This is a genomic window from Nitrospirota bacterium (assembly GCA_015233895.1).
GTDB lineage: Bacteria > Nitrospirota > Thermodesulfovibrionia > Thermodesulfovibrionales > Magnetobacteriaceae > Magnetomonas.
On record JADFXG010000008.1, the window covers coordinates 57,672 to 115,342 of the forward strand.

At 41.7% G+C, this 57,671-nt stretch carries 50 protein-coding genes, 1 tRNA gene and 1 pseudogene (2 of these 52 cut by a window edge); 24 read left to right on the forward strand and 28 right to left on the reverse strand.

Annotated features, from left to right (window positions below; genetic code table 11):
• Both kdpA and kdpF read right to left on the reverse strand, forming a co-directional pair.
• Positions 1-617, reverse strand: partial view of a potassium-transporting ATPase subunit KdpA gene (kdpA, locus tag HQK88_07655; protein ID MBF0616678.1) — the 5' end (the start) only. Its footprint begins 1,171 nt before the window's first position; 617 of the gene's 1,788 nt are visible here — the first part of the coding sequence; it begins with the start codon at positions 615-617; the stop codon falls past the left edge of the window.
• Positions 617-706 (reverse strand): K(+)-transporting ATPase subunit F, encoded by a 90-nt coding sequence (gene kdpF, locus HQK88_07660; protein MBF0616679.1) that lies wholly within the window; start codon positions 704-706, stop codon positions 617-619. The genes kdpA and kdpF overlap by 1 nt, the downstream gene beginning before the upstream one ends.
• A 234-nt stretch (positions 707-940) precedes the next feature.
• Between kdpF and HQK88_07665 the strand changes: the two genes are divergently transcribed.
• Positions 941-1,816 carry a DUF4071 domain-containing protein gene (locus HQK88_07665; protein MBF0616680.1) on the forward strand — a complete coding sequence of 292 codons (876 nt, stop codon included), beginning with the start codon at positions 941-943 and terminating at the stop codon, positions 1,814-1,816.
• 26 nt (positions 1,817-1,842) lie between these two features.
• Here HQK88_07665 and HQK88_07670 read toward each other — a convergent pair whose 3' ends face one another.
• The 7 genes from HQK88_07670 to cobK all read right to left on the reverse strand — a co-directional run bounded on the left by HQK88_07670 (position 1,843) and on the right by cobK (position 6,839).
• Complete coding sequence (locus HQK88_07670) at positions 1,843-2,160, reverse strand: transposase (protein ID MBF0616681.1); 318 nt, start codon at positions 2,158-2,160, stop codon at positions 1,843-1,845.
• 35 nt (positions 2,161-2,195) lie between these two features.
• A complete protein-coding gene (locus HQK88_07675) occupies positions 2,196-2,798 on the reverse strand; it encodes a DNA-3-methyladenine glycosylase I (protein ID MBF0616682.1) in 603 nt (200 codons plus the stop codon).
• On the reverse strand, positions 2,791-3,045 hold the full coding sequence (locus HQK88_07680) for a hypothetical protein (GenBank protein MBF0616683.1): 255 nt from the start codon (positions 3,043-3,045) through the stop codon (positions 2,791-2,793). The genes HQK88_07675 and HQK88_07680 overlap by 8 nt, the downstream gene beginning before the upstream one ends.
• An 18-nt stretch (positions 3,046-3,063) precedes the next feature.
• Positions 3,064-3,603 (reverse strand): bifunctional adenosylcobinamide kinase/adenosylcobinamide-phosphate guanylyltransferase, encoded by a 540-nt coding sequence (gene cobU, locus HQK88_07685; protein ID MBF0616684.1) that lies wholly within the window; start codon positions 3,601-3,603, stop codon positions 3,064-3,066.
• A gap of 21 nt (positions 3,604-3,624) precedes the next feature.
• Positions 3,625-4,416 (reverse strand): precorrin-3B C(17)-methyltransferase, encoded by a 792-nt coding sequence (gene cobJ, locus HQK88_07690; protein MBF0616685.1) that lies wholly within the window; start codon positions 4,414-4,416, stop codon positions 3,625-3,627.
• 65 nt (positions 4,417-4,481) lie between these two features.
• Positions 4,482-5,243, reverse strand: coding sequence for a precorrin-4 C(11)-methyltransferase (cobM, locus tag HQK88_07695; GenBank protein ID MBF0616686.1), 762 nt, complete (start codon positions 5,241-5,243; stop codon positions 4,482-4,484).
• 3 nt (positions 5,244-5,246) lie between these two features.
• Positions 5,247-6,839, reverse strand: a complete 1,593-nt coding sequence (cobK, locus tag HQK88_07700; protein MBF0616687.1) for a precorrin-6A reductase — start codon at positions 6,837-6,839, stop codon at positions 5,247-5,249.
• A 185-nt stretch (positions 6,840-7,024) separates the two neighbouring features.
• Here cobK and HQK88_07705 point away from each other — a divergent pair, with 185 nt between their 5' ends.
• Positions 7,025-8,524, forward strand: coding sequence for a hypothetical protein (locus HQK88_07705; GenBank protein ID MBF0616688.1), 1,500 nt, complete (start codon positions 7,025-7,027; stop codon positions 8,522-8,524).
• Positions 8,525-8,549: 25 nt separating this feature from the next.
• On the opposite strand, the gene HQK88_07710 is transcribed toward HQK88_07705, so the two are convergent.
• Positions 8,550-9,365, reverse strand: a complete 816-nt coding sequence (locus tag HQK88_07710) for a lipoate--protein ligase family protein (GenBank protein MBF0616689.1) — start codon at positions 9,363-9,365, stop codon at positions 8,550-8,552.
• A gap of 151 nt (positions 9,366-9,516) precedes the next feature.
• On the opposite strand from HQK88_07710, the gene HQK88_07715 reads away from it, so the two are divergent.
• From HQK88_07715 to HQK88_07750, 8 genes are all read left to right on the forward strand, one after another.
• Positions 9,517-10,137, forward strand: coding sequence for an MBL fold metallo-hydrolase (locus HQK88_07715; GenBank protein MBF0616690.1), 621 nt, complete (start codon positions 9,517-9,519; stop codon positions 10,135-10,137).
• A 13-nt stretch (positions 10,138-10,150) separates the two neighbouring features.
• A complete protein-coding gene (gene nth / locus HQK88_07720; protein MBF0616691.1) occupies positions 10,151-10,771 on the forward strand; it encodes an endonuclease III in 621 nt (206 codons plus the stop codon).
• A 2-nt stretch (positions 10,772-10,773) separates the two neighbouring features.
• Positions 10,774-11,514: a biotin--[acetyl-CoA-carboxylase] ligase gene (locus HQK88_07725; GenBank protein ID MBF0616692.1), complete on the forward strand. Its 741-nt coding sequence runs from the start codon at positions 10,774-10,776 to the stop codon at positions 11,512-11,514.
• Entirely contained in the window at positions 11,498-12,247 is a 750-nt protein-coding gene (locus HQK88_07730; GenBank protein MBF0616693.1) for a type III pantothenate kinase, read from the forward strand. The genes HQK88_07725 and HQK88_07730 overlap by 17 nt, the downstream gene beginning before the upstream one ends.
• Complete coding sequence (locus tag HQK88_07735; GenBank protein ID MBF0616694.1) at positions 12,244-13,347, forward strand: geranylgeranyl reductase family protein; 1,104 nt, start codon at positions 12,244-12,246, stop codon at positions 13,345-13,347. Before HQK88_07730 ends, HQK88_07735 begins: the two co-directional genes overlap by 4 nt.
• A gap of 33 nt (positions 13,348-13,380) precedes the next feature.
• The gene (locus HQK88_07740) at positions 13,381-14,286 is read left to right on the forward strand and encodes a TonB family protein (protein MBF0616695.1); all 906 of its coding nucleotides are present in this window, start codon (positions 13,381-13,383) and stop codon (positions 14,284-14,286) included.
• Between the two features lie 81 nt (positions 14,287-14,367).
• The gene (locus HQK88_07745) at positions 14,368-15,291 is read left to right on the forward strand and encodes a histone deacetylase (GenBank protein ID MBF0616696.1); all 924 of its coding nucleotides are present in this window, start codon (positions 14,368-14,370) and stop codon (positions 15,289-15,291) included.
• Between the two features lie 3 nt (positions 15,292-15,294).
• Positions 15,295-16,830, forward strand: coding sequence for a hypothetical protein (locus tag HQK88_07750; protein MBF0616697.1), 1,536 nt, complete (start codon positions 15,295-15,297; stop codon positions 16,828-16,830).
• A gap of 108 nt (positions 16,831-16,938) precedes the next feature.
• Here the strand turns inward: HQK88_07750 and HQK88_07755 are convergent, their stop codons facing one another.
• On the reverse strand, positions 16,939-17,769 hold the full coding sequence (locus tag HQK88_07755; protein ID MBF0616698.1) for a hypothetical protein: 831 nt from the start codon (positions 17,767-17,769) through the stop codon (positions 16,939-16,941).
• A 285-nt stretch (positions 17,770-18,054) separates the two neighbouring features.
• Here HQK88_07755 and HQK88_07760 point away from each other — a divergent pair, with 285 nt between their 5' ends.
• The 8 genes from HQK88_07760 (at position 18,055) to HQK88_07795 (ending at position 27,853) form a co-directional block, all read left to right on the forward strand.
• Positions 18,055-18,951: a hypothetical protein gene (locus tag HQK88_07760; GenBank protein MBF0616699.1), complete on the forward strand. Its 897-nt coding sequence runs from the start codon at positions 18,055-18,057 to the stop codon at positions 18,949-18,951.
• Positions 18,951-19,580 carry a dTMP kinase gene (locus HQK88_07765; GenBank protein ID MBF0616700.1) on the forward strand — a complete coding sequence of 210 codons (630 nt, stop codon included), beginning with the start codon at positions 18,951-18,953 and terminating at the stop codon, positions 19,578-19,580. The genes HQK88_07760 and HQK88_07765 overlap by 1 nt, the downstream gene beginning before the upstream one ends.
• Positions 19,581-19,674: 94 nt before the next feature.
• On the forward strand, positions 19,675-20,685 hold the full coding sequence (locus HQK88_07770; GenBank protein MBF0616701.1) for an AAA family ATPase: 1,011 nt from the start codon (positions 19,675-19,677) through the stop codon (positions 20,683-20,685).
• Between the two features lies 1 nt (position 20,686).
• Complete coding sequence (locus HQK88_07775; GenBank protein ID MBF0616702.1) at positions 20,687-21,808, forward strand: stage 0 sporulation protein; 1,122 nt, start codon at positions 20,687-20,689, stop codon at positions 21,806-21,808.
• 23 nt (positions 21,809-21,831) lie between these two features.
• Entirely contained in the window at positions 21,832-23,736 is a 1,905-nt protein-coding gene (gene metG, locus HQK88_07780) for a methionine--tRNA ligase (protein ID MBF0616703.1), read from the forward strand.
• Positions 23,737-24,143: 407 nt separating this feature from the next.
• Positions 24,144-25,031: a cation transporter gene (locus tag HQK88_07785; protein MBF0616704.1), complete on the forward strand. Its 888-nt coding sequence runs from the start codon at positions 24,144-24,146 to the stop codon at positions 25,029-25,031.
• Positions 25,032-25,281: 250 nt separating this feature from the next.
• A complete protein-coding gene (gene leuA, locus HQK88_07790) occupies positions 25,282-26,958 on the forward strand; it encodes a 2-isopropylmalate synthase (protein ID MBF0616705.1) in 1,677 nt (558 codons plus the stop codon).
• 205 nt (positions 26,959-27,163) lie between these two features.
• Positions 27,164-27,853 carry a response regulator gene (locus tag HQK88_07795; protein MBF0616706.1) on the forward strand — a complete coding sequence of 230 codons (690 nt, stop codon included), beginning with the start codon at positions 27,164-27,166 and terminating at the stop codon, positions 27,851-27,853.
• A 525-nt stretch (positions 27,854-28,378) separates the two neighbouring features.
• On the opposite strand, the gene HQK88_07800 is transcribed toward HQK88_07795, so the two are convergent.
• On the reverse strand, positions 28,379-30,526 hold the full coding sequence (locus HQK88_07800; protein MBF0616707.1) for a sodium-translocating pyrophosphatase: 2,148 nt from the start codon (positions 30,524-30,526) through the stop codon (positions 28,379-28,381).
• A gap of 243 nt (positions 30,527-30,769) precedes the next feature.
• Positions 30,770-31,792, reverse strand: coding sequence for a lysophospholipid acyltransferase family protein (locus HQK88_07805; protein MBF0616708.1), 1,023 nt, complete (start codon positions 31,790-31,792; stop codon positions 30,770-30,772).
• Positions 31,793-31,998: 206 nt separating this feature from the next.
• Between HQK88_07805 and HQK88_07810 the strand changes: the two genes are divergently transcribed.
• Positions 31,999-34,335, forward strand: a complete 2,337-nt coding sequence (locus tag HQK88_07810; GenBank protein ID MBF0616709.1) for a hypothetical protein — start codon at positions 31,999-32,001, stop codon at positions 34,333-34,335.
• A 22-nt stretch (positions 34,336-34,357) separates the two neighbouring features.
• The gene (locus tag HQK88_07815; GenBank protein MBF0616710.1) at positions 34,358-35,842 is read left to right on the forward strand and encodes an O-antigen ligase family protein; all 1,485 of its coding nucleotides are present in this window, start codon (positions 34,358-34,360) and stop codon (positions 35,840-35,842) included.
• 76 nt (positions 35,843-35,918) lie between these two features.
• On the opposite strand, the gene HQK88_07820 is transcribed toward HQK88_07815, so the two are convergent.
• The 12 genes from HQK88_07820 to HQK88_07875 all read right to left on the reverse strand — a co-directional run bounded on the left by HQK88_07820 (position 35,919) and on the right by HQK88_07875 (position 48,440).
• Positions 35,919-36,314 carry a response regulator gene (locus tag HQK88_07820; protein MBF0616711.1) on the reverse strand — a complete coding sequence of 132 codons (396 nt, stop codon included), beginning with the start codon at positions 36,312-36,314 and terminating at the stop codon, positions 35,919-35,921.
• 15 nt (positions 36,315-36,329) lie between these two features.
• On the reverse strand, positions 36,330-37,568 hold the full coding sequence (locus HQK88_07825) for a response regulator (protein MBF0616712.1): 1,239 nt from the start codon (positions 37,566-37,568) through the stop codon (positions 36,330-36,332).
• A 281-nt stretch (positions 37,569-37,849) separates the two neighbouring features.
• Positions 37,850-39,418 carry a HAMP domain-containing protein gene (locus HQK88_07830; protein MBF0616713.1) on the reverse strand — a complete coding sequence of 523 codons (1,569 nt, stop codon included), beginning with the start codon at positions 39,416-39,418 and terminating at the stop codon, positions 37,850-37,852.
• Between the two features lie 155 nt (positions 39,419-39,573).
• A complete protein-coding gene (locus HQK88_07835) occupies positions 39,574-40,497 on the reverse strand; it encodes a hypothetical protein (GenBank protein MBF0616714.1) in 924 nt (307 codons plus the stop codon).
• 57 nt (positions 40,498-40,554) lie between these two features.
• On the reverse strand, positions 40,555-42,492 hold the full coding sequence (locus HQK88_07840) for a TonB-dependent receptor (protein MBF0616715.1): 1,938 nt from the start codon (positions 42,490-42,492) through the stop codon (positions 40,555-40,557).
• A gap of 73 nt (positions 42,493-42,565) precedes the next feature.
• The gene (locus HQK88_07845) at positions 42,566-43,315 is read right to left on the reverse strand and encodes a septal ring lytic transglycosylase RlpA family protein (protein ID MBF0616716.1); all 750 of its coding nucleotides are present in this window, start codon (positions 43,313-43,315) and stop codon (positions 42,566-42,568) included.
• Positions 43,315-44,655: an ATP-dependent protease ATPase subunit HslU gene (gene hslU, locus HQK88_07850; protein ID MBF0616717.1), complete on the reverse strand. Its 1,341-nt coding sequence runs from the start codon at positions 44,653-44,655 to the stop codon at positions 43,315-43,317. The genes HQK88_07845 and hslU overlap by 1 nt, the downstream gene beginning before the upstream one ends.
• Positions 44,648-45,181, reverse strand: coding sequence for an ATP-dependent protease subunit HslV (gene hslV, locus HQK88_07855; GenBank protein MBF0616718.1), 534 nt, complete (start codon positions 45,179-45,181; stop codon positions 44,648-44,650). The genes hslU and hslV overlap by 8 nt, the downstream gene beginning before the upstream one ends.
• Positions 45,182-45,614: 433 nt before the next feature.
• Complete coding sequence (locus HQK88_07860; GenBank protein MBF0616719.1) at positions 45,615-45,776, reverse strand: hypothetical protein; 162 nt, start codon at positions 45,774-45,776, stop codon at positions 45,615-45,617.
• A 73-nt stretch (positions 45,777-45,849) separates the two neighbouring features.
• On the reverse strand, positions 45,850-46,584 hold the full coding sequence (locus HQK88_07865) for an ABC transporter ATP-binding protein (protein MBF0616720.1): 735 nt from the start codon (positions 46,582-46,584) through the stop codon (positions 45,850-45,852).
• A complete protein-coding gene (gene cbiQ / locus HQK88_07870) occupies positions 46,581-47,396 on the reverse strand; it encodes a cobalt ECF transporter T component CbiQ (GenBank protein ID MBF0616721.1) in 816 nt (271 codons plus the stop codon). Before cbiQ ends, HQK88_07865 begins: the two co-directional genes overlap by 4 nt.
• A gap of 12 nt (positions 47,397-47,408) precedes the next feature.
• On the reverse strand, positions 47,409-48,440 hold the full coding sequence (locus HQK88_07875) for an energy-coupling factor ABC transporter permease (GenBank protein MBF0616722.1): 1,032 nt from the start codon (positions 48,438-48,440) through the stop codon (positions 47,409-47,411).
• Positions 48,441-48,782: 342 nt separating this feature from the next.
• Between HQK88_07875 and HQK88_07880 the strand changes: the two genes are divergently transcribed.
• Positions 48,783-48,856: transfer RNA gene (locus tag HQK88_07880), tRNA-Pro, on the forward strand.
• A 189-nt stretch (positions 48,857-49,045) separates the two neighbouring features.
• Here the strand turns inward: HQK88_07880 and HQK88_07885 are convergent.
• On the reverse strand, positions 49,046-52,144 hold the full coding sequence (locus tag HQK88_07885) for a tetratricopeptide repeat protein (GenBank protein MBF0616723.1): 3,099 nt from the start codon (positions 52,142-52,144) through the stop codon (positions 49,046-49,048).
• A 73-nt stretch (positions 52,145-52,217) separates the two neighbouring features.
• On the opposite strand from HQK88_07885, the pseudogene HQK88_07890 reads away from it, so the two are divergent.
• Together HQK88_07890 and HQK88_07895 are read left to right on the forward strand one after the other, a co-directional pair.
• Positions 52,218-52,762: pseudogene (locus HQK88_07890) on the forward strand (hypothetical protein).
• Complete coding sequence (locus HQK88_07895; GenBank protein ID MBF0616724.1) at positions 52,759-53,154, forward strand: hypothetical protein; 396 nt, start codon at positions 52,759-52,761, stop codon at positions 53,152-53,154. Before HQK88_07890 ends, HQK88_07895 begins: the two are co-directional and overlap by 4 nt.
• A 444-nt stretch (positions 53,155-53,598) precedes the next feature.
• Here HQK88_07895 and HQK88_07900 read toward each other — a convergent pair whose 3' ends face one another.
• Both HQK88_07900 and HQK88_07905 read right to left on the reverse strand, forming a co-directional pair.
• Entirely contained in the window at positions 53,599-54,963 is a 1,365-nt protein-coding gene (locus tag HQK88_07900; GenBank protein MBF0616725.1) for a beta-lactamase family protein, read from the reverse strand.
• Positions 54,947-56,794 (reverse strand): PBP1A family penicillin-binding protein, encoded by a 1,848-nt coding sequence (locus HQK88_07905; protein ID MBF0616726.1) that lies wholly within the window; start codon positions 56,792-56,794, stop codon positions 54,947-54,949. The genes HQK88_07900 and HQK88_07905 overlap by 17 nt, the downstream gene beginning before the upstream one ends.
• A 216-nt stretch (positions 56,795-57,010) precedes the next feature.
• On the opposite strand from HQK88_07905, the gene HQK88_07910 reads away from it, so the two are divergent.
• Positions 57,011-57,671, forward strand: partial view of a PAS domain-containing protein gene (locus HQK88_07910; protein MBF0616727.1) — the beginning only. It continues 878 nt past the right edge of the window; only the first 661 of its 1,539 coding nucleotides appear in the window; its start codon is at positions 57,011-57,013; the stop codon falls past the right edge of the window.

The following is a 57,671-nucleotide window of genomic DNA, read 5'->3' on the forward strand; positions in this document are numbered from 1 at the left end:
CGATATGCTTTAAAGTTTTGAACAACCCCCTGAGAGACCAAAATAATCGTAAAAACTATCGAAAGAGGTAAGAGTATGTACAAAATTGACCGTGTAAAGTCCACCCAGAAGTTACCTATAGTTTGAGCATTTCTCCTGACAAATCCCCTTATTAATGCTATAAGCACTGCCATAGCGGTTGCTGCAGAGAGAAAATTCTGGACGCCAAGCCCCATCATTTGGGTCAGGTAACTCATAGTTGACTCCCCGCCATAGCCCTGCCAATTGGTGTTGGTTATAAAGCTCACTGCCGTGTTAAAGGACGAATCCCATGATACGGCAGGAAATCCCTGCGGATTTAACGGCAAATGATTTTGAAACCGCTGCAGCAGATATACAACAATTGCACCTAAAATGTTGAACACTAAGACAGATGCCGTATAAGTTTTCCACGGCATCTCCTCCTCGGAGTGTACGCCAAATATGCGGTACAAGAGTTTCTCAACAGGACTTAGAATTGGAGTTAACAGATTTGGCGTGCCTTCATACACCTTTGCCATGTAGCCGCCCAGCGGCTTAATTAATACAGCCAAAACAACAAAATACAACCCAATCTGAAATAACCCGCTTCCAGTCATTAGAACACCTCCGGTTTTAAGAGCGCCACAGTTAAATAGATAAGCAGCACCACGCTGACAACTCCGCCAATCCAGTAAAAAGTTTCCATAGAAATTACCCCCCGTAACTTTTATAACATCGGAACTGATCCAATGCTCAATTCTACCCTAACACGTTATTTCATAAAATAGGTATTAATAAGCAAGTGTTGAGTATAAAGATTTTATAAAAATGATACCGTCCACTTTGTTAACATTTTATTATAGTACACTTAAGGCTGGCGTTACCATTTGTATTGGCTTTTTTATAATGCAACAAAATTTATTAAAAATAATTTAAAAAAATTGCATTAGTAAATGAAATTTGCTATTATGCCGCAGGGGATGACAAACTACCTTTTGATGTAGCCCCTCTCAGAGTATTACCTTATAAAATTGATGACGGCAGTAACATAGAAAATATTGAGAAAACTAAATCTAAACTGACAAAACTTCTAAAGTATGCAAAAAATAGCGGAACAGCGGACAGTCCAATTTATCAGCTTATCAAGGAGTTTCCAGATGTTGAACACACTAAAACAGATCTCTTCAGAGAGATAGCTGACTACTCTCCGGAGCTAAAGGAACGTCTGAAAGCTGCAAGAAAAGAGGACGTAGATTCACTGTGTAAGATAGAACAGGAAATTCCCTCATTAGAGGATGCAGAAACAGGTGTTGTCGTTGACTTATTTCTTTCTTATCGGGCAGTTAAAGCCTATAAAGAGATGATAGCTCTGGTTGATAAGATGTCTAAACCGTTATCCTCACAGCTTATGATTCAGGAACAGCCTGGATTTGCATTGAATCGTTATGGTAAATCTGATGAGGCTAAGAAGAGGAAAGAACAGGGCAATGGGAGAAAAACTATGAGGCAAAAATGTGAAGCTGTAATTGAAGCTGAAGAGGCAATAGGTACAGGAAATATTGAACCAAAGAAAGCTATTGAATTAACCAAAATACTTAAAAATGAGAGAGTTTTTTGGCTTGCAAGAAGGGTGCTTAAGATTACTATTGATGAGTTATCGAGGCCAGCTCCATCTAAAGAAACAAACAAATTGCATTTGAAGTTAACTCATCAGCTTGCCTTGTGCACCTATAAAGACCCGGATCTTGCAAATGATACAAAATTTGTCGAAGCTATAAATTGTACTGAACACCATTTAATCGTACAGTGGTTATAAAACTCCCGCCTGAACTGTAAGACAGGTCAGGCTGTTTGTAAATCTGATTCATTATCATACCCAATCATTTTGATTTGTGCAAGATGTTTATTTTTAGTAAAGCACTCCATAGGGGTTAATCCGTTACAATGCTTACCTTGATGAGTTCTCATATGGTTATACTCATCAAGCCAGTCATCAAGGTCTTTTTGCAATTGTTCAATGGAGTGATAAATCTTTTTATGAAAGGCTACATTGTAGAATTCCTCAAGTACAGTCTTATGGAAGAGTTCACAGATACCATTACTCTGGAGTGATTTAACTTTGCTGTAGGAGTGTTCAATATCCTCGACTGTCAGATACAACTCATACTCATGGTGTTCTCTTATTCCAATTGTATTCAGAACCTCGGTCTGTAAGTATCCTCAGCAATCTCTTTGTGCCTGAAGCAGTCAATTTGGTGGTCGTTAACAATTCCCACGGCCTGCATAAAAGCGTAGCAGATAGTGGTCCCAAAAAACGTAAATCCGCGTTTTTTCATATCATGGCTGATAGTGTCGGAAAGTTCAGTGTAGGCTGGAATTTCGCTGAATGTTTTAAAGGTATTTACTATTGGCTTACCGTTTACGAATTTCCACAGGTATGAAGTAAAACTGCCAAATTCTTCCTGAATTTTTAAAAATTGAGCGGCATTATTGACTGCTGAAATGATTTTCAGCCGGTTTCTGATAATGCCTGAATCGTTAAGAAGGATTTTTACCTTCTCCTCGGAATAATTTGCAACAATAGCCGGGTCAAAGCGGTCAAAAGCGGCTCTGTAAGAATCACGCCTCTTAAGAATGGTAATCCAGCTAAGCCCTGCCTGAGCGCCCTCAAGTGTAATCATCTCAAACAATGTTGTGTCGTCATAAACCGGCACTCCCCATTGTTCGTTATGGTAGCTAAGATAGAGACCATTATCGTTAGCAACCCAACTACATACGTTTTTACCAACTTCAGTCATTTAACGTGCCGTTATCCTCGACTTTAATCGGCGCTGGATGTCCGTGTTTATGTATCATCCGATATTGTGTGTCAGTCGTAGGTTGTTTTTCTTCTTTGTTTTCCATTTCACCAAAAGTTGTTTCTGAGGATGGTACTGTTTGCCTTACTGTAACACCTGTGCTGTTGTCAGAAGCCATCACTATGCTGCTTCGGAGTATGAGTATGAAAACAAAAACCGCTGTTCTTAAGTTAAATTGATTTTTCATTTGGCGCATTCCCATGTTTTAAGAATTTAATCTAAGCGGCAAACCGCTAACAACTAAGTACGCCTCATCGGACACTGCCGCAACACGTTGATTGAGCACCCCGGCATAGTCTCTAAATAGCCGTGCAAGGCGGTTATCCGGCACTATGGAAAGTCCAACCTCATTTGACACAAGGATAATTGCCCCATCAGATTTAGTTTGTCTTGCAGTTGTAAGCGAGTCTGTCAGTTTCAAAAAAGCGTCATAGATTTTGTCTTTGGCGGGTTCAGGCTCTGTAAGTATCATATTTGTTAGCCACAGAGTCAGACAATCCACTACAATGACCTCATGTGTAGTAACCAGCTCTGTGATACTTTGATGGATGTTAACCGGCTCCTCAACCGTATCCCAGCTACCATTGCGCTCCTTTTGGTGCGCTTCTATGCGCCAAGCCATTTCATCATCGAGAGCCTGTGCGGTTGCAACATATGCCCTTTTGCCGCCATATCTATCTGCTGTTTTAAGGGCAAACGTGCTCTTGCCGCTTTTAGCCCCTCCGGTTATAAACACTATTTTCATATTGAACAGATACCTCTTGTATTAAACTTCTGCTTGTGGCACAATTTTATACCCACGTGGGGTGACCATCCAGTTTTCCCAGCAAAATGTCTGAGAGTTACCAACAATTACCGTTGTTTGCATATCTATTTCATGATTGAGCATCTCACCCAGAGTTGTCAGAGTTACGGTTTCATCATCTCGCATGGCGGCTTTTACAATACCTACGGGAGTGTCTTTCGTTTTGTACTTAAGCATGATGTCCCGCGCTTTGTCTATGTGATGAATTCGCCCTTTACTTTTAGGGTTATACATGACTATGACAAAATCAGCGTCTGAGGCACTGTGAAGGCGTTTTTCTATCAGTTCCCACGGAGTAAGTCTGTCTGAGAGACTGATCGTGGCAAAATCGTGCATTAGAGGAGCGCCAAGAAGTGAAGCACAAGAGCAATGGGCAGGAACGCCAGCTATTATCTTAACATCAGGACGATTTCTTATGTCATCTCCCCAAAGAGGTTCCACTTCTGAGGAGTAGTTTTTCATAAGCTCAAGCACAAGCCCTGCCATGGCATACACACCGGGGTCGCCGCTGCTGATTATTGAAACCACCTTACCGACAGAGGCCAGCTCTATCCCTGCCGCACACCGCTTTGCCTCATGCGTCATACCGGTTGTCACTACCTCCTTGCCGGTTAACATGTCGCGTATCAGATCGACATAAATCCCGTAACCTACCACTACGTCGGACTCCTCTATTGCTTTTTGGGCCTCTGTCGTCATGTGCTGCTGTTTGCCAGGACCTGTACCAACCACATATATCTTACCTTTCTTCATTCATAACCCCTGTGTTTAAAATTTTTTCATCTGCGTTTATCTGCGTCATCTGCGGATTAAAATCTTTACTTCCTGCAACCGTGGCTGAAACCGGCATCATATAGTTTAGACTTCTTACCGGTTGGGCTATCTGAGGCACTCAGTGCCTCGCCAACTAATATCAGCGCTGTTTTTTTGATTCCTGCCTCAGTTACCTTTAAGGCAATATCACTCAGCGTTGCTCTGATTATCCTTTCAGTGGGCCACGAGGCTCTCTCCACTACCACTACCGGCGTTGAATCCTTGTACCCGCCTTTCAAAAGTTCCTCTGCTACCCTTTCTATCATTGATATACTTAGAAAAATCACAAGAGTAGCATTGTGAGTAGCAAGAGAGGAAAGCCTCTCCCGTTCAGGTACCGGAGTGTTACCCTCAAGGCGCGTTATTATTACGCTTTGGCTTATCTCAGGGATTGTCAGCTCTTGCCTTAGAGCCGCAGATGCCGCTGCCAGTGAGGACACACCCGGCACTACCTCATATTTTATTTGTAACTCCGTCAATCTCTCAATCTGTTCCGATATTGCGCTGTAAAATGACAAATCCCCCGTGTGCAGGCGCACTACGGTTTTATCAGCCTCTGTCCATTTCTGTATTAATGCCGTTAACTCATCCAGTGTAAGTGCTGAGGAGTCAACCGTCCCGGCTGTTGTGCCCTTAAATATTTCAGGATTAACCAGACTGCCGGCATAGATAATTAAATCCGCACTGTCTATTAGTTTCTTTCCTTTAACTGTGATAAGTTCTGGATCCCCCGGTCCTGCCCCCACAAAAAACACCACACCCGGCATCTCTCAGCCCTCCCGTTCCACTACAAATATAAAAATCCCACACTCCATGGCAGCCGATGCTTTTTCAAAAAAACCGCCCTCTTTACCGGTCTTTTTGGTTATCAGACAATCCACACCATATTGCCGGATTATTGCCGTGTTTAACTCTGCACCAAATGGCCCGTGCATACCAATTATGTTTTGAGGTTTAACCCCATTACTTATACAACTTGATATGGAGTTTTCAAACGGTAGTACCCGCACAAAGACATCATTTATTCCATAAGCTGCCAATTGTTTTACAAATCCAAGCTCTTTGCTGCCAGTTGTAAAAAGAGGCTTTCGTATTTTTAGTTCTAAAATTTTCTTTACACATTCATCAAGAGATTTTACAAATATCAGTTTGTCATACCCCAGATCATCGGTTACATCAGTGCTTCGTGATTTTTGAATGTATTCAATGTCAAGCTCAGCCGATACCCGTTGAGCAAGAGGCGTTATAACCTGAGCATACGGGTGTGTGCAATCTATGATTCTTTTAATGTGCCGTTCAATTATAAATTTCTTCAGTGAGTTATTGTTAAAATTCTCTAAAACTGCCCTGTCGCCAAATTTCTCTCTAAACAGGTTGTGGCCATACTCCGTGGCTGTAGATATATAAAACGGTACACTTTCAGAGTCAAGCCTTTGTGCCTCACATACGCCCTCGGTTGTTCCGCCCAAAATCAATACCATATCCCTGAGTCCGTAGCCGGACTTACGGCTAAATAAGAGAATCTCCCTGGCAACAGCGATTGTAACCTTTTTAAATATGGTTTTAGGGAGCACAAGTTGAGCATTCTTGCCCGAAAGTACAGCTACGGGCTCAGAGACGCCATGCACACCGATAGACTTAAAGGCAGTTTCAGACCGGGCTGCCTGTGGCGTAATATTATAATAATGCTCAATCATCCATTTTGGTATATATCTGATATGAAGAGAAAGCTCCTCTGCCGCCTGTAGTAGTCCATCCTCATTTTTTTTAGCCCAGGCCGTGGCAATACAGCGGATTTTGGCTGTCGTAATTCCCGCCATCTTACAGCCCTCCGTTATGGCATAAATAATGTCCTCTTTGAGAGCGCCCTTTTTTGTGCCAACTCCAACTATATAGTTGCGGTCAGACTCAGTTTTTGTCGTTATAACGGGCTCAGCTCCTGTTATTGAGCTTATGATAAAGGTGAGTTCGTTTGCTCCCCCCTCATGCCCCGAAAGTGTGCTTATAACAAACCGGCACGACTCATCAAGAGTCACAACGGCTGGGTCTGTATGTTTATCTTTAATAAGAGGCGCAATGGTTCGGTTAACTATGCCCAGAGACATTATAAAAACCAACCGCTTGTACTTATTAAAAATCGAGGCCAAACACTCAGACAACTTGCTAAAACCATGTGAATCGGCTCTGCCGTTTAAAAAGGGAAGAGCTTCGTTTTTAATAAAAATACTTGCTGGTATCTCCGCGGCAATCACTCCGGCAACATGAGCCCCTTCCTGATTAAGCGCTATCAGGGCTGTTTCCATTATATTATTTTTGTTAATTCCTTTCCATGTTTTATAAATAAGAGGATTACTAAGAAGCAATCATTCTTCATTTTAACTATGTTCTTATTTTAACGTTTGAAGGTAAAGGAAAGTCAAGGTTAAAATGCACACGCAGCAAAATGGAGGAGTTTTCAGAGGGAAAATATAGAAAGGTTATGGATTATAGACAACTAAATCCACCTCATGTTAGTATGTATATAAAAGGGGCGAAATTGTAACATCTAATGATTGAATTAGAAAGAAAACTACAGAAACTTGCCGGTGAAATCCGCAAGAAGTATGAAAATATAAAAAGCAAAGAATCCACAAAAGTTGCTTTAACAATGCCACTTTTGCAGGCACTCGGATACGATGTCTTTGACCCTGCAGAGGTTGTTCCTGATTATATGATAACGGTTGAGCACCAGGCCCCATACACGGTTGACTATGTAATTATGCAGGGGGGTAAACCGTCAATGCTTGTAGCGTGTACACACTGGGGCACTAACCTTGACAAGGAAAAAAATCCACTTTATGAAATTTTCCCGCTGACCCAGGCAAGAATTGGAATACTTACAAACGGCGTGGTTTACCGTTTTTACACCGATTCTGATAAACCCGGTAAAATGGATGCAATCCCGTTTTTTGAATTAAATGTTATGGAGGTAACCGATACCTCAATTGATACGCTAAGCAGATTTCTTAAACATCTCTTTAGCCTTGATGCACTGCTGCCGGCAGCAAAGGAGCTAAAAAGAGAGAGAGAGAAATCTATAATCTTGAGAAAAATTCTTAACAAACATGCCGTACATAAGAAGGAATTTCTCATCTATATCAGAGAGGATATTTTCTCATCGGTACTATGGAGTTTGATGGAGTTCTATAAGGGTGTGGTTGTTGCAAACGGGTGCAACAACTTTAAGCGTCTTGAAATATTTCTATTTACGATGCGTTGTGACCTCTTAATTATTGACGAATGCTATTTTGAAAGTCTTGATGCTTTTTGTGAGTTTATTTATACGATTCAATATTCTAATGCCAAGTTTAAGATCTTAGCGATAATGAGTTCTCAGACCGATTTAGAACAGGTGCAAAGACTTCTGAAAAAGTGTGATGTAATTGTTGATATATTAGTAAGGCCTTTTACTCTGAAGCGAATGTATGGATATGTAGAAAGCGCTTTTGGGTTGAAAAAACCAGTAGAGACCGGAGTAAAACATATCACAAATGTTCAGATTAAAAGCGGTATGATATTAGCTGAAAACGTGTATATACCCGGTAAGGATGAACCATTGATAGAATGCGGTGTGGTACTGGGAGATGCCCATATTTTGGATCTTATAAAGCACAATATTTCAAAAATAAAGGTCCACGAGGACTCCTATAAATTCATCAATTGCTGGGAATTCAAAAAGTGCACCAATTTTGAAGATTGCCCTGCTTTTTTGAATGTTGATGCTGATGGCTTCTTAGAAGGAGTCAATGCAGGACGTGCATGTATGTACATAAATGCAACTATGGATATGTGCGGCGGCGGTAGAAGGTACAAGTCATGGGAGGAAAAGATAAAAGTGATCTGCCATGATTGCGATTTCTACACGATGATAACAACCAGTAATGACAATAAAATCCCTCCCTCGGCACAACTAATTGAACATATGGATAAAAACGTCAAAAAAAGGAAAAATATGGATGCGGCAAGGAATGAATTCGAACAAAGAAAACGAACAAAAGGAGGCAGTTAGTTGCTGTTTTACTGAAGGTCTAATATTATCTTCTAAAAGTCCAGTTGTTGGAGTGGTATTTTTTTTCAAGTAATTCAGCAGATTTTTTTTCCTCACCGGTAAGAGTTCCCTCTTTAAGAGTAATGCCAAAGGTCTCTTCAAATGCGCTTACAATGCCTGACATCAGAAGCTCAATTGTAATATTGCTGTTAAAGAAGTTAAGGCCTGGCAGAAGGTTTTCTGTTTCACTAAAAAGCTCATTAAGCAAACCTCTTTCCGTTAATAGTGGAATAGAACCCTGTTCAAGAAATCCGCCGTCATAGCGTTTTTGGGCCGCTCCCATCACCTTAAACCCATTGCCTCCCATTGAAACTGTAAGTTCGCTGAATGACGTTGATGCAAAACAGAGCGGATTGCCGGAGGATAGTGTCCTTCTGTTTAATCTCCTATGGCTTAGAATAGCATCTATCCCAAGGTTTTTAACAGCAAGAAGGAAAGCCGAGCTTATGAGTTTGTAGTTATTTAAAAGACTATCGGTAAATGGAACACTTGGGTGTTTTTTGCCACATATGCCTGCAACCGAAGAAAAACTGTAGGTTAGCTCGTTTCCGTGCAGTATTGCCCTGCCACCGGTTGGCCTTCTTACAACAGGAATTTCAAGCTCATTACACCTAACTAAGTTAATGTCACTGATTTTCTGAAATGCCCCGATAGTTATTGAAGGATTTGTCCAGCCGTAAAATCTGAGTGTCGGCAACGCCTTACTTGCAACAACACTTTCCGCTATCGCCTCATCCAATGCCATATTAAATCCGGCACTATGTGTGCTGTATGTTATTAAGCGCCAGTGATTGTCTTTCATTGAAGCATAATACTAAACCACCCAGACATTGTCAAGAAACCGATTTAAGAACTAATTTGGTATTAAATCCCCCAAATATGATAAAATACAGTGTCTCTGAGCAGAGTCATTATATGACAACAACTCAAACAAAATGGAGGAGGCAGTGACGATGTTAGAAAACATTAAATGGGTATGCCATGATTGTTTTAAGATAACCGGAGAAAAAACCATTTACACTGACCCTTACAACATTAAAAAACCCGATAAGGCGGATTTGATTTTTATAACCCACACTCACTTTGACCATTTTTCACCAGATGATATACGAAAGATAAGCGACCAAAACACGGCCTTTGTAATTCCCCACGATTGTGCCTTTAAGCTTACCGGTAACGTTAAAGTAGCAATGCCCGGGGATAAGTTTACAGTTTCAGGAATAGAGGTAGAGGTGGTGCCTGCGTATAATACCAATAAAAATTTCCATCCAAAGGCCAACAACTGGCTGGGATACATTTTTAAGGTAAACGGCATAAGAATTTATTTGGCAGGAGATACCGACCATATCCCTGAGATGCGCGCGCTTTCAAACATTGACATAGCTATTCTTCCTGTTAGCGGCACCTATGTCATGACAGCCGATGAGGCTGCAGCAGCGGCTCTTGACATTAAACCAAAGATAGCTGCCATCCCTATGCATTATGCCACGATTGTGGGAACTAAAGAGGATGCCAAACGGTTTGCTGTATTACTTGAAGGCAAAGTTAAGGTATATATCCCAAATGCTGTATAAGGACTCAAATAATATGGTTAAAGAAATAGTCTCAAAACTTAAAGGCAATTTCCCTAACGCTAAGTGTGCCCTCAATTTCACAACTGAGTTTGAACTGCTTGTGGCTACTATTCTTTCTGCCCAGTGTACCGATGTACGGGTAAACATCGTGACAAAAACTCTGTTTAAAAAATATCCAACTGTTGCAGACTTTGCAAATGCTGATTTAAGCATACTTGAGGAGGATATTAAAACGACAGGGTTTTTTAAAAACAAGGCAGAGGCAATCAAAAAGTGTGCCGGTACAATTATTGCTGATTATGCCGGTAGCGTTCCCCCCAAAATGGAGGAGTTAACCAAATTGCCCGGAGTAGGGCGAAAAACGGCGAGCGTGGTTTTAGCTGTGGCGTTTTCTATTCCCGCTATTGCAGTGGACACCCACGTACTAAGAATAACTAACCGCCTCAGGCTGGTTAACTCCAAAAACCCTGAAAAAGTGGAAATGACACTCAGAGAGCTGATTCCGGAAACGGAATGGATTGCATTTTCCCTTAGTACCGTTCTTTTTGGCCGTACCATTTGCAAGGCAATAAAACCTCTCTGCTCTAAATGCTTTTTGAATACGCTGTGTCCGTGGCCGGATAAAAATATCTAAATATGGATTTTAGTTATAATATCCAGTACGTAACTGAAACCGCCTCCACAAACGACCTTGCTAAAACACTTGCCAGACAAAATGTCCCGCACGGCACTGTGATTATTGCTGACAGCCAGCACAAAGGACGTGGAAAGGGCAAAAACGAGTGGTTTTCACCCCCTGGCGTAAACATCTATATGTCTGTCATATTAAGGCCTGAGCAGGGCTTTCCATTGACACTTATGAATGTTATAAGTTCTCTCTCTTTAGTCTCTGCGATTAAAGATACCTGCAAACTAACTGTGTGGCCTAAGTGGCCAAATGATATATACTGCGGCAATAAAAAACTCGGCGGGATTCTTTCTGAGTCCTCATCGGCAGGCAGCACGGTGTCTTACATCGTTACCGGAATTGGCCTCAATGTTAATACTAAAGAGTTTCCTGATTTGTTAAAAAACACGGCCACAAGTATTTTTTTAGAGACAGGGAAAGACTTTGAAAGAGGACGCATCATCGAGTCTCTGCTAAAATACTTTGCAGCATATTATGATAAATTAAAGTTTGAGAAGAAATCCCTGATTAAAACGTGGGAATCACTCAGCAAGACCATAAATTCCACAGTCTCGGTTTCTACAGATAACGGGGTTGTCTGTGGCAGAGCGATTGGCATAAACGATGATGGGTTTCTCATTGTAGAAAAACCAGAGGGTTCAAAAGTGTTATTGAAAAGCTGCGATATTACCCATGCTGTTATCTATTGACATAGGTAACACAAATGTAAAGGTTGGTATTATCGGTCAGCAGTTTGTTTTACAAAAGACATCTATACCAAAAGAGTTATTTAACGGAGAGAATAATCCTTTTGCAGGGCTTTTCTCAGATGCTAAAATAAACAGGATAGTTGTCATGTCGGTTGTTCCGGACATTACAGAGCGCGTTGTAACGGCGGCAAGCAGGTATTTTGGACCAGAACCGGTATTAATTACAAACGCTGTAGAGGCCGGTGTAAAATTTAATATCAAATACCCGGAGCGCGTTGGAATTGACAGGGTGGCTGTGGCTTTGGCCTCTTTTGAGGCACTTAAGGGGCCAACATTGACTGTTGACTTTGGAACGGTAACTTCTATGAGTGTAATGGATAAAGACGGTGTGTTTTCCGGCGGAGCACTTTTCCCTGGAGTGAGCCTCATCACAGAGAGCCTCCATAGCCACACGGCGTTGCTTCCTGCCGTACATTTTGACGGCTTGAAAAAACCATCAGCACTGGGAAAACATACGGAGGAGGCGATTCTTTCCGGGATTTTTTACGGCACCTCCGGGGCGGTTGATACCATCACGTGTGAAACAGAGAGAGAATTAGGTTATAATATCAGAGTTGTGATAACGGGCGGTGGTGCACCGGTGATGGAGTCTTTTTTGAAACGGGTGGATTTGGTTGATTTGGATCTCTCGCTAAAGGGGCTTATGCTTCTTTATGAACGATTAAACAAATGAATCGATACGACGTACATGCGGCGATAGTTGGAGGGGGGCCTGCAGGCGCCACTGCAGCAAGGGTTTTAAGCCGGGCATCAATAGAGACGGTGTTAATTGAGAGGAACCCCGACAATGATAAACCATGCGGAGGAGGGTTAATCTCCACGGCTTTTCAGGAATTTGACTTACCGGAATCCTTAATCAAGCGCAAAGTACATTCACTTGAAATCGTATCCCCAAAGGGTGTTGTGCAAGAGATAGACCTTGGCGGTACTTTTCTCTCAATAATTAACCGCAGGGAATTTGACAAAGCGCTGAGACTTGAGGCACAAGGGGCTGGAGCCTCCGTAATTACAGGTAACGTAACAGGAGTTAGTTTTGGCAAAGGAGTTGTGATACTTAAAATAAATACCGATGGCCAGGAGAAGATTTTACGAGCAAAATATGTGATAGCGGCAGACGGTGTAAACTCCACCATTCGGAAAGCGGTAACCGGCACATTTCCTGGGCGGGTCTTTACAGCTCATGAGATTATACAGGGAGAGAGCATACCAGCGTGCCGTTTTCAGTTTGGGAGACATTATGCACCTGAGTTTTACGCATGGGTTTTTCCACACAGTGAAGGCATATCGGCTGGAACCGGTACTATAGATACATCTGCCGTAAACCGGCATCTGGATAATTTTATAAAGGACAGTGGATTTAATAGAACCGGTAAAAGAAGGGGATATTTCATTCCTGTCTGGGACGGTGGGGTTTATTACAAAAACGGGATTTTCTTTGTAGGCGATGCCGCAGGCCAGGTGCTCCCTATGACTTATGAGGGAATATACTATGCCATGAAGTCAGCAAAATTAGCGGCTGATGCCATAATTAACAATAAACCAAATAATTATAAGAAACACTGGCAGTCAAAATATAAAAAACACTTTATACTGATGAGAGCACTTCAGAATTATTTCTTAAAAACTGATGAAGCAGCCGAAAAACTCGTTTCAATTCACAGCAGGGCTGACATAAGAGAGGCCTCACTTGGTCTGTGGATTCAAAAGAACATGAAATTGAAAGAACTTACGGTTTTAACAACAAAACTACTTAAAAGGTATCTTTTCTCCTGAAAAGTGAGGATTTGAGAAAATTGCAGCCAGACTATGTTTAAGCAATACTTAATTATCTCAGCACTGATTCATTTGATTCTGATTTTAATTTTTATGTTAGTTTATAAAAAGGAAAAGAAACCATGGGAGCCACCCAAAGAAGCTGTAGCCGCAAAGATAATAACAAAGGAGCCGGATGTCCCTGACATAAGCAAAAAAAAGGAGTCGGCAAGAGAAGGAGAGAAGGAGGGAAAGGGGCAAGAGCTGAAAAGCTCTCCTCAGGTCATGAAGAGCGCTCCCCGCAGGGAAACTCAGCTTAAAAAGCCACAAAGAGCTCAAGCTATTCCTCATCACGTTAAACCTCTCACTCAGGCACAGAGACGGCCTGTGGAGAGAGCTGAAAAAGTCCCCGGAGTCGCAGGAGAGACGCCTCAAAAACCCTCCACAGCAAAAACACAATCCGCACAGCCTGAAGCTCCTGAAGAGTCAAAGCCTGTAAAACCGTCTAAAGGGCAAAAACCGTCACCTCCCTCAATGTCAAACCTGTTTGATAAAGACATAATAGCCAAACACGCTCAGAGCGGTACTCAGGGTACAGGACACATATATGGCGCAGAAAGAGACACTGCCTTGTCTTTGGAAACTGAGGATATCAGATTTGAGGGATATATGAGAAAACTAAAGAAAATGATTGAAGCCTCATGGGTATATCCCCCTGATGCTATTAAACGCAGGATAACCGGTGATTTGCAGATAAGTTTTACAATCAACAAAAACGGCACACTTGGCCAGGTCTATGTTATGAGAACCTCAGGAGACCAGAGTCTCGATGAGGCAGCCATGCAGTCTGTCAGAGATGCAGCTCCGTTTTGGCCCCTTCCAGATGATTGGAAAAAGGATTCGTTTACCATAAAAGGACGATTCGTCTATCATATCTATGATATGGACAGAAACCGTTAGGATATACACCGTTAATCTTCTGGCACCTGTTATGTTATACTGTGTGTAACGGTTGTTAAAAAAACAGTAGGAGGCCGGTCAATGAAAAAGACAGCGTTTATATATGATGATATTTTTTTAAGACATGAGATGCCTGAGTTTCATCCTGAGTCAAGTGAGCGGTTGGTGTCAATAGTGAATGCGCTAAAGAACTCTGATATATGGAACTCATTAGTTCACCTAAGCCCGGAGAAATCCTCAATAGGCGATATAGAAGCAATACACACGGACTCTTATATAACTCAACTTCAGCAGATAACCAGAGGGTACCTTGACCCAGATACTTTCATGTCGGAATACACCCTTGAGGCCGCTCTGTATGCGGCAGGCGCGATAATTACAGCGATAAGAAACTGTGCGGCAGGCAACATTGAGCGTGCCTTTTGTGCCGTAAGGCCTCCCGGCCATCATGCCGAGGACAGCAGGGCAATGGGATTTTGTATTTTTAATAATGTAGCAATAGGAGCGCGATTTGCCCAGAAACAGGGCTATAAAAAAGTGTTTATTGTTGATTTTGACGTCCACCACGGTAACGGCACGCAGCACAGTTTCTATAACGATGACACAGTGTTTTACTTTAGCTCGCATCAGTATCCACATTACCCTGGCACAGGAGCTGCATCAGAAACCGGCTCGGGTAAAGGAAAGGGCTTTACCTATAATGTCCCTCTAAGTTATGGTGCAGGGGATAGGGAAATGAAAGAGGCCTATAATGTTACACTTCATAAGCTTGTTGAGTCATTTTCACCGGATATAATACTTGTCTCTTCTGGTTATGATATACATAAAAAAGATCCTCTGGCAGGTTTTGGCGTGACAGATGATGGTATCAGAGACATTGTAAGGGGTATTCTGAGCGCTAAGAATGACATCCCAGTCATATTTACCCTCGAAGGTGGATATAGCCTTGAGGCTCTTGCCTCATCAGTTACAATCACAATGCAGGAACTGTTAAGTTACGAATAAGTCGTGAAATACGAAGGTGTGTTTTACCCTACAGCCAAAGCTTTATTAGTACTGGCTGTTGTATGGATTTCATTTAGAACCATTAATTTTTATACAACCATTGCTCTTGTTAATGACTCTGCGATTTTTGCAAACATTGCCTTTCACATGTTTAAAGGTAAGGTGTTGTATAAGGCGGCTTACGATCATAAACTTCCGCCGATTTTTTTTCTGAATCTCCTTGCGTTGAAACTTGCTGGCCCCTCCGTTAACAGCATATATGCCATGGAGAGGATATTTGCCATTGCTATGGCTATTACATTTTTTTCGATCCTCTTAAAATTTTTCCGTGGCAGCTTTCCAGTTGCTTTAATATTCACATTAGTTTTTTTGCGGCATTTTTACACACCATTGCTGTTTTCATCCGGTAACTACACAGAGGAATATGGCTCAGCGTTTTTACTTATAGGAATTCTGGCCTTGCTTTATTGTATTGACTCCGGTGGTTATAAACAAATTGCACTTTTAGCAGCCTCAGGATTCTTCATGTCCCTTGCTGCATTAACAAAAGAACCTTTCGTTTTTCTGGTTATACCATGGGTAATCTATCTGTTTTTAAAGTTGGATTTGGTCTTTAAGGTAAAAATGCGCTTAGGAATCATTTTTATGTTGGCTTTGCTATTACCTGCACTGATAATTATAGTGTATTTTATGAGAGAGGGGCTCTTTCAGTACCTGTTAGAAGTGATTTCAAATAATCTAGCGTATTCACACTACAACTCCTACGAAAAAACCGGTATAGAGAGCGCGCTCTCAGGCAGTGTCCGCAGTATGAATAAAAATATTTTATTTATAATAACAACCGATGTGTTTTTTGTAGTCGGAGCAACAGGCGCTTTTTCAAAGAGATTCAACAGAGAATACAGCCATATACCTATGCTTTTATTAATCTGGTTTATTATGGGCACTGTAAGTGTAAACCTTGCAAGTACACAATTTTCCCACTACTACCTTCAACTTATTGCACCATTTACCGCAGTTGCCGCTGCCGGAGCTGTTTTTTTAGCGGATGCCCTAAAACGTTATTTTAATTTTACCGCCCGTTTATCTTTCTTTGCCGTTATTGCAGCCTTTACTTTATCTCTCTTTATTTTTGACAGCGCTATGACTTATCAGTTTTACGAAAGAATCACTAAACCTTATGAAAAAAGACAAGAAGATGTCTGTTCATATTACATTAAAAATAACACTACGAGCACTGACTATATATGGGTTCCATCCTACAATAAATATACATACATAGAAAGCGGACGGCTGAGTCCGACGTCATACATATATGTGTTAAATCATCTTTTTATAAATACCTTTAAGAGTAAAGGTACTGAAAAGGCAGAAAATCTCCTTAAAGAGCTAAGAGAAAATCCGCCTAAGTTCATAGTATCAGGTGACATTCAGTACCTTAATGAGCAAGTTCCAGCAGCGGTTACCCGCTGGATTTTTGATAACTACACATTAAAAATAACACTGCATAGATGTCTAATTTTACAGAAAAACTATTGAAGAATATATTTGTATATGCTGATTAATTCACCCCATCCAATGCGAGGTTTAACATTATAACGTTAACAACGGGGTCTCCAAAAATTCCAACCCCACGTCCCTCGACGCTTACACACTCTTTCCCAAAAACTCCTTCAATTCATCCACCGAGCCGACTTTTTTGATAATGTTTTTAAACTCATCCAATTTATCTACAGTATTTATCGCCCTGACTATATTCATTATCTCAAGTCCTGATAACCCAAATTTAAGTTCAAGTCCTAATTCAATTCCTTCAAGTAACCCCTTACGCTCACCTTCAAGTAACCCCTCCTGATAAATATCACTCTCTCTCACATCAATCGTTATAGGCATTTTACTTACCTCCATTTTAACTTTAGGATACAATTTACGTAAATCAGAAAGAATAAGCAGCTTTCTGATATAATTTTCTCTTTCCTTAGGCGATAGCAGCGCAGTCAGTTTATCAAGAATACTTTTTATTGTAACATCCACATCATTGGTGTTACAAAGTATCGCTAATACAATATCTTCGGGACTATCGCTGGCTATAAGCTGGCTGCAATCAATCTCCCGGATATCAACCACTTTGTAGGAGTATTTTATATACTCGTTTTCCATATGATTTTGCATGTTCAGGGGAGCACTACCGACATAAAGCAATATCTGTATCGGTAATATCTTATGTTGGTTAAAGATGAACCCTGAATATAGATAGAACCGTTGCAGCATATTATTTTCATTTCTGCCTTGCACCTCAGTATGTATCAGTTTTCCGTCAGATACCTCCATCACCAAATCGGGCTCCCTTAATTGAATATCCGGGAACTGGACATCTATAAATTTACACGTGTCATACCCTGTAAGGATTTTAAGAAATACTTTTGGCATATCCTTTAAAATATCTTTCAATGTAACATCATACTTTTGGTGCATCATGCCTCTCCAAAATATCAATGATAACATTATACTAACATAGCGGTTTGAGGAAAATACAATTATCCACACTCCAACTATAATGAAAAATAACCATATTTTAAAGATAAGAATTATCGGAGTTGAATCTTAAAGACAAAATAAGTTATCATTTAAGACACAATGCTAACAAGGTTTTCAACAACAGGAATAGGGAGTTTGCCTCATAACAACGCAACGGATGGGTGCTCTTTAGTATTAAACAGCTTTGATATACCGTTTTGGCCTCAGTTACCGCAGACCTCGTTTATGGAAACTATGGTTGCCCAGTATTCGGAGGGGCTGCCTTTTCTTGAAATTGACGCTGTTAAAGAACAATACATTATAAAAAGAAAGTTGCAGGATGAATTAAATACTTTTTACGAAAAATACTCTGAAAACCCCTCTGTTGCCATCTCTGAGAATAATGCTGCCGGTTTTCACAAGATGATTGGATTATTAAAAACGAAAGAGCGGTTTAACACTTTGAAAGGGCATGTGACAGGCCCCCTTACTTTTACTCTGGGAATAAAAGACGAGGAGGGGAGGTTTCTGTTCTTTGACGAGGAGTTAAGAGAAATAGCCCTTATGTTGCTTGTTGGGAAAGTCAAGTGGCAGGTGGATATCTTAAAAGAGTTTGCGGATAATGTGGTAATATTTATAGATGAGCCTATTTTTGCGGCAATAGGCAGCAGCGCATATCTCGGTGTTTCAACCGAGGAGGCAGGCAGGCTTATAACAGAAATTGTAACCGGTGTTCAGTCGGCTGGTGCAATAGCCGGTATTCACACCTGCGGCAAGTGCGACTGGGATATTGTCTTTGACGCAAAGCCTGATATTGTTAATTTTGACTCTTATGCCTTCTTTGACACTATTGCAATGTATCACGAAAGAATTAAGAAATATCTTTCCGATGGCGGCACTCTAGCGTGGGGCATGGTACCCACTACAAACTTTATCAACTACGAGGATGAAAGCAGCATAATCAAGAAATTTGACGAGAGATTAAACTCTCTGTCTAAACATGTGGATAGAGACCTGGTGTTGTCACACCTGATGCTTACTCCCTCATGCGGCACCGGCGCTCTGACTGTCCCTGAAGCTGAAAAGGTTTTTAGGCTGCTTAAGGCATTAAAGGGGCATCTTGTTGAAACTTATGGAAACTAATGGCAGGCGTGTTTATATCATTTGAGGGCACTGACGGCTCCGGTAAATCAACGCAGGTTAAGTTGGTTGCTGAGGCTTTGAGGAAAGTAAGCGGTTTGGATGTTGTGGAAACGTTTGAGCCCGGAGGAACAGAAATCGGTATGAGAATAAGGGAAATCCTCCTTAATCCAAAAACCGTCAACATGTCGCCAATTACAGAGCTGATGCTCTTTTACGCAGCACGCGCTCAGCACGTGGCAGAGGTGATACAACCGGCTTTACGGCGCGGTGCTTACGTTATTACGGATAGATTCATCGATTCCACCTTTGCCTACCAGTCCTATGGGCGCGGTATAAACCCGGAACTCATTAAGCAGCTTGATGCACTTATACTAAAGGGATTTAAACCCGACCTTACAATTGTTATAGACCTTGACGTTTCTATAGGGCTAAACAGAAAGAAGGCAGCATCAAAAGCGGACAGACTTGAAATGGAGGAGTTATTGTTTCATGAAAGAGTACGGGAGGGGTTTTTGGATTTATCCAAAGCTGAACCGCTTAGAGTTAAAGTCCTTGACGGTGCTTTGCCTGTTGAAACACTCACCAAACGTATTGTTGAGACTATAAAGGAGAGGTGCAATTGCCTTTAGGGTATTTTATACCAAGTAGCAGTCTGAAGGATAACAAGGCGGCAAGGAGAAAGCGACGCAGGCGTACTTTTAGTACGTTGAGGAGCTTTTGACGATGCCAACGAAGTTAGTCGATAGAATGCCGCTTGGTCTTATAGGACATGAAAGAGCAGCATATATGCTTACCTCTATGCTAAGAAGCGGAAAGGTGGCGTCATCCTTTCTCTTTTACGGTCCTGCCGGTACAGGAAAAACATTTGCAGCTTTTGCGTTTTTAAAATCAATGAATTGTAAAGTCAAAGGGCCTGTGGATTTCTGCGGCACCTGCTCCTCGTGTGTTAATGTGGATAAACGTGTTCATCCTGACTTAAAAGTAACAGCCTTTGATGAAAGTATTATAAAGATTGAGGAAATAAGGGAAATAGAGAACTTCTTAGCTACAACCTCCATGCAATGGGCTCAGAAGTGCCTTATAGTGGAAAATGCCGATATGATGAATGAGGCATCGGCTAACGCTTTTCTAAAGACCCTTGAGGAACCGCCGGCAGGGTGCGTTATAGTGCTCATAACCTCAAAAGAGGAGGCACTGCCTGACACCATACGCTCAAGATGTCTGAAAATCCCCTTTTGTCCGCTAAACCCATCTGATATGCTAAAGGTTGCATCTGAGGCAGGTGAGCACCCTGATGAAATCCAGCTCAGACTCTCTCAGGGAGACATCGGGAAAGCCCTTGATGCCGGCATAGTGCCAAAAAGAAACAACGACTATTTGATTTTTTCTAAGATGTTTACCGGTGCCCAAAAACCAATTTCAAAACATGAAACGCTTAAGACCAGAGACGACATGCTTAAGTGGTTACAGTCTGCACTGGTTTTTCTCAGAGACATTTCCATTCTGAAATGCGATGTGAACTCCCCATACGTGGTTAACTCTGATATGAGAGAACAACTTGTTAAACTCACTGCCCAGGTAGATATAGGCAGTGTGCTGGACACTTTTCAAAGGCTTCTTGAGTTGTCTAATTACTTTGTACTGAATCTTAATGTTGGTGTTACCTTTAACTATGTCTATTCGGTTTTAGGTGCTTTATCAAAACAAAGCCAGGTTTATAAGGAGTTGATATAAAATGCCTGATGTGATAGGAATACGTTTTAAGAAATGTGGAAAGATTTATGACTACGAAGTGGATGCAATGCCAGTGTCAATAGGTGACCTGGTCGTAGTGGAGTCAAACTTCGGTCTAGCAATAGGAAGTGTGGTGACAGAGACAAAGAGTGTGGAAAATCCTCAAAAGGAACTTAAAAAAGTGCTAAGAAGCGCTACTGAGGAGGATTTAAGGGCAAAAGCCGACAATGACAGCATAGAGAAAGAGGCAAGAGAGTATTGCCAGCAACGAATTATTGCGCGTGAGCTTCCAATGAAACTTGTGCTTACGGAGTCAACTTTGGACAGAAAGCGGATAGTGTTTTATTTCACAGCAGATGGGCGAATTGATTTCAGAGAGCTGGTAAAAGACCTTGCCTCACGCTTTAGAACCCGGATAGAGATGCGCCAGATTGGGGTCAGGGATGAGACAAAAGTGATAGGAGGTCTTGGCATATGCGGCCGTGAGGTTTGCTGTAACTGTTTTCTTTCCAGTTTTGCCCCTATTTCCATACGGATGGCTAAGAGTCAGGATTTGGTGCTAAACCCTGGAAAGCTCTCCGGTCTATGTGGACGGTTGATGTGTTGTTTGGGTTTTGAGGTTGATAGCGGGGCAGAACCAACCGGAGACGTAATCGAGCTTCGGGATGATGGCACAACAGGAATAACAGCAGTGATTGACGGGAAAAGTCTTTCTACAGAGACCATCGAAGACGCCTCGATACTTGCCTTTTTAGAAAAAAAAATAAAAACAGAAAAACCGCCGCATAAATATAATAAAGGCAACCAGCAGGAGGTTGATGCACAGCAGCAGGCGCCAGAACAAACATCACCCTCCAACAAAGAAGCGGCACAGCCTGCTATGGAACAAAAACCTGCTGCAGGCAGAGATCAGGAACAAAAGCGCTTTGACCCTAACAAAAGAAGATTTCATAAAAAGGTTCCATACTCAAAACCTGTAGGCACAGACACCGCAGAGACAGCCTCTTCACAAGAAGGGGCAGCAGTAACTCCAGCTCAGAGCAACGGACAGCAGGATAATGCGGAGAGAAAAAAGAAATTTCACTTTAAAAAACACAAGAAAATACCGCCAAAACCTGAATGATTATAAATTGGAGATAAACTCTTATGCCAGATAGATTTTACATAACAACTCCTATCTACTATGTAAACGACATCCCGCACATTGGGCATGCCTATACCACAGTGGCAGCCGATATTGCGGCAAGATTCCACCGCATGGCGGGAGCCGATGTGTTTTTCCTGACAGGTACAGACGAACATGGCCAGAAAGTGCTTCAGGCGGCAGAACTACGCGGTGTCTCTCCCAAAGACCACACAGACATGATGTGCAAAAATTTTAAAAAACTCTGGACGGCTCTGGATATTACTAATGATGCTTTTATAAGGACAACCGACAAAGAGCACTCAGATACAGTCAGGGAGATGCTGCAGAGACTTTACGACTGCGGTGAAATAGTTAAGCGCACATATGAGGGCTCATATTGCACACACGATGAGCGGTTTTGGACAGATAAGGAAGTGATAGACGGCAACTGCCCGGACTGCTTAAGACCAGTTGAAACAATAAAAGAAGACAATTACTTTTTCTTAATGTCTAAATATCAGGACAGTCTGATAGAGCATATAAACAAAAATTCCGGCTTCATAAGGCCTGAGTCGAGAAAAAATGAGGTGCTGGGCTTTTTGAGATCTAATCCTCTTGGGGATTTGTGTATCTCAAGGCCAAAAAAGAGGCTTTCGTGGGGCATTCCGTTACCATTTGACGAAACTTACGTAACGTATGTGTGGTTTGATGCCCTGCTGAACTACTATTCAGCCGCCGGTTATTTAGCTAAGGAGCATAATCAAACCTACTGGTGGCCTGCTGATTGCCATATCGTAGGGAAAGACATCGTTACAACTCATGCCGTTTATTGGCCTGCCATGCTAATGGCATTAAAACTTCCACTGCCTGAGATGATTTTTGCTCACGGTTGGTGGACAATTGACGGCAAGAAAATGTCCAAGTCTGTCGGTAACGTGGTTGATCCGCTTGCGGTCACAGAAACTTACGGCGTGGATGCTTTCAGGTATTTTTTAATGCGGGAGGTAACGTTTGGCCTTGACGGCGATTATTCTGAAAGCGCACTAATAAAGAGATTTGACACCGAGTTGGCAAACGATCTCGGAAATCTGGTTAACAGGTCATTTGCCATGCTGAGTAAATATTTTAATGGGATAGTTCCTGAGACTAGTGAATTTGATATTGAGCTAAAAGACCTTGCCGAGGGAATTTCAGAGCGTTTGAAAGAGCACTTAAAAGTGCTTTCATTTAATAAGGCCCTCGATGCGGTTTGGGAGCTGGTCTCCTTTTTAAATAAATACATTGACTCAAACAAGCCTTGGGTGCTTGCCAAAGACACTAGCTCAGCACAAAAGCTTGCTGTTGTAATGTACTCACTGGTTGAGGGAATACGGTTTATATCTGTGTATTTGTACCCGTTTATGCCAAAATTTGGAGAGCGTCTTTACAGCCACATAACCGGAGAGCCGCTTGGTTCGGAAAGAAATATTAATGAAAAATTGAAATGGGGAACGCTTAAAGCCGGGTCGCTGGTAACGACTATAGAGCAACTGTTCCCCAAAATAGAAAACGAAAGGAAAGGGAAAGTGGAAGATACGAACATAGAGGTTTCGGAAAAAACAGATGATCTTATAAGCATAGATGATTTTGCAAAGGTTAAACTAAAAGTCGGAAAGATTTTATCAGCAGAGCCTGTACCAAAATCCAATAAACTGATAAAACTGAGTGTGGATACCGGTGAGATACGGCAGGTGGTGGCAGGGATTGGCAAGCATTACAAAGCCGAGGAGTTAGTAGGAAAAACCGTCATAGTCGTAGCCAATCTAAAGCCAGCAAAGCTCATGGGTGTGGAATCTCATGGGATGGTTCTTGCCGCCTCAGAAGGCGATACTCTGAGACTAGTAACCCCGGATGGTGAACTGCCCGCTGGGTCAGTTGTAAAATAAGGTATGATAGTAAAATGGACATCAAAGTCATGTAAAATAAAAGACAGAGAGTTTATCGTTGCCATCCTCGACGTTTGAAAACTGGCTGGAGGGTCGTTATATAAGTCAACTAAGGCAACTTGTAGCAGCATCAAGAAATCCCTCCTCACTCGTTCCAGGATTGGCAAACATGTGCGTTATTCCGTTTGCCAATAACTGCTCTGGTTAAAAATCAAGCTGTTACGGAATACTAAAGATGAGCAATATTTATGTCAATGATATTTCCTTGATAACACGTGTATTTATATAGATTCCTGGCAAAAATCGTTTTTATATGTGTAACATATACCACAATTACGTTTATGGCATTGATTTTTGCTGCAAACTCTTTTTTGTTGCAAAATATGTAATAATATCAGAAGCACATTATGAATAACGATTTGAAAACAGGAAACAACATAAGTCAAATACAGCAGGTGTTGATATATACCATGGTGTTAAACCTGACGGTATCAGCCTTTAAAATAATCTTCGGCATGATGACTCATTCGGTGTCTATATATTCGGATGGATTTCATTCGGTTTTTGACGGTCTTTCAAATGTGGTAGGATTAGTTGGTCTGCGATTTGCCTACAACCCGCCTGACAGTGAACACCCTTATGGCCACAAGAAAGTGGAGATTCTTCTTACTGTTGTAATATCGCTTATGATGTTTTTTGCGTGTTTTGAGATTTTTAAAGATGTTTATGGAGCGCTCACTGGGAAAATGCCACAGTTAAAGATTTCGTTTGAGACTTTTATCGTAATGGGTGCCACCCTTGCTGTAAATGTATTTGTCTGCATATATGAAAAAAGGATGGGACAAAAACTTAACAGTGATTTTCTGGTAGCCGACTCGGCACACACTAAAAGCGACATATATGTGACCTGTGGTGTATTAGTTGGCCTTGTTTTGTCAAAACTGGGATTGCGCCATGTTGACCCTGTGGTAGGTGCCGTGGTTGGTTTGATGGTAGCGTGGTCTGGGCTGGAAATTCTGAGGTCAACGATAAGTGTGCTTATTGATGCTAATCAAATTGACACAAAGCTGTTGTCTGAAATTTCCTGTAAGATTGAAAGTGTTGTCGGCTGCCACAAGATTAGGACCCGCGGGGCAAGAGGCAACGTGTTTGTTGACTTACATATAGTCGTTGAACCCGATCTAACTGTGGCAGAAGGACATGAAATCGCACATAAGGTTGTTAACGCTATAAAAAATGAAATGGATGGCGTTGCAGATGTTGTTGTTCACGTTGAACCCGCTAAAAAAACTTGACAAACGGTTAAAAGGTATCGTAAACTTTTCTTATGGTTGTTTCAGTTGATATAGTGAGAATAAATATAACAGGGCTATGCCGACTATGTGAGTTTCTGCGGCCCGAACAAGGAGTGCTATCAGTGTAGGTAATTAAAGAATACTGTTAAATAGATAGTTAGTTAATGAAGGGCTGCGGCATATATATAAAACCGCAGCTCTTTTTTTGTTTTGTATTAATTTTTTATAAGGAGGTAAAGAGTTGAAGAATATGCCTGCAGAAAAATACCGTCCATATAAGGCGGTTAATTTAACTGAGCGTATGTGGCCGTCACAGTTACTGGAAAAAGCGCCTGTTTGGTGTGCCGTTGATCTTAGGGATGGCAATCAGGCATTGCCATCCCCTATGGAAATACAAGCAAAACTTGCCATGTTTAAGCTGCTTACAGAGATTGGGTTTAAAGAAATAGAGGTAAGTTTTCCATCAGCCTCAAGGGTTGATTTTGAGTTTACCCGCTATTTGATTGAAAATAACCTGATTCCGGATGACGTAACTATTCAGGTAATTACACAGGCTCGTGAACACCTGATTAAGAAAACCTTTGAGGCTATAGAGGGAGCAAAGCGGGTGATAGTGCATCTTTACAATTCCACATCTGAGTTGCAACGCAGAGTGGTTTTTAAAAAGAGCCGTAGTGAGATTATTGCTCTGGCTACAGAAGGGGTAAAATGTATAAAAAATGAGTCCTTAAAGTACAGAGATACGGAATTTGTGTTTGAGTACTCACCGGAGAGTTTCACCGCTACGGAGCCTGAGTTTGCCCTTGAAATCTGTATGGAGGTTATGAATGTCTGGCAGCCGGATATTGCAAAAAAAATGATAATAAACTTACCATCTACAGTTGAAGGGTCATCTCCTAACGTCTATGCCGATACGATTGAGTGGTTCATTAAAAACATGGGGACTGCTAACGCTCAAAAATCCATAATAAGCGTTCATACCCATAACGACAGAGGAACGGCTGTTGCTGCAACAGAGCTTGCACTGTTGGCAGGCGCAGAGAGGGTAGAGGGCACACTGTTTGGTAATGGAGAGCGCACAGGAAACGTGGATATTATCACTGTTGCACTTAATATGTTTACACAAGGCGTTAATCCGCATCTTGACATAGGTGACATTAACCATATCGTTAAGACGTATGAGCACTGTACCGGCATGAACGTACACAGCCGTCATCCGTATGCAGGCGGACTGGTCTTCACAGCATTTTCCGGCTCCCATCAGGATGCTATAAATAAAGGGATGAAGGCTTTAAAAGAAAGTAATTCAACCTTTTGGGAGGTACCATACATTCCCATAGACCCCTCTGACATTGGGAAAACTTATGAATCAATCATAAGAATAAACAGCCAGTCCGGTAAGGGAGGCATAGCCTACATTATGGAGGAGTTTGGATTTAAGATTCCAAAAGAGATGCAGCCGGAGTTTGCAGCGATTATCCAAAAAATATCAGAAGAGACCGGAAAAGAAATCAATGCTGACACTGTTTGGGATAGTTTTGAAAAGCACTACCTTAACCTGAAATCTCCGTTTGAGCTTATAAAATGTAATATAACGGAGTCACAGAAGGAGGACAAAGGTTCTATAGCGTTTCCGTCAGCAGTGGATGCTTGTGTTAAGATTAACAGCAAGCAGGTACATATCTCAGGACAGGGTAATGGTCCTGTAGATGCCTTCTGTAACGCTATAAGAGAGGAGACATCAACAGTGTTTAATCTCATTGGCTATCACGAACATGCGTTGGAAAGAGGTTCAACCTCACGTGCGGCTGCTTACATTCAGCTTGAAAATGACAAAGGGCAGAAGGCCTTTGGCGCAGGTGTTGATACCAATATCAGCATAGCATCAATTAAGGCTATCATCAGTTGTCTTAACAAGCTGGAATAATACAAAAGGGTAGGGGGGATGAAAGAACTCTCCTTAAGAGTTTCCACCCTCGTGCCCTGTTCTTTGACTCTTTGACAATGTTTCATTTTGAAATAGTTTTTTGATGGGGCAATTCGGCGTCTTGACAAAAGTTGTAATCTTTGTTTAAACTTTTTGAACAAAGGCGGTGTAAAGAAAAACTAACACCAAGTGTTAAGGGTGGTTTATGGCAGATGTAGCAGAGATGAAAAGCGTGCTTGTAGTAGATGACAATTCAGAGGTGAGGGAATTGATGGAGGAGATACTTACCGGCTCAGGGTTTAGTGTTTCTGTGGCTTCAAATGGGCAGACTGCCATTGAATTAGCACGTGACTACGATTATGATGTCGTGGTTTTGGATATGGTGATGCCAAAGATGAGGGGACAGTATGTTCTTTCAGAGTTGAAACGCAACAAACCTTTTTTGAAAGTAATAGTTATAACTGGTTTTGCCACAATAGAAAATGCCGTTGAAGCCATAAAGTGCGGCGCAAGCGATTATGTTACAAAGCCATTCAATGTCGAATCTTTTTTAACTGTAATTCGCCGTGTGATAGAGGAGTCCTCCTTTGAAAAAGAAGTAGGTGAACTTGAAATGGACAAGATACTGATGTCTCTGTCAAATCCCATAAGGCGCAATGCGATTAAAGTTCTATACCGGAAAAAAGCAGCCCGCTTTATGGAACTTAACAGAGAACTCTCACTGTATGACCACACAAAACTGGTGTTCCATCTTAAAATTCTTAAAGAAGCTAATATAATTTCCCAGGATGTAAACAAAGCCTATCTTCTTACTGATGCTGGCCAGAAAGTATATCAAAGCCTCCTTATTCTTGAAAAATATCTCGTATCATTTGAAACGCCACAATTTATGTGAAGCATACTCCACAACATGTCACTTTTTTAGAATAAGATTTATCTTGTTTTGAACCCTTTCCTTGTATTATCCTAATTATAAGGCAATATCATAATTAAGTTTAGAGGAGATTATAAGGAAAAATGGGAGCAGCTTCTAAAAAAAAACCTACCCTAAAAAAGCGCCTATGTACCTTTGTAATGGAATCAGTGTCGGAGCGACCTCCATGTTCCGATATTTGTGCCATAAACCGGCTGCTCCCATCCCACCATATAGCCCAAAGTAATAATACCGGTCTGTCTTATTTACACAGGGGGTAAGACAGGCTGGTGTTATGCTGGGCAACTCTCATACTACCTAAATAAGTGTCAAAACAGTAAATTAGCAACTAAATAAACCACAATCAACTCATATCAGGATTTTTAAATTTATCTGCGGTTAAAACTCTTTTTTGATGGTTATGATTAGAAAAACGACAGGATTTTTAAGGAAATGGCAGTGCCATTTCCCTAAAAATCCTTTATAGTTTATCTTTCCTTTACTATCTTATATGAATAGTGGTGCTAAAACGAGTGTGATAGTGGAAAGGAGTTTAATCAATACGTGAAGTGAGGGGCCAGCGGTATCTTTAAAAGGATCACCAACAGTATCACCGGCAACAGCGGCCTTGTGGGTCAAAGAACCCTTACCGCCCATGTTTCCGGCTTCGATGAATTTCTTAGCATTATCCCAGGCACCGCCCGCATTATTGAAAAACGTTGCCATAAGAATTCCGGCAATTGTTCCAACCATAATAAGAGCGGCTACTGCCTCTGCGCCCTTTCCAACCTGCTTAAATACCAATCCAACAATAATCGGGCTAAGGGTTGCAACAAGACCAGGTAAAATCATCTGCTTAAGTGCGCCCTTTGTTACGATGTCAACACAACGGCCGTAATCAGGTTTCTCGGTGCCTTTCAAAATACCAGGCTTTTCCCTGAACTGGTCTCTTACGTCTTGAATAACGTAATAAGCTGCTGTGCCTACTGCTTTAACGGCAAGAGCTGAGAATATAAACACAAGGGCTGCGCCAAGAAGCGCTCCAACAAACACTACTGGTTCAGCCAAATCCACTGACTTTATTTCATGTCCATAGTTAGTAACCTCATCAAGGTATGCTCTGAAGAGCAAGAATGCAGCAAGGGCTGCTGAGCCGATAGCATAACCCTTTGTGAGCGCCTTTGTGGTGTTACCGGCTGCGTCAAGCTTGTCTGTTCTGTTTCTTACGTCCTCCGGCTGGTCGCTCATTTCTATAATACCACCGGCATTGTCAGATATAGGACCAAAGGTATCCATAGCTAAAACATAAGCGGCTGGTCCAAGCATTCCCATCGTAGCAACTGCAGTCCCAAAAATTCCAGCATTTGGGAACCCGGAATGTAGCCCAAGGTAGTAGGCTATCAACAGGGAGGCTGAAATAGCAATAGCCGTAGGCGCTGTACATTCAAGTCCTATTGCCACACCAGTTATGATATTGGTAGCAGGACCGGTCTGGCTTGACTCGGCTATGGAGCGAACCGGCCTGAACCTGAACTCAGTGTAGTACTCAGTTATATATATAAAGACAACTGAGGTCAGCACACCGACAACTCCGGCAAAAAAGAGGTATATCCATGCGTTGGGGTACTCAGGAAGGTAAAAGAGAAGTCTGCTTGCCACACCAAGACCTATGATGGCCAGAAATACGGTCACATAGTAACCCCTGTTAAGGCCTGCCATAGGTTCCTCGTCTTCTCTGATTTTAACAAACAAAACGCCCACTATTGACGCTATTATGCCGAAAGCTCTGGCCAGCAGCGGAAACATCATAACGCCGATAATCCAAAGCGGGTCTACGCCCGGTATGCCTTTTGCCATAACGGCAGCCAAAATCATAGCTCCGATGTTTTCAGCGGCAGTGGACTCAAAGAGGTCGGCGCCACGGCCTGCACAGTCGCCTACGTTGTCACCAACGAGGTCTGCAATAACGGCAGGGTTTCTCGGATCATCCTCAGGAATTCCAGCCTCTACCTTTCCAACAAGGTCTGCTCCAACATCGGCAGCCTTAGTGTAAATACCACCGCCCAACTGGGCAAATAAAGCCACAAACGAGGCACCAAAACCATATCCTACTATCATAAAGGGGATTTTAGTGGCCTCCACATTTGCAAATGATTTAACCAGCACATAAAGTCCCGTAACACCGAGCAGGCTCATGCAAACCACCATAAGGCCTGATACAGCGCCGCCTCTGAGGGCAATCTGAAGAGCATCGTTTACACTGGTGCGTGCTGCCGCAGCAGTTCTGATGTTACTCCTTATACTGACCCACATGCCAATGAATCCGGCAAACAATGAACATATCGCCCCGAAGACAAAGGATAAGGTTATCCATATGGCCAGCTCAACACTTGATGACACAGGGTCAAAACTCTGATGTTGTCTTACAGCCCCGTAGCCTATAAATAAAACTACAGCAAACACCAATGCAAGTATTATTATCGTTTGATACTGCCTTTTTAAAAAAGCATTTGCACCCTCTCTTATGGCATCCGATATAGCCCTCATGTTATCCGTGCCGTCATCTTTTGCTAAAACCCATTTGGCGAACATGAAAGCTACGACAATGCCAATGATGCTGATACCGAATATCAGCGCCAGCAAGACATTTTCCATAACTCCTTAATCTCCTTGACGTTTTTTTATATATATTTGCCACACAATGTGCGGCCTATTCTAACCGGTTTTACCTGCCAGCAACAACAAAGCCGCCGCTATACACTGACCATTTGTTTGCCCCGGGATGGCTATCCACATATAACTATATCATAACCCCTTGTACTGCCGACACACCGACAGGTCAACCGGAATGTGGTTAAAAACCATAATCTGGGATTATATACCTTTTAAGGATTATTGTCAAGTTTTTTTAATGAATACCCTGCTGGTTTTGTAATCGGTAAAAAAGGGGTGATCGTCCCACCATGATTTCATCTTCATTTCATAGAGAAAATAAGCAAATTGCTCAGGATAGTGTTTCACATATCTGCTCACCACAGCCAGGTACTTATCCAGAAGGGTTTCAGATGTGTCATTTTCTGAAACATCTATAGGAGGTTCTACAACCATCTTTGCTATGCCATCTCTGAGGTCAATGAGAAACACAGGCAACAGCGCAGTACCTGTTTTAATGGCAAGTTTGAAGGGGGATATATTAAAGTTAACGGTGCGTCCCAGAAATGATGCTTGTACCCACTTTCTGCCTCCTCGACCGGTTGCAGGAAACAGTACGAACTCATTTCTTTGCAAAGCAAGTATGATATCTCTCATAGACATGTTTCTTAAACCGTTTTTATCTCCAACTGGGATGCTTGCGTTTATGAAATTCACAGGCATAAGTTTTTCCACGGCCTGAAATTTGGCCTCATTAGCATACCAGAAAAACCCTTTTCTGCCCACAGTTGGAGGGTCCCCCTGAATGGCTACCTGGTTAACCCGATAGCCTCTGTATCCAAGTGCCGGCATAGACATCATATATGGTCCAAAATGAGAATTCAATAAAAGTGCTCCCCTGTTTCCTCTGAGAGCGTTATCAAGATGCTCTGCCCCCTCAATTGCAACATAGTCGTCAACATTACTGCTGTTGATTTTTTGTAAATAACAGAGTTTTGCCCATGAGTTCAGTTGGGTTTGAAATACAACATGCAACGTCTCCCGCATATTACAAGTTTCATCTATCAAGCCTGATTTAAAAAGCTCCTCAAGTGTGACAAGCTTACGCTGTCTGTTTGACGCCATTTGTAAGCGCGCTAAAAGCGACATCACTGCATTGATAAACGCAACCGGAAGCTCTGAAAAAACTAATCTCAAATACCTCCAGTAAAGCCACTTTAAAAAAGCGACAGGGTTCAAAAAGCCTTTTATTGTTTGAAGATATGCCATCGTCGTATATTTTATAACAAAACCTGCAATTTAATGCAAATATTTTATAGAAAAAAATCAACTACAATAACCTTGGAAAGGGATTGACACCTTTTAACAAGTAGATATAGCATATATAGCAGAGGAGCAGCAAGAATTAAATCTGAAATTTAGCCGGATATAGTTTTTTAGAAATAAAACAGTTGGCCACTAAGGAGGATAATGTAATGAACAGAATTAAGATACTTTTGTACATTATTGTATTAGCTGCAATTGTTTATATGCCGGAATCTGCTTTGTCTGAAATGACAGAGCCCCCACCTCCACAAGTAAGAGGCACAGTGGATATTGATTCAATGATAAAACAGGTAAAGGCCTCGCCCACGGATCAGTCAAATATGAAGCAACGTATGGACACTCTTACCCTTTGGGCACAAAGCATGATGACAAAGGGAGTCAGCGTTGACAGTGTGCTTCCACAGCAAAAGGGCAGGGGACTTGAATCACTTTCGCAAGAAAATCCCTCTGAGGCTTGTAAGATGATTGATGCCATATATGCCGATGTAGAGAAATTTATCGGCGGCAGCGGAGACACTACCAAATCTGTATCAGCGCAGAGTCCTCCCCCCAATGCCCCCGCAAAAGACGATATTTCTAACCTGCTAATACAGAGTAAGACACAGAGCACCACGGCTGAAAACCTCAACGCACGTATTGCTGTCCTGAGCCTCTGGGCACAGTCTATGGTGGCACGCGGTGTTAACATAGATAGTGTGTTTTCAAAGGAGAAATCACACCGGCTTGATGATTTACGCAAAAGCAGCCCTGCCGATGCCGCAGCACTTCTTGATACCATACTAAAAGAGCTTGACAAATTCTTAAGCTCACACCCTGAGCAAACTACCGGTTCAGTCAAAAGCCCCATGGGAAATCCCACATCTATGATGTTACAGGATGAGATAGATAAGATAAGAAAAGAGGTCAAAACATCACAAACGAATTCATCCAATGTAAAAACACGTGCTATAGCCCTAAAATCATGGGCAGAATCACTTTCCGGGAAAAACAAGTATGCCGACAAGATATACACAATAGAGACCGGTTTGTTTATCATGGTGCAGCAAAGAGAAAACCCTGAGAAAGCCTACGGTCTTGTGGATAAGACATTTGCCGATTTGGAGCGGGCAGTGGATCCCAAAACTGACTGGAATGCAGTAAAAGCTGAAAAACACGCACCGCAAGCAAAAAAATTCGTGCCTGCAGTATTGTCTGTCAATGCCGCTGAGGCCAGAGTGTCAGAGAGCGTGCCCCGGTATGCAACAGGCGCTCTTGTCACAAACTTTTCTACGGCATTTGACTCCGAAACGGTACGGGTCGTAAATGGTAAGATTAATCTAAGCGTCGGCTCAGTGCCTGTAATTGTTGAAACATCGGCAAATGCCGGAGCAACCTGTACGGCAACAGCAAATGGTTCACCGTTTGGGATTTTGGATGTAGAGGAGAGGCTTGACAGGTTAAATTCGGATTTTTATGCAGGGAAATTTGCTAGTGATGTTGGTTATAAGTGGATGCGTTTTTTGGGGCCTCCCTCTGCCCAGTATATGATATACCTGAGGGGCGGCATGAACTTACAAGCCGGCGAGGCCTACTTAACACAATTAAACACTCTCTATGAAAACGCAATGAATCGCGGTGTCAGTGTACTCGTTACAATTAATCCCAGCACCGGCGATGCCAGACCGCCGCAGAAGGCAGGCGTGTTTACACAGGCTGACGTCTCAGGTTATTCTGAGTTTCTGAGAGCCCTTATCCGTAAGCTTCCAAAGGTCAAACACTTTACGATGGAGACCGAGGTTGACGCCTCATGGAAACCAGCCGACTATGCCCTTGCACTTGCCACTACAAAGAAAGTCTTTAATCAGCAATGCCCTGACTGCAAGCTTTACACCGGAGGGTACATAAACCCTGAAGGCACTTTCTTTGAAGAGGTGTTTGACAATCTTAAAAAACTAAACGCTAAAAACTCCTTTGATGCCTTTGGACTTTGGCACGCTTTTGACATGTTTCTTGGCGTAAAACGTGGCGGTATTGATAAGTTTGAACTCATAAAAACTCAATACAAAAAAAGCAGGGAATTGCTTAACCGTTACGGATATGCCAATATGCCAGTATTTTTGGGTGAGACAAGCTATCCATGCGATACCCATAATCCATTTACAAAGGGTTATTCGGAGACTAACCAGGCGGCAAATCTCGTTAAAACCTACGCTACAGTGATTAGCCTCGGAGCTTTCAGGGTTTTTTGGTCTAATATTCACGACTACCATTTTTATGCGGGAGGCTACAGCATTTTTGACTTCTCAGGCCTTATCAATAACCCGGAAAACGACGGGTTATCCTCAAAGAAGTTAGCCTACTACTCATATAAAAACCTTGCTCAGAAGCTCAGTTGTTTTGAGGCGGCAAAAACATCTGAGGTCAACGCAGGCCCTGGTGTGACTGCGTACAGGTTTGAAAAAGGTGGAAAGGAGCTTTATATTGTATGGGCAAACAATGCCGATTAACCCTAAACCTGAGTGCTGAGACATGTATGAATTCATAAAAATTAGATTACGTTTCTCAGACGAAAAGACTTTTTTGGAGACATTTTTACTTCTTTATGCCTTCGTATCAGCTGTGTTTTTTCTGTTTACTCCTTACGCGCTCATTCCTGTAATATTGATTCCTGTACTGTTTTTAACGATACTTAAGCCTGAGATATTTCTTGCCCTTACGTTTCTAACCGTTTATATTCAGCACACGGCGCTTAAATTCATGTTTGCCGCAGGGGACATAATGGAGTATCCCGTTTACCTGATTTTTTTATTTTTAACACTAATTTCATGGGTATTAAAAAAGGCCATAAACAAAGAGACAAAGAGACAGACCACTCCGCTTGATGCACCTCTTTTGATTATTTTTTTGGTTGAAACGTTAACTTTGTTATGGACACCAAATCTGGAGCTTGGGCTGCACTTCTTTGCCATGTTTACCTGTAATGCCATCACATTTTATCTTATTACGGCTATTGTTAATGATGAGAAATCCCTAAGAAATGCAGTTATCACAATTGCTGTTTCCACATTCATAATTATAATTTCCGTGGTGGTTTCAAAGTACTATGCTAAAAGAATAGATATGACTTTGGCTAAGGGTATAACCCTTGGTTTTTTTGGAATCGAGCAGGTGGACAAAAGACCTATGGGACTTGCCGGAGGGCCGCCATCTTCTGAGCTTATTGTAATGGTCATAATGGTCTTTGCTCCGATTGGTTTCAGGTACAAGGGGTTTAAACACAATTTATTTTTTATTGCAACCCTGTCAGCGTTCTATGCAATAGGCATTATGGCTGTTCGTTCAGCTTTGGCATCAGCTGTCATAGGCATTACTTTGCTTATCTACCTTCACCCAAATACCAGGAAAAAGTTTATTTTTAATGCCCTGAAATATATAGTAAGCATCGGGCTTGTAGTGGTGTTTTTGACCCCTGGGTTTATAGATAGAATTCTAATGGGCTTTGGCTATACGGAAAAACTCTGGTTTACTCCGACCAAAACCCCTGCAAGTACCGAATTTCTTAGTTCAAGCACACAGGGCGTTGCAGGGGTTAATACCCGTTGGCTGATATGGAAATCCGGGTTTAAACACTTTATGGAAAATCCATATACAGTTTTAATAGGGATTGGAATGAGCGGTTTTGTTTATATCTCTAAGTACACTGCTACCGAGACCCACGGTTTAGTGCTCTCTTTCCTGTTTGACATGGGACTGGCAGGCATTGTGCTATTTCTGTATCTTTTGTGGAAAATCGTGTACTCTATGAAAGAAATATATAAGCGAATGGACGGCTCACTCACCGCCGATATTGCACTGGGCTCTGTTGTTTCCGTCATTGCGGTTTTGGGAATAAACGAGACTGTATGGGGTGATCTGACCTCAGTCTCATCAAGATACAGTTGGTTTGTGTTATCTTTCCTTGCAGCTTCCTATAACGTTTTGAAAAACAAACATGTAGCCCAAACCGTTAACTAAAATAACCAAAGGATATGTTAACAGCAGTTTCTCACCGCAAGCGCAGATAATCCACTCACTTTCAGACTACCTGCGGCTACTGTGCAAAGTTATATTTTTTGAGTAAGTCGAGTAATTTGTTCTTGTCAATTGGTTTTACAAGATAATCCGTACATCCCCATTCAAAAGCCTCGTCTTTTTCCTCCTGAATATCATACGCGGTGGTCATGATGATTTTAACTCTGTTGTCATCCTCAATGCCAGCCTTTTTCTCAATTTCCCTGATATCCTTAAGTGCCTGCTGGCCATCCATCTCAGGCATCATGATATCCATGCAGATGAGATCATAAGGATGCTCTTCTTTCCATGCGTGAACAAAAGCCTCTATCGCCTCATGCCCGTTTATCGCAACATCGCAGTCCCCGTATCGTGACATTATCCTTTGTAAAAGAGTTCTGCTTCTGAACTCATCCTCTACCACTAAGGCTTTCATATGATCCCTCCATTCTTATTGGATTTGTCTTTGCAGTTGTACCGTAAACATGGCACCCGCTTCTGTATTACTGGCATACAATTTGCCATTCATGTAGTTTTCTATTATCAGTTTAGACATGTATAAACCAATTCCTATACCGTCAGTTTTTGTCGTAAAGTAGGGCTCAAAAATCCTGTCCCGTATAAGGTCAGAAATTCCCTCTCCATTGTCTTTGATACTTACGCGTACTGAATCTTTAGTCTCACTAAACTCTATTATAATTTCACCATCCTCTCCATGTACATAGCTGCTGCTTAGCCGCTTTGAAAAAATCGAATCTTTGGCATTATTTAGAATACTGAGGATTACTTGCTTAAACTCACCGGGGTACCCCACTGTCACATACGAATCTGGTTTAAAAATGCTCCCGTCAGATTTCCGGATTATTATATTTATCTGGTTATTCTCAAGTTGGCTTTTCACAAGAGCAACTACATTGTCCAGTGCCTCTTTAATATCAAACACTATTTTAGTGTCCGAGGGCTTACAAAAATTACTGAAATCGGATATTGTTTTGGACATCAGGTTAAGCTGCTCCATGGTGTCACTGGACATTTTCTTTACATACTCGTCGTCAATTTCGCCAAACGTTGAGGCTTCATCAAGGTCCTGAATTAACAGGCCTATAATGTTTAACGGCTGTCTCCAGTGGTGGGCAATATTAAACATCATCTCGCCCATCGCCGCAAGTTTAGACTGCTGGATTAACATATGCTCTCTGTGCCGGCCTTTTTCCACTTCATCCTTAACCTTTAGCTCAAGGGATTTGTTTAACTCCTCTAACTGCCTCGATTTTTCCCTGAGTGCTTTTTCCATCCTGTGCTTATACACAGCCATCTCTATGGCATATCTCAACTCAGTCCTTTCAAACGGTTTAACCAGATAACCAAACGGCGCTGAACCCTTTGCCCTTTGAAACGTTCGTTCGTCAGTGTGGGAGGTCAGATACACTACCGGAATGTCATAGAGCTCTCTTAAACTTTCCGCAGTCTCTATACCGTCCATTTTACCGTGCAGGAGAATGTCCATAAGAACAACATCAGGTCTTTCATCCGCTGCCCTTTTTAGTGCCTCCTCGCCGGACAGAACCACACTTGTCACGGTAAGCCCGATGTCCTCAAGCACGTTTTGAAGATTAGTTGCTATTATCCACTCATCCTCAACTATCATCACCCTGGTTTCGGACAGTTCGTTCAGCTTATTAATATTCATATCCATACGGAATACAACGATTATAACACAAAAGTGTAACTATTGTGTCAATGTTATCAAGCAGCCTCAGTGCCTGATACCAATCGCTTTCAAAAACAAAATTAAGTTACAGAAAAAAGAGGAGATTGCGACGCTGCGCTCGCAATGACGGCGTGGGGCAGTTCGTGAACATCCTTATCGTCATTACGAGGAGCGTAGCGACGTGGTAATCTCCTCTTTAATAATTACTTTGACGTTTGCTTTCGAAGTTAGGCGAATGAATGCTGTCTGGTACAGGAAAATCATGCAATGGTTTTTATGTCGGTACAATTAAGCTCTATTGTAAAGCTTGCACCTGTGTTTTTATTTTCGGCGTATATTCTGCCACTTATGTTGTTTTCAATAATCACCTTTGCCATGTATAATCCTATACCTGTGCCCTGGCTTTTAAATTTCGTGGTAAAATAAGGTTCAAAAATCCTGTGCCTTATATCATCCGGGATTCCTTTGCCGTTGTCGCTTATTCTGACAATTGCCTTACCGTCTGCCCTGGCAAAATCTATGTCTATAATTCCATTATAAGGTGTTTCCAAACCATTTTTGCCCCTTTCCTTAATAGAGTCTGAAGCGTTGTTTATTAGTATGATTATAACCTGCTTGAACTCGTTCCTGTATAAATCAGCAAAAAGCCCGCTGTCTGAATAAGTGTGCGAGCTGTCTGATGAGACACCACTAAATTCACGGTTAAAATTACACAATATTGCGTTATGTTTAAGCTGTAGGGAAACAATGGATAATGCCTCCTCTGTGACCTCTATAATATTACATTGTTCCCTTTCTTTATCTGGTTTGAAAAAGTCCCTGAAATCGTCTATAGTCCTCGACATATATGATAGTTGCTCGTTTGATTGTTTAATGTTATCGCTAAGGTAGTCTTTATTGAGTTCACCGTATTCGTATGAGTCCTGCAAGTCTAAGGATAATGCTCTTAGGTTGTTTAGCGGCTGACGCCATTGATGGGCTATTGAGCTTAACATCTCTCCCATAGACGAAAGCCTGGATTGATAAATCAGGAGTTTCTCCTGTTCCCGCTGTTTATTTATCTCAGTATTTACCCTCTCATCAAGAGTCTTGTTTAATTCCATTACTGCCTCCTCGCTCTTAATCCGTAGTGTTATTTCGTCCTGCAGGGTGGAAACCGTTGTTTTTAGTTCAGCTGTCCGGGTTTGTACCAGTTCGCCCATTTCGTTAAATGCCTGTGCCAGTTCGAATATTTCATCCCTTAGGTGTAAGTGTGTAACTTCTATGCGGCCTGTGGCACTATAGTTTCTGACAGTGTCTGTCAGTTTTTTTATAGGCATGGTTATTGTCCTTACGACAAGGTATGCCGCCAATAATCCAATGATTAAAAATATCACACCCAGGGCAATACTTTTATACATCAACTCATGCTGCTCAGTTTTCAACTCATCTTTCCATATACGTATGTGAACATAGCCTATGACGGCATCGGTTTTGGTTGGTACAAAGTCAGTTAATACCTCAATGTCCCCGGCAGGATTATTGTAACTTGAATAAACAGGAGCCCAAAACTCGAAATCGTTGCCGGTTTCTAAATAATACGACGTCATATTGTTTTGTATTTTTTTACTTTCCCCTGTAAATTTATGTTCGTCATTATTAAATTGAGGCATCCTGGATTTATCAATATTTACAAACTTTTTTAAAATCAGCTTTCCTTTAGCATTATAAATTGAGACAAAAGAGACGTTCTTACGCTTTGTTACTGCCTCTATGGAGTTATCCAGGAGTTTCTCACTTTCCGAAAAAACCCCTAATCTGCAGTTGTAGGCAAGAAGCTCTATAAGCAATGTTCCCTCACGTATTATCTTTTCCTTTAACAAGTCCAGTTGATTATAAATAAAGAAGGTAAAAAGAGTTGTGCATAAAAAAACGATAAAAATCGTAGAGAGGACAAATATCCTAACGCTTAATTTTTCTCGATAAAGTTTAGTAAAGGATGCCATTAGTTCTTTTTTGTTAAGTCAATCTTTATAATATCCTTGCTTTTAAAGTTTTCGGCAATAGTAACTTTCATTTTGGAGGTAACGATTTTATTTATGGTGACAGTGGCGTATTGCGACTGGTTTATAAGATTATCCGGATGAGACCCTCCGCTTATCATTGAACTGGCTAACTCTCCGCTCTGGGTGCCCATGTCGTCAGGTTTAGTCATAATAGAAAGACATGCCCCCATATCAAGGTGTTTGTCCGTAAAGGAAAACACAGGAACCTTGTAATTAATTGAATAAAGCATAATGTGCTCGATAATTGCCGGCGAAGCCATTAACACATCCGGAATAAGCCATAGGGCATCAATATTTCCATCCATATTGTCAACTACAGTTACCAGGTCTTTGCTGTCATGGAATTTACCCTCTGTTACGGTTATTCCTAACGAGGCGGCCTTGTTTAGGATATGGTTTATTGCAGGAGGGCCAACGGAATTGCCAGTGTGATATACAATACCAAGCCGCTTGACAGAGGTAAATATCGAGGCGATAGTGCTAAGCTGTTTCTCGTAAGGTATGTCCATAGTTATACCGATAAAGTTTTTCTTGTCGTTTATCAGAGGTTTAGGGTCATGCACCATCGTGTAGATTACCGGCAGGTCGTTTATACCGCTCAGATATTGGAGAGCCTTAGAACCTATGGCAAAAACAAGCCTCGGTCTGGAGTTATATATCTCGTTAAGGGTTGTGTCCCCGTACATGTCAGCGGGGATGATCTTTTTGACGTTACAATTACAGGTACGCTCAAATCCTGAAATGACATCCTCGTATATTTTATAGGCGCTGCTTTCTACGATGACGACGTCGTATCTGTCTGCGCACCGCCCGGTGTCCACAGACAGAAGTGTGAATAACATGGTTATTATCGCAATAGCCATATATGCCGGTGTATTTACGTAACATTTTTTTTTAGTTGCAATATGCATATTTATATTTTAAAAGTTAAGTCTGAGCCCCGCTTCAAACCATCGCCGGGGGTTATCAATACCTGTGTAGGATTGTGAGGCGTTAAAGAGGTTGTGGCCGGTAAGGAATGCCTCGGCACTGATGTTGTTGTTTTTATACAGCCTCTCGGATACGTTCATGTTAAAAACAAATGCTCTGTCATTGACTATATAAGCTAAGGGCATGTTGTCCCATTCTTTGTAATGGCCGTATATATATGCCATGTGGGTATTGTTTTTGTAGCGCAGCCCCAAATCTATGGTATGCCTTGGGATATTTGAAAGGCGTTGGCCAGTTAACATATCCTCTGTATCTACGTAGGAGTATCCGCTGTTTAACGAAAAGTGGTAGATTGGAAAAGTCTCTAATTCCACCTCAAGCCCCTGCCTCCTTTGTCTTTGACTATTGACGTATGTGTATTGAAGGGTGCCTGGGGAGCGTGCGGCAGTGAGGCCGTCATCAACATCATGCCTGAAAATGGTTGTCTTAAGCCAGGCAAACTGGAGCATAGTGGTTTCTACCCCGAACTGATAAGACCATACCTTTTCGACTCTCAGGTTCGGATTAGGGACGTAGTTTAAGCCCGTAGCATATGTTTGAGCAAGGGAAGGGGTATTAAAGCCCCTGGCTACATTCAACCTTAGGGTGATTTTTTCCGTTGGATTATAGGCTATTCCTAAGCTGGGACTAAGAAAGTTCCCGTTTGCACTTATATCATCGAATCTCAGCCCGGGGGTAATATATACGTCTTTAATAAGACTGATCGTGTCGTTAACAAAAAAGGCGGTTTTCGTTAAGGTTTTATCACCGCCCATTATTGATAAACTGGTAGCTTTGCCGTCATCGTAATCGCTCCCAAGTGTTATGGTGTGGCCCTCCGGCCTCCAGGTGAAAGTCAGGGTGGCGCCTTTGCTATTTTCGTCATCTAATTGGTCCTGATATAAAGTGTCACGGGTTATTCCCTTTCTGTAATATACATCGTCTTCGAATATGTTGATAAACCGTCCGCCTACAGAAAGCGACATTTGATCCGTTAGCGAGGCGTTAAGCGTAAGGGTGGTAAACAAGTCGTGAAGCCTGGAGTTGCCGTATACATTACCGAGAATGGCATAATATCCGTTTCCTCTTTCGAGGTTAGTGTATCCCAGGGTGTAAACTATGTTAACTTTATCTGTTAAGTCCAGTTTTTCCTTTGTATAGAAAGTAGTGTTAGTAAAGGCTGAATGGGGGGTAAAGCCATCTGAACCGAGATACGTACCGGAGACGTAATAATTAAGTTTTGAAACAGAGCCGCCGGCCTCGCCCCTGTAATCCCCGCTGCCTCTTGCCCCGTAAGATGAGGACAGCATTCCGCTTACCTTGTTATTGGGAGATCCGGACTTTGTGACTATATTAATAACTCCGCCAAGGGACGAACCCCAGGATGAAGATGCCGGGCCTTTGATTATCTCAATTCTTTCGATATATTGAACCGGCAAGTTTCCAAGTAAATAACCATTACTCGTCAGGTTGTTCAACGTAACGCCGTCTATGAGTATTCGTACGTAAGCAAACCCTGTTCCCTGAATTCCGGCAGTTGAATAATTACTAAAGACGAAACGTTCATCCACCTGGATTCCCGTTACGACATTTAAAACTTCAGCCACCGTGTGGGCATTCATCTGCTTTATCATCTCTGCGGTTACAACCGACATATTTTCCGCTACCTGTGAGACAGGCTTAAGGTATCTCGTAGAGGTGATAATAGTAGCGTCATTGCCGTAATAAGCGTAGAGAAGCTGCTCCTCGTTCTCGTTCCTGGCAAGCATCATCTCGTCTTTGTCTTTTTGTCCGATGCTTTCGGAGTCTCCATCGCCGGCAAAAAGACCGACAGGAAATAAGAAAAATATAAGACATAGTATTATTGAAGAGAAGTATTTACGGTTCATATCCATCCTCCTATATCATAAGATTTAAGGGTCGTGTTATTTTAGCATAAAATGATAGAAAACATATTTGTTATTAATCAGATGCTGTTACAAGGGTGTCATATCCCACCTCTGCAAGGCCCTTTGCATACTCTATGGCTTTGGTCTTGTCCTTATACTTTCCAACTCGCACTCTGTAGAAGGTCTTACCATTGGTGGAAATCTGTTTTATGTAAACCCCCTTATATTCAAACTCAAGGGAGCTCTTCAGTCTCAGAGCATTCTGCTGTTCCTGAAAAGCGCCTATCTGAATCGTATATCCAGAGGGGGAGGCAGAGGAGGCGATAGTGTCTGACACCTTTATGTATTTTACATACTTCATATCTCTGCCAAGATAATCAATCTCAACAGTCATAGTGCCGGGGCCGTAAACTCCAATAGCTTTAGCAGCGCTATAAGACAAGTCCAGATCACGCCCTGCAATAAAAGGCCCCCTGTCATTAACTATTACCTTTGCCGATGCCCCGTTTTTTGGGTTTGTAACATTTAGTATTGTGCCAAAGGGCAGTGTTTTGTGGGCTGCCGTCATGGCATTCATATCGTAAATTTCCCCTGAGGCCGTAGGTTTACCGTGAAAATCAGGCCCGTACCACGATGCCACCATAACAGAGCCACTTTTAATTGGAACCTCTTCATGAGAATACTTGTTGGGTATGTAGGCATTTCTCTGATAGTTTACACCAGATGTTTTTGTAGACGGAGCCGTAGAACAGCCGGTAAGCAAAACCACAACTGCTGAAAATATCAGCCCAAAAAACAGAGTGCGCCGGCTGTTTCTGCTCATTACAGTATGTATCTGCTTAAATCCTCATTTTTAACTATATTTGTCAGTTTATCAGCCACATACTTTCTGTCAACCACAAGACTGCCCTCTGTCATATCAGGAGCGTCAAAGGAGACATCTTCAAGGAGTTTCTCAAGCACTGTCTGTAACCGTCTTGCCCCAATGTTTTCTGTTCTTTCGTTTACTTGTGTTGCGATTTCTGCTATCTCATCAATGGACTCTTCAATGAATTCAAGTTTATAGTTTTCAGTAGCAAGGAGTGCCACGTACTGCTTTATGAGAGCGTTACTGGGCTCGGTCAGAATCCTGATAAAATCTCCCTTACCGAGCGCTTCAAGCTCAACTCTGATAGGGAAGCGTCCCTGAAGCTCAGGGATTAAATCTGAGGGCTTTGACACGTGAAAAGCGCCCGCCGCTATGAAAAGCACGTGGTCAGTCTTGACCGGACCGTGCTTGGTGGTTACCGTTGTTCCCTCGACAATTGGCAGAAGGTCTCTTTGTACGCCCTCTCGTGAGACGTCAGGGCCGTGCGACGAACCCCGTGAGGCAATTTTATCCACCTCATCTATAAAGACCATTCCTGTCTGTTCGGTTCTGCTGATAGCCTCCTTGGTTACAGCCTCCATGTCAATCAGCTTATTAGCCTCATCTTTAACAAGAAGTGCTATGGCATCAGGCACCTTCATCTTTTTCTTTTTAGCCTTTTCCGGGAGAAAACTGCCAAGCATTTCCTTTAAATTTATCTCAAGGTCCTCAAGTCCGATATTTGATATAACCCCAAAGGGCATAACCCTTTCCTTTACATCTATTTCTACATACTTTGCATCAAGCTTTCCGTTTTTGAGTTTATCCCTGAATTTTTCCCTCGTCTCGGACTGCTTTTGTTTTTCCTCCAGAGACGGGCTTAACCCCTTCATGCCCTTATATGGCGGCAATAGAATATCCAGCATACGTTCCTCGGCAAGAGAGCGGGCACGCTCCTGAATTTTAGTAAAATGCTCATCTTTAACCATATTAACGCCGATTTCCGTTAAATCTCTGATCATGGATTCAACATCTCTGCCGACATACCCGACCTCGGTAAATTTAGAGGCCTCCACTTTTATAAACGGAGCGGAGGCAAGTTTGGCAAGCCGTCTTGCTATCTCTGTCTTACCAACACCGGTGGGGCCAATCATAATAATATTTTTAGGGAGTACCTCATCCCGCAGCTCGTGTGTCAGCTGCTGGCGTCTCCATCGGTTTCTGAGTGCTATTGCTACGGCGCGTTTGGCGGAGTTTTGGCCTATTATGTACTTGTCGAGTTCCTCTACGATTTTTCTGGGAGTAAGATTATCCATTTAGCTCCTCTGTTGTAATATTTTTATTCGTATATATGCAGATTTCAGCGGCTATTTCCATAGACTTGTTAGTAATTTCAACGGCACTCAGTGAGGTGTTTTCAAGAAGCGCTCTTGCCGCTGCAAAGGCATATGTGCCGCCTGAGCCTATTGCCGCTATCCCAAGCTCAGGTTCAATGACATCCCCGGTGCCGGATATAATCAATGTTGTGTCCTTATCGGCAATGAGCAGAAGAGCCTCAAGCCGCCTTAAAATCTTATCCATACGCCAGTCTTTGGCAAGCTCAACAGCAGCACGGGTCAGATTGCCCCGGTATGTCTCAAGTTTACCCTCGAATTTTTCAAACAATGTAAACGCATCAGCCGTAGCACCGGCAAAACCAGCTATGACCTTATCGTTGTACATCCGGCGAATTTTTTTTGCATTATGCTTTAGCACAGTTGAGCCAAATGTTACCTGACCGTCCCCTGAGATTGCTACCTTTCCGTCTCTTCTCACACATAGTATCGTTGTAGCTTCAAACATACAACCGCCTTCTAATCATTTTTTGCCGCTAAAATTACATTTCCGGCATCAACTTATATGATAACAAAATATTAAAAAAAAAATCAGTGTACAAATAATTACCTGAATTATGAATAAATAACTTGCACGGATGACGAGTAGCGTAGAAAAGAAAATCAAGTTATAGAAAAAGAGGAGATTGCTACGCTACGCTCGCAATGACGGAGTAGGAGTGTTGCCAATGACAACACTGATTTGTTGTTTGATGATGGACGGGGCTACCCATACGTCATTTTTTTATCTGTCATTACGAGGAGCATAACGACGTAGTAATCTCCTCTTTAAATTATAACTTAGACTGCAACTTAACGTTACATATAAAATGGTAATTTCTTTATTTCCAAGGTCTTAGAGCCAAAACATACAGGTAAAAAAACTTCTAACAATACCAACCCTACAATTCGTCAAGATCTATCTTCTGAACTCTACCAGCTTTAGAGTCTTCTATCCCTGCCAGAACACTTTTGAGGGCTTCTTTGTTGTCATAAAGCCACTGTTCCGATAAAGGGATGTCCTCAAGGTGGTCTTTGAGCAGTACGTTTGCTGTCTCCATCATTGATACTAAGCTTTTTTATACTTCTGTGTCAAGAATCCGAAATCGGTGATATAAAATCGTGTGACACAACAAATTACCGTCTCTGCAGGGTCAGAGGTAATTCAAGGTTGTTTTCCTCAAGCAACTTTGAGTCGGAAAGAAGCTCCATAGCGGGTTTATCCGCCGCTATTTTTCCCTCTTTAATTACAATGCAACGCTGACAGACATCCAGAATAAGATCCAGATCGTGAGAGGCTATGATTTTTGTGTGATAAAAATTTCTGAGCAGATTAATTAAAAATCTCCGCGATTTAGGGTCAAGATTAGACGCTGGCTCATCCATAACCAGAATGTCTGGTGACATTGCAAGCACTGTGGCTATAGCGACTCTGCTTTTTTGCCCGTTAGAGATGTGATGCGGCGCACGGTCTTTTAACTCAAGGCATCCTACCTGAGACAGCGCCCCGGTAGTTACCTCCATTATCTTATCCTCACTAAACCCTAAGTTAAGCGGCCCAAAAGCCACATCTTCAAACACCGTGGACATAAACAGTTGATCGTCCGGGTTTTGAAACACAACACCGACTTTTTTTCTTATCTCTTGTTTGTTTTTTGCATTTATCTGTACATCGCCAATGGTAACTGAGCCTTTTGAAGGGGTTATTGTTCCGTTAATGTGCATAAGAAGTGTTGACTTACCGGCGCCGTTTGCTCCCACAATCCCCACTGATTCCCCATGCAGCACTCTGAACGATACTCCGTCAAGCGCCAAAGTGCCATCAGGATAGCTATAGTAAACATCCCTGAATTCAACGAGATGATGGCTCATCTTAAAAATCCCCCTGTTATAGCTCTGCCTGAAAGAGCAGCCACATCATACAATCTGAAAAATATTAATAAACCTGTGGTAATGGCTAAATACAACAAATCGGTATGCTTAATTGATATGTCCTTTATTGAATGTATTGTGTTCGAAAACCCCCTTGATAACATTGCCCTGTAAATCCTTTCGGCACGTTCACAGGTTTTTATAAAGAGTAATCCGGCTAAATTTATAAAATCCTTCATACTCATGTTGACCTCACCAAAGGTTCTGAGTCCGCGTGCTCTTAGCATTCTCATCGTCTCCTCTGCTAACACGAAAATGTAGCGGTAAAGAAACATTAGCTGAGAGGTAAAAATATCCGGCACTCCGAGACGCTTTAGTCCTGCACAAACCTGAGGCAGCGGCGTTGTCGCTATGAATATGACGGCAAAGCTAAAAGTTAACTGAAATTTAAGGAAAATCGAGATTAGAGAAATCCATCCGCCCGATACACTGGTATTCATGAAAAAAAACACCGGCTTCGTATCTATAAGAGGATTAAAAATTCCAATTAGCAGCGGAAAAACACTAAAGAAGAGGAGTTTTTTTAAAACATACTTTAACGGCACATCTCCCAAACTGCTGCATACCATAGGAAACAAAAAAAACGGCATGAGCCCAGTTAGCTCATACTTTGAGTACGATACCACAACTATGGTAAATGCCGCAGTTGTGATGATTTTTACTCTTGGGTCAATGCTTTGCATGAAGCAGTCTTTGTAAGCTAATTTATCAATAAATCCAAGATTAAAATATTCCTTTTCAAAGCTTATCATTCAACTCTCTCTCTAATACCTTTTTCTTATGGAGCGTATTCCAAAGCTGAGAGTCAAACACAATGCTAAAACCATAAGCGAGCCAACTATCCCGGACAATGATTTACCGGCGTTAAGCCACTTGCCACTATTTTCCTGATTGGGCTTGGAAGTATCAGGCTTTTGCGTTTCAAAGTTATAATCCGGTAATATTGCTGTTTTCTTTTTCTGGAGTTCTTTGGTAAAAGTGTGAAGTTTACTGTTTATCAGTGTGGGAAGCTCAGTTTTTCCTGTAATCTTGCTGATACTCCACTGAAGCCCGTCAGGATTTTCTGAGGCAAACCACGAAACCACTCCGCCGATTATAAAAGCAGTCAGAAGGAATGTTATGGCGATTTTTTTAAACGAATAACTACTGGCGCTGTGATGAGAAAGGGTAAGCAGCTCAGGGCGCTCTTTTTTAACATAGCTAATGATTCCTGCCGTGACAGCGCCCTCAACTATTCCTATGCCAAGGTGTATGGGCAGCATAAAGAGCGCAAATGTACTAAAAGGCAACTCGGTGCGCCCGGATAGACATGTCTGAAGGACTACAGAGATAGCTCCGGCCTGTAATCCTATTACGGAGGCGGTAACGGCGGCAAAAAACAATCTCTTTGACGAATTGCTGCCGTGTGCGATCAGCTTGTATATTGGATACGCGATAAAGCATGAATAGACGCCCATGTTCCAGATGTTAGCGCCAAGCGCCAAAATCCCACCGTCGGCAAAAAACAGTGCCTGCACTAAAAGCACCGAGGCAATTGTAATCACCCCGGCATATGGCCCCAATAAAATAGAAAGGAGAAGTCCACCTACAAAATGTCCGCTTGAGCCGGTAAATGGTATAGTGAAATTAATCATCTGCATGGCAAAGACAAAAGCTCCGAGAACGCCCATTAACGGGACTAATTTATCCTCCGTGTTGGTTTTAAGTTTATAGGCGCTATAGGCTATCACGCCAGCCGTAGCGGCGCAAAAAGAGACGCCAACCTCCGGCGATAGTAAGGCATCGGACATGTGCATAAAAGCAAAACCCCCTTAATCAATAAGTTAAACTTAGTCAAAAACAAAAAAGCCATGACGGCATAAGAGTGGTGTTCTATCCACTTCTAAGCCTTCATGGCTTATTATACCAAATCGCCTTCTATCGTCTAACTTTGTTGGCTTTGTCAAAGCTCCTCGACGTACGAAAAAGTACGTCTGTGTCGCTTTTTCCTCGCCGCCTCGTTATACTTCTGAATGCAACTTGGTATTACAACCTTTACTAAATTATAGTAGCATTTAATTAGTAATGATTGTCAAGAGGCTAAATTATCAAAAAAGTTGACAATGCTTACCGGAAACATGTAGGATATGGTTAGCAATCGGGGCGTAGCGCAGTTTGGTAGCGTACACGGTTCGGGACCGTGTGGTCGCTGGTTCGAATCCAGTCGCCCCGATTAATTTGCTAAATATGCGCTTCATACCTAAAGATAAGATAGAAGATACAAGCCAACATGAAATAGAATATACAGAAAAAGAATCTTATCCGCAGATTTCGCAGATTTTCGCAGATTGTTTTTTTCCTCAGCGGGTTGGGGTGTTTCCCCCAGGCATCATCTGCGGACTAATCCTTTTTAAAAGTTCCTTTACTCGCTAATTCTCATTGTTGCCATAAAAAGACTCATCTTCGTAGCTTGAATATACGGATGGCTGTCATCATAAAATATTGACAGTATTTTTAAAGTTTTCTCGTAATACCCGATAGCTTTATCATATTCCCCAAGTTTGTCCCATGCCAAACCCAGATTGTTATACCTTGTAGCAACATCAGGATGGTTTTCACCATAAACTTTTAAGTTAATACTTAACGCCTTCTCAAAATACACAATAGCTTTCTCATATTTCCCAAGACCGTTCCATGCCATTCCCAGATTGTTATACTCTTTAGCAACATGTGGATGGTTTTCACCAGAAATTCCCAAATCAATATTTAAAGCCTTCTCTAAATACCAGATAGATTTATCAAATTTCCAAAGATTACGCCATGCTTCTCCCAGATTGTTATAACCTGTAGCAACACTCTGATGGTTATCACCATAAATCTTCAAGTCAATAGTTAGAGCCTTTTCGCAATATTCTATAGCTTTCTCATATTTTTTAAGGTTACACCATGCCAATCCTAGATTGTTATACATTGAAGCAACATTTGGATGGCTTTCACCATACACATCCAAATCAATACTTAAAGCCTTATCGTAATACTTAATAGCTTTTTCTGATTCACCGAGTTCGACCAAAATAAATCCATATTCATTCAACAAATTAGCAACATTGCCATCTTTTGCTTCTATCGCTCTTTTAATAACCGTATCGTCAATTTTGTCTGCTATTTCATTCTGCATAGAGCGTGTTTCTCTGAAGAGCAACAAGTCTCTCATGTGTTTTCCTAAAAGAACTGCATGTTTACAAGCGCTGAAAATATTATCGGTTTTTATGGCGTGGTATAACGCCTCCTCCAAATACTTTGGGTCAGGTTTTATATCGTTTTGCTCACTTTTTTTAACTTCGCCATCATACCAACCATACGCAGTATTGTGCATTTGAAACTTTTCAGTATCAGTGAGCTTAGCCCACATCATGTCTCGTATCACAGGAGTTACCCAATAGTAAGATTTATTTTGAGCGTTCTGCTCTTTTTCCATCAATGTGAGCGTTACACCTTTTTCCAACAGCGCGTTATCACCATACGTAACGAAAGCATCTTCACCAACCGGTGTTCTAAAGACGGCAGATTTGTTTAAGAAGACCTTAAACTCTTCACCCTCAGTTTCGGTTATTAAATCTAAAAGATAGTCTCTGACAAAATCCTCGTTTTTGCCTTTTAACTGTGTCTCAAGCTCTATAATGTCATATTTGCTTTCGTCCTTAGCAATTATATCCAGCCACTCAAGAAGCCTGGGATTACCGTGGCCATATTCTATGTATAAGTCTGAGTTTTTGCTATTAGCAATGTTTTCAAGGCTGTCGGTCTTTTTCTTTAAATCCGCACCGGTAAAGGACATTAGCGGCATATCGTATAGCTTTTCATTGAGGCGCTTTCCTTCAAATTCAAGTTTGAAGTCATACCGGCTTGTGATTACTATGTTGGTAACATGCTCCGCCCAACCAAGAGAGTACAAGAGCGGCCTTATAGCGTCAAGTGCATCACGCGTTATATGAAACTCGTCATTAACTGAACGCTCAAGCACCTGTTCAAAATCGTCAAACAAAAAGATTACGGGAATTTGGTTAAATACAGTTGCCATTAACTCTTTTATTTGCTCGTCATAACCCATATCGGTTTTTAAAATATCTATGCTGATTTTATTTCGTTTTCTTTCTACCAAATCCCTGATCTTTGTAAGTATATCAACTTTACTAAACTCACCATGAAATACGATTAACTCCCTGTCTTTAAACCGCTCGATGAGCTTACCGGAGAGGGTGCTTTTCCCAACCCCTGCCACACCCCGGATAAGCAGCCCAAACTTATCGTGCACTTTTCCTTTCAAAATATTAATTCCATGCTGAACGTATCGCCTTCTGCCGACAAATCCGGTCTCAAGCGCCTTAACCTGTGAATCTCCCAAATACTTATAAACCAACTTTCGGTGAGATAAGTATTTTAACTTCTGTCCAGCAGTCACTATTGGCTCAAGCGGGCTTTCATCCGTAAATGCCCTCAGTATGTGCCACGAGTGATATTTTTCCTTATATAATTGTCTGGTTTTTATAATGCTATCTGCTATACCCTTGCCCTCTGCGATTGTTTTATAGAGCTCCGCTCCCATTCGCGTTGCACTAAAATCATAAACCGGCAGCCCCCAGCCAAGCACTATGGGAATTCCGGACTGTACCATCTTACATGCAAAAGACTGGCCGGAGCCGTCTCCCTTGCCCGTCCAACATCCTGATAGAAATAGCATCTTTGGCTTAAAACTCTCCAGCTTTTCCCAAAGTCTCTCATGTGTCACCATATCGGGATTTCCTGTTTCATCTTCCATACAAAACACAGGATTTTTACCTTTATCAATATCGGCATGACCACAAATATGGACTATGTCGCTACCGTCAATTTCATATAAAGTATCGTACAAACCATCAATTGAACCGGAGTCCTCGACACTCATATCTATTGGAATATGGTTCATTTTTTGAAGTATCAGTTCTTCTTCTTTTTCATAATCAAGAACTGGCTCTGTCCCATGAGGAGAAGAGGCCATAAAGAGGAGTTTTAGAGGGGTGTTGTTGGGTTTTCGTTTTTTGTCTTTTCCACGTTCTATAACCAGTCTTAAAATATTGATTCTGTGGGTGAGGAGCAGAAATCCGCCGTTATTGATTAGCTCAAACGGTAAATTATTCAGCTCATCGGGAAGTTTCAAGTATATATTCAGAATGTCGTCAGTATTTGAGGCCTCGGTAATTTTTGAGGCTAATGTCCCACCTGTACCGTTAACGATGTCAAAGAGTGTTTTCCCCAGTCTTGCGCCTTCTTTTTCATCATCTGCCCAGTGATTTAATTTCAAAGACTCAAGCGCAGCTTGAATGCTTGTTTCGTTAACACTATGAGATGGATAGCCATTAAACAGAATATCTCTGTTGTTTTTAGATGATACCGATTTTATTTCCACAGTAATATGCACCACTGATAATAACATAAAAGGAATATTTGAAGCGATATTTTCATCGTTGTCAAGCTTCTTCATTCAGAGATTAACAGTGAAAATTGATAGTAGATTTATTTATTAATGTTAGGTATTATAAAAATCTGATAGTGCAATGGAGAAAAAAGCTAAAATGCTTGTTGCAACTAAATTAGCAGAAGATACCTATATTCCTGGCATTACCCCTGGGTTCGGCGCTATGTTGTCAGAAACTGTAGCCGTGTGTCTAAACGATGCAGGACATAAAAACGATATTGAGTTGTATATCTGCGGAGATTTTAATGAAACTTTTCAAGTCCATTTTATAAATGTAACAGATCAAATGTTACGTTGTTATAATGATCAAGAGGTGACAACAGAGTATGGCGCATATGGCATTGCCTTTTTACTTATTCTTGAACTTACAGAATATACAGTTATTGAACGATCCATGAAAGGTACAAGGTTTGACTATTGGCTTGGGAAAAAAATCAGGAATATCCTTTTGAAAATAATGCACGCCTTGAGGTCTCAGGAATACGAAGAGGTAACAGTAGTATAATTAAAGAAAGAATAAAAGAGAAACGGTCACAAGTTGACAAATCTAAGATATCTCTGCCAGGATATATTATATTAGTGGAATTTAGTAAGCCTTTGTCTCATGTTTTAGGAACTATATGAACGAAATTAATAAGTGTCATAGGCAGGCAATGGATTATGCAGAGGAGGCTTATGTGCTGAAGCTAAAGGGGGAGGCATGGAGAGCTAAGGAATTAATAGAGAAAGCTTTTTCCCTTGAAAAGAAAGCATCTGAACTTGTCAGGAATACTGTAATAGAGCCAACAAGATCGGTTCTACACCGGAGTGCAGCATCTCTTGCTATAGAATGTAATAAGTTTAGTGAGGCTGAAAGTTTGATATTGTTTGCATTATTTGGCAACCCACCAGAGGAAATAGCTCAGGAGTTGAGAGACCTACTCGAACAAATCAATCCCCAAAAACGTCATGACCTTCATGCAAAAATACTGGCCCCCTCCAAACACCACTTTTCAATTTTAGGAAGGGCTGCATAATATAATCTGTAAACAGTAATGACAACAATATCCTTCTACTACTGCGGATTTTAAAAAGGTATGTTTGCTGGTAGTTCTTTAGTTAACTCGCCAGTTCACTGGCATAGTAACCGCACCAAAAACAATCGTAACCCTTCTTTCGTTGCCTGCCAAGGCAACATTCCCATGTCATAAAACAGCCTTTGTTCTGGCACCAAACTTCAGTATTACTTACTTCTTCGTTAAACATATTCCCTCTAAAACTCGGTATAAATAGTATAACATTCAAACATCCTGTTGCTTCCCTCAAGTTATAAATAGCAAATCACATGCCATATATAATTATAGCAAAATACAGCGATAAAAGTACAGTTATAAATTTAGAACTTTAAATAAAGTGTCAAAAAAGGCACACATCGTTGTATAATTGACACACTACTATATAAAGTAGCAGTTTACCACTACCTATTGCCACATTTTTTCCGTATCTACAGCCCGCCAAAGCGCCGCCCGGGAGATTTGGTTAAATCTGTGCCAGTTCTTAGGACGGGAGTTTACAATCAAAGCAACCGCTACGGCATCCTCGCGCCTTCCCACATAAGCTAAAGTACCGGGGAGTGAACCACTTCTGTACCATAAACTTTTACATGATGCACCACCCTCCTCCACATTCCAACCCATGCCAAAATACTCGGCTTTATTATTCCAATGCGAGAGTGCAGGGCGTGACAGCATCAGTCTTAATGATGTCTGTGATATTGGCGGAGAAACTGCCGGATTGTCTCCGGCTACTGTTGTTATAAATTTCACAAGGTCTGAGGCTGAGGCAATCCAGGCTCCGTCAGCGCTGTGTGTCTCAAGGGCAAACTCCGCCCCGTATTCCTCAGAGACAAGCCCGTACTCTCCTACAAAAATACTCGGTTTGAGTTTTTGCCCGGCAGTTGGATAATACAGTGTTTCACCCTCCGCTCTGTCTTTTTGTAATGTTTTACCCAATCGCATCGCTATTATTCCCATTGGGTTTAAAATTTCAGACTTAACATATTTTTCGTAAGGCATTCCGGACACTCTCTCTATTATCTTGCCAAGGATTACATAACCGATGTTTGAGTACGCATAGTCAGTGCCCGGATCAAAATCCAGCGGTTTACCCATCCAATAACTCACTGTAGTGTCAATATCAGCAGGCGGTCTTTTACCGGCAAGTTTAGCTGCTATTACAGCATGAGGGTAGTTTACCGGGTCTCCGCTTCTTTTTCTGTTCCACCCGCCGGACATCTGTAAAAGCTGCTGCACTGTTATATCGTAAATTCTGGGGTCAGAAGATGTGCTGTAGTTTAGTGGAGTAAAATCATTAAGCACTCTGAACACTTTGTCCTGTAAACTTAATTTACCGTCCTCACAGAGTTTCATAATGCTTACTGCCGTTACAGCCTTTGACACACTTGCCACTCTAAAGAGCGTTTTAGAAGTTACCGGCTCATTTGCATACCTGTTGGCATACCCAAAACCCTTTGCATACACGACCTGGCCGTTTTTCGCTACTGCCACCGAGGCCCCGGTAACACCATATTTACTCATTTGCTCCGACAACCATGTCTCATAACCTTCTATGCCAACCACAGAGCTAACATCAATTTTCTCAACTATTACCCTTGCAGCCCGCTTTTTCTTGTGGTGTCTGCCGACATGACTTTTACTTCTGCTGTGCTTACGGTGTTTAACGCGTGCCTGTACATCTGACGGCACAAGCAAAGTCGAAACAAAAACCGCTATTAGAATATACAACAACAAAGATCTGTGCAGATTTTTATTATTGGTAATCAGCATTTTTCATAAACTCCATCCAAATTGGCAAAGCGGCCTGAGCGCCGGTCTCTCTGCTTCCGATAGGTTTGTGGTCATCGCGGCCTACCCATACACCCACTGCCAGCCGGTCGTCAAACCCCATAAACCAGGCATCTGCAAAACTGTCTGTCGTGCCGGTTTTACCATATACAGTCTTATTTAATGCCATAGCAGCGTTTCCGGTACCCTCAGTTATTACCGCTCTGAGAAGTTCTTTTAGCTCTGAGCCTACTCCCTCATCTATTACATTTTTATAAGATATTTTCATCTCCTGAAGAGGTACGCCGTTTTTGTTGGTAATCTTTACTATGGAATATGGTGTATAACGGTTTCCGCTGCTAAAGGCAGCATAGGCATATGTCAACTCTAACAGAGTCAGGTCTGAGGCGCCAAGAGCAGACGGCATATAGGGTTGCACAGGATTTTTAATGCCAAGCATTTTAGCTGTTGCTATAACTTTCTTGATGCCAACCTTATCGGCAAGATACACAGTGGCAGCATTCAATGAATGCGCAATGGCAAAGCGCATCGTAACCTCTCCGTTATATTCATGGCTGTAGTTGTGAGGTACCCAGATGTCAGCCTTGCTGCTGCCGGTAAAACTTATCTCCGCGTCCATGAGAGTGCTCTCAGGGGTATATCCCTCGTTAAGGGCTGTCAGATAGACGACCGGTTTAAAAGAAGACCCGGGCTGTCTTATGGCCTGTGTCACCCTGTTAAACTGTGTCTCCCAGAAATCCGTGCCTCCTACCATGGCCTTAATTGCTCCGGTTTGGGTATCTACAGCAAGGAGCGCCACCTGAACATTTTTTCGTTTCCGTTTGGCTAAATTATTTACTCCATACAAAACAGCTTTTTCCGCTATCTTTTGCAGACGGTAATCCAGTGTCGTGTAAATTCTTATTCCAGCAGTGTAGAGTCTTTCTCCGTATTCGTCCTCAAGCTCATTTTTTATATAATCTATAAAGTACGGGGCATTGTATCGCCTTGTGTGTACGTTTAAAGGAAGCGGTGCTTTCATAGCTTTTTCACACTGAGCATCGGTTATAAAGCCAACAGAAAGCATTCGCTTAAGGACAAAATTTCTTCTCTGCAGGGCTTTTTGTGGATTTTTAAACGGTGAATACGTGGTTGGAGCTTTTGGCATGGCAGCCAAAAGAGCTGCCTCAGCAATGTTCAGATCTGAAGTGCTTTTGCCAAAATAAGTATAAGATGCCGCCTCTATGCCGTAAGCACGTGTGCCAAAGTATGTCTGGTTTAAGTATAGCCCTATTATTTCATCTTTTGTATAGTGGCGCTCTATTTGCAGGGAAAGGGTTGCCTCCTTAAGCTTTCTCTCAAGTGACCTTTCAGGCTTTAAAAATAACATTTTGGCCAGCTGTTGGGTTATGGTGCTACCGCCCTGTACGAAGGATTTAGCCTTAATGTCTTCATACATTGCTCCAAAAATTCTGACAAAATCTATTCCCTTGTGCTTATAGAACCTGGCATCCTCCACTGCAATGAATGCCTTCTTTACATGGTCAGGAATCTTATAGTAGGGAACAAAGGTTCGCCGTTCTATGAAAAGCTCTGCCAAAAGCTCATTATCTGCCGAGTAAACAAGAGATGTCTCAAGAGGAGTGTACTCTTCAAGCATCTTAATTTTAGGTAAATCAGAAAGAGTCCAAAACAAAAATCCGCCACCAAATCCCAGCGACAGAGCTATAACCATAATTGCAAAACCTAAAATAAAGGGAACTTTTCCTCGCTTTTTTTGAGGCGTTGCAGGCTCTTTTCGAGGTATTCGCCGTGCTGCTCTCTTTTCAACCATCCTCAAGTTTTATAGAACTCCCTTGTAAAGAGTAACAGCAAGCAGATAAAAAAATCAAATAGCGCAAAATATCTGATTGTGTACGTAAATAAAGTTGACAGTGAAAATCCTCAGGCGTTATGCTAAAAGCTGTTCTTTTAGACAGAAGGTGGTATATTGCTTTACAATGGTATAATGAAGTCACTGAATAATATTTAAAATGAGCGGAGGCATTTTATGGCTAACACGCTACTAAATAGCGAAATGACATCTTTGGTAATATCACTGCTTTCAGTTGTGATTCAAACTGTTGCAGTAGTTATGACTTTAAGATTGATAAAAATAACGGAAAACCGCACCGCCTGGATTTTTATTTCTATGGCCATTTCTCTTATGATTATCAGACGATTAGAAAATCTCTACATGTTTTTGTTCAGTGACGGAGTAATGACCCCGGTTATCTTTGAAGTAATTGGTATTGTTATATCATTTTTTACGCTTGTTGGAGTTTCCAAAATTGCACCAATCTTTCTTACCTTAAAAAAATCCCATGCTAAAGTAAATAAATCCCTCTCTGAAAAAGAACTTCTCATCAATGAATTAAAACTAACAAAGCAGTTAATGGAGACAGTTGCAAATGGAATCACTGAGGAGATTTTTCTTATTACTAAAGATTGTGAGATATTATGGGCAAACAACGCTGTTGTGGAACATCGGAAATGTGAGCTGAATAAAGTAGTTGGAATGCACTGTTATGAAGTGACGCATCATAGCGATGTGCCCTGTACACCGCCTGATGATCCGTGTCCGATAGACGAATTTTATAAAACAGGAGAGTCTGTAACTGTTAGCCATGTCCATTATGTCAATGAAGATACACGCTCTTTTGTCGAGGTTA

What these genes read in the sequence shown, in the direction of transcription:
- kdpF (MBF0616679.1), bottom strand. Translation starts at nt 706, where the DNA reads ATGGAAACTTTTTACTGGATTGGCGGAGTTGTCAGCGTGGTGCTGCTT.
- HQK88_07675 (MBF0616682.1), bottom strand. Translation starts at nt 2,798, where the DNA reads ATGACTGAAGTTGGTAAAAACGTATGTAGTTGGGTTGCTAACGATAAT.
- HQK88_07680 (MBF0616683.1), bottom strand. Translation starts at nt 3,045, where the DNA reads ATGAAAAATCAATTTAACTTAAGAACAGCGGTTTTTGTTTTCATACTC.
- cobU (MBF0616684.1), bottom strand. Translation starts at nt 3,603, where the DNA reads ATGAAAATAGTGTTTATAACCGGAGGGGCTAAAAGCGGCAAGAGCACG.
- cobJ (MBF0616685.1), bottom strand. Translation starts at nt 4,416, where the DNA reads ATGAAGAAAGGTAAGATATATGTGGTTGGTACAGGTCCTGGCAAACAG.
- cobM (MBF0616686.1), bottom strand. Translation starts at nt 5,243, where the DNA reads ATGCCGGGTGTGGTGTTTTTTGTGGGGGCAGGACCGGGGGATCCAGAA.
- HQK88_07705 (MBF0616688.1), top strand. Translation starts at nt 7,025, where the DNA reads ATGATTGAATTAGAAAGAAAACTACAGAAACTTGCCGGTGAAATCCGC.
- HQK88_07710 (MBF0616689.1), bottom strand. Translation starts at nt 9,365, where the DNA reads ATGAAAGACAATCACTGGCGCTTAATAACATACAGCACACATAGTGCC.
- HQK88_07715 (MBF0616690.1), top strand. Translation starts at nt 9,517, where the DNA reads ATGTTAGAAAACATTAAATGGGTATGCCATGATTGTTTTAAGATAACC.
- nth (MBF0616691.1), top strand. Translation starts at nt 10,151, where the DNA reads ATGGTTAAAGAAATAGTCTCAAAACTTAAAGGCAATTTCCCTAACGCT.
- HQK88_07725 (MBF0616692.1), top strand. Translation starts at nt 10,774, where the DNA reads ATGGATTTTAGTTATAATATCCAGTACGTAACTGAAACCGCCTCCACA.
- HQK88_07730 (MBF0616693.1), top strand. Translation starts at nt 11,498, where the DNA reads ATGCTGTTATCTATTGACATAGGTAACACAAATGTAAAGGTTGGTATT.
- HQK88_07735 (MBF0616694.1), top strand. Translation starts at nt 12,244, where the DNA reads ATGAATCGATACGACGTACATGCGGCGATAGTTGGAGGGGGGCCTGCA.
- HQK88_07740 (MBF0616695.1), top strand. Translation starts at nt 13,381, where the DNA reads ATGTTTAAGCAATACTTAATTATCTCAGCACTGATTCATTTGATTCTG.
- HQK88_07745 (MBF0616696.1), top strand. Translation starts at nt 14,368, where the DNA reads ATGAAAAAGACAGCGTTTATATATGATGATATTTTTTTAAGACATGAG.
- HQK88_07755 (MBF0616698.1), bottom strand. Translation starts at nt 17,769, where the DNA reads ATGATGCACCAAAAGTATGATGTTACATTGAAAGATATTTTAAAGGAT.
- HQK88_07760 (MBF0616699.1), top strand. Translation starts at nt 18,055, where the DNA reads ATGGAAACTATGGTTGCCCAGTATTCGGAGGGGCTGCCTTTTCTTGAA.
- HQK88_07765 (MBF0616700.1), top strand. Translation starts at nt 18,951, where the DNA reads ATGGCAGGCGTGTTTATATCATTTGAGGGCACTGACGGCTCCGGTAAA.
- HQK88_07770 (MBF0616701.1), top strand. Translation starts at nt 19,675, where the DNA reads ATGCCAACGAAGTTAGTCGATAGAATGCCGCTTGGTCTTATAGGACAT.
- HQK88_07775 (MBF0616702.1), top strand. Translation starts at nt 20,687, where the DNA reads ATGCCTGATGTGATAGGAATACGTTTTAAGAAATGTGGAAAGATTTAT.
- metG (MBF0616703.1), top strand. Translation starts at nt 21,832, where the DNA reads ATGCCAGATAGATTTTACATAACAACTCCTATCTACTATGTAAACGAC.
- HQK88_07785 (MBF0616704.1), top strand. Translation starts at nt 24,144, where the DNA reads ATGAATAACGATTTGAAAACAGGAAACAACATAAGTCAAATACAGCAG.
- leuA (MBF0616705.1), top strand. Translation starts at nt 25,282, where the DNA reads ATGCCTGCAGAAAAATACCGTCCATATAAGGCGGTTAATTTAACTGAG.
- HQK88_07795 (MBF0616706.1), top strand. Translation starts at nt 27,164, where the DNA reads ATGGCAGATGTAGCAGAGATGAAAAGCGTGCTTGTAGTAGATGACAAT.
- HQK88_07800 (MBF0616707.1), bottom strand. Translation starts at nt 30,526, where the DNA reads ATGGAAAATGTCTTGCTGGCGCTGATATTCGGTATCAGCATCATTGGC.
- HQK88_07805 (MBF0616708.1), bottom strand. Translation starts at nt 31,792, where the DNA reads ATGGCATATCTTCAAACAATAAAAGGCTTTTTGAACCCTGTCGCTTTT.
- HQK88_07810 (MBF0616709.1), top strand. Translation starts at nt 31,999, where the DNA reads ATGAACAGAATTAAGATACTTTTGTACATTATTGTATTAGCTGCAATT.
- HQK88_07815 (MBF0616710.1), top strand. Translation starts at nt 34,358, where the DNA reads ATGTATGAATTCATAAAAATTAGATTACGTTTCTCAGACGAAAAGACT.
- HQK88_07820 (MBF0616711.1), bottom strand. Translation starts at nt 36,314, where the DNA reads ATGAAAGCCTTAGTGGTAGAGGATGAGTTCAGAAGCAGAACTCTTTTA.
- HQK88_07825 (MBF0616712.1), bottom strand. Translation starts at nt 37,568, where the DNA reads ATGAATATTAATAAGCTGAACGAACTGTCCGAAACCAGGGTGATGATA.
- HQK88_07835 (MBF0616714.1), bottom strand. Translation starts at nt 40,497, where the DNA reads ATGGCTATTGCGATAATAACCATGTTATTCACACTTCTGTCTGTGGAC.
- HQK88_07840 (MBF0616715.1), bottom strand. Translation starts at nt 42,492, where the DNA reads ATGAACCGTAAATACTTCTCTTCAATAATACTATGTCTTATATTTTTC.
- HQK88_07845 (MBF0616716.1), bottom strand. Translation starts at nt 43,315, where the DNA reads ATGAGCAGAAACAGCCGGCGCACTCTGTTTTTTGGGCTGATATTTTCA.
- hslU (MBF0616717.1), bottom strand. Translation starts at nt 44,655, where the DNA reads ATGGATAATCTTACTCCCAGAAAAATCGTAGAGGAACTCGACAAGTAC.
- hslV (MBF0616718.1), bottom strand. Translation starts at nt 45,181, where the DNA reads ATGTTTGAAGCTACAACGATACTATGTGTGAGAAGAGACGGAAAGGTA.
- HQK88_07860 (MBF0616719.1), bottom strand. Translation starts at nt 45,776, where the DNA reads ATGATGGAGACAGCAAACGTACTGCTCAAAGACCACCTTGAGGACATC.
- HQK88_07865 (MBF0616720.1), bottom strand. Translation starts at nt 46,584, where the DNA reads ATGAGCCATCATCTCGTTGAATTCAGGGATGTTTACTATAGCTATCCT.
- cbiQ (MBF0616721.1), bottom strand. Translation starts at nt 47,396, where the DNA reads ATGATAAGCTTTGAAAAGGAATATTTTAATCTTGGATTTATTGATAAA.
- HQK88_07875 (MBF0616722.1), bottom strand. Translation starts at nt 48,440, where the DNA reads ATGCACATGTCCGATGCCTTACTATCGCCGGAGGTTGGCGTCTCTTTT.
- HQK88_07885 (MBF0616723.1), bottom strand. Translation starts at nt 52,144, where the DNA reads ATGAAGAAGCTTGACAACGATGAAAATATCGCTTCAAATATTCCTTTT.
- HQK88_07895 (MBF0616724.1), top strand. Translation starts at nt 52,759, where the DNA reads ATGAACGAAATTAATAAGTGTCATAGGCAGGCAATGGATTATGCAGAG.
- HQK88_07900 (MBF0616725.1), bottom strand. Translation starts at nt 54,963, where the DNA reads ATGCTGATTACCAATAATAAAAATCTGCACAGATCTTTGTTGTTGTAT.
- HQK88_07905 (MBF0616726.1), bottom strand. Translation starts at nt 56,794, where the DNA reads ATGGTTGAAAAGAGAGCAGCACGGCGAATACCTCGAAAAGAGCCTGCA.